The organism is Nitrosomonas sp. Is37, from assembly GCF_033063275.1.
GTDB lineage: Bacteria > Pseudomonadota > Gammaproteobacteria > Burkholderiales > Nitrosomonadaceae > Nitrosomonas.
The window spans coordinates 1-50934 of sequence record NZ_JAWJYP010000022.1 but is presented as its reverse complement, the minus strand read 5'-3'; the positions used below and the strand labels follow the sequence as shown (position 1 = coordinate 50934).

The following is a 50934-nucleotide window of genomic DNA, read 5'->3' as shown; positions in this document are numbered from 1 at the left end:
TGGTGTGAGAACCTCTCAATATTACGAGTTTGCTTCTATTTATGAAATACTTATCTCAAAACGTCAACAGACCCTAGTAACACAGTACCCAATAACTGCAATAGTGAGTACTTTAAGCTTTTAAGGTTTGGGGTGGATAGTCTTTATCTCTCCTATCCAGGTGAATTGTTGCCTGATGTAAATGATGAATTAAAGGAGCTGAAGAAGATCGCGCAATTGCCTGAACCTCATGAACAAATCAAATCCCAGTATCCCATTAATGGCCATATCTTTGAAGTCAAGGACAAAGGAGCAAAATTATTCCCCTATATCTTGGAGGATAATGCTTTTCGTATTCAGCTATCACGCAGCAAATCCGTTCCATTAGCCTATGTGAAGATATCCAGTGAGTACTTGACTCATGTGAGTCCAGTAGCAGCAGAAAAAGCGCTACGGGCTACCCTGGATCAATTGGGAGCCATTCATGAATCCGCTAATGTCAGCCGTATCGATTTATTTGTAGATTTCGTCAGTGCAGAGAATATGGAAAGCTGGGATCGTCATGCCTGGGTAACGCGTGCTTCTGCTATTAACCAATATTCTATCGAGCGAGAATTCTCCGGCTGGACAATTGGCGCGGGTGGTGTCATCAGTTGCCGTTTGTATAACAAAACGCTGGAAATCCTCAAGCAATCCAAAAAAACCTATTTATATGAGCTATGGTATCGCGCGGGATGGAATGGACTAGACCCGGTATGGCGGCTTGAATTTCAACTCAATCGGGAAGTCATTACCCAAAAGGGATTGCAGAAGCTCTCAGACGTGTTAAATCATCTGAATGGCTTATGGAGCTATGCCACCACAGAATGGCTAAGCTTGACGTTACCCAATCCCGATGACCAAACGCGCTCACGCTGGCCAATTCATCCTCTGTGGGGCTATTTATCCTCAGTGGATTGGCAAACTAATGATAACCCCCTTCTCCCTCGTTTTAATTCAGCGCGTGTTCCTGGTGTTGATAAGCTATGCAGCAGTTTATTAAGTTGCCTCACCTCTTACATGGCACGTGAAAGGATTTGGAATCTTGACCGGGGATTTGCTGCTTTCAAGCTTGCCTTTTGCCAGCATTTTGATGAAATCAGCGCTCATCTGGGATTAACTTTCGATGACTTTATCGAGGAAAAAGTAGCAATTAAGGCAAGGAAGTTCAATACCATTCTGAATCGAGATATCGAAGCCGAACAAACAGCCAAGTTAAACAAATCTGCAGCTCAGTATCGGAAACAGTCAGACGGCGAATAACGATGGATAAAGTTAGCCTGCCCCTGCCTGCCATTCGATGCTTATCCAAAGAGGAAGCGGCGCGTTACCTTGGAATTGGCGTAACGCTGCTCACTGAATTGAAGATTCCTTTTATCAAGCTGGGTCGTCGTTGCCTGTATGACAGGGTTGATTTAGATGCCTGGATAGAGGATTATAAGCAACGCGAGCACGGGCGGGCTAAGGAGGAAAATTTATGGCCCAAACCCAAGAAGGCGTCTACCGGAGGCCAGATTCACGTTTCTGGTGGATTGCAACCACGCTCCCAAACGGCAAGAGAATACGCCAAAGTGCTGGGACTGAAAGTCGACAAGATGCCGAAGCGCTGCTAGCCAAAATCCGGCTGGAAGCCTTCCGAGAGCATCATTTCGGCATCAAGCCTCAACGCTCATGGCAAGAAGCCGTAGTACGGTATCTCACGATTAAAGCGAATTTGCGCAGTTACCGTGATGTGCAGCGAATTTGTCGGATGCTTGATCCTTATATGAGCAACCTGACATTGAATCAAATCAACGGTGACGTGATTTGGTCAGTGGTACAAGGACAACTCAAGAAAGGCAATACGCCTGCAACGGTGAATCGTTATCTAGCCTTAATGCGCAATTTGCTGAAGATGGCACGCGATGAATGGCAATGGATCGATAGCATTCCCAAGATTCGCTTGCTGCCGGGTGAAGTAGAACGGGATCGCTGGCTAACGAGAGAGGAAGCTGACCGCTTGATTGCTTCTTCACCTGATCATCTAGCGGCCTTGATCCGGTTTGCTTTGGCTACTGGCTGCCGGGCACGTGAGATTACCGGTTTGGAGTGGAATCGTGTTGATTTAGGTCGACGCACAACATGGTTGAATAAAACCAAAAATGGCACACCGAGAGGTGTCCCGTTGAATAAGGATGCAGTCGCCGTATTACAAGAGCAAATAGGAAAGCATCACCAATTCTGTTTTACTTATCGTGGTCAGCCTATTGGTTGGGATTTAACCAATACGGCCTGGGTAAATGCACTCAAGAAAGCTGGGATTAAAGATTTCCGTTTTCATGATTTGCGCCATACCTGGGCTTCATGGCATCGTCAGGCTGGCACGAGCTGCGATGAACTGAAAGACCTAGGTGGCTGGAAATCGCGCAATATGGTGGATCGTTATGCTAAGTTTGCTACTGAAAATATGGCGTTTGCTGCATCCAGAATCGAATCGACACGGAATAGCAAAGTGGTTCCGTTGTCACGTTTCTGTCACGTTGAGAACGCGGCCAAAAAGGTGAGTCCAGTAAAGCCTTAAAATAGATGGCTCCCCGACCAGGGCTCGAACCTGGGACCTGCGGATTAACAGTCCGTCGCTCTACCGACTGAGCTATCGGGGAATATGCAGCATAAGAATCGCGTATATTAACGTTTTGAGCGCTATCGGTCAACCTTCATTTGTTGCTAGCACTTTCTATTGTTGTCAACACAGAGCTTAAACTAAATTTTCCTGGCACTTTTTTACTTTTAGTAAAGTCTACATTGTTAGATGAGAATATTGCTGGCGACGTAACGCTGCTTCTCCTTATCTACTTGATTTCTGGACTCTACACGTCGTGTCATTAAGTATATTCTCATTTTCAGATTTTTCTCGACTGACTAGATATGGCCTTTATCAGCTTTTCAAACAAACAGGAGAAATAATCATGAATCACAAAAAATCCATAATAACTACCCTTCTCTGCTTCGCGTTAACTATCTTTATTTGGGCTTCATTCGCAGATGACACTACTATCACTCAAATGCAGGGAAAAACTTTGTCGATAGCACAGACACAAGAGCAAAGTAATCAAAAAGGAAGCGGTAAAACTACTGAAAAGAAGCTAAGCAAAGAAAGTGATGGGGGACGTTGTCCAAGCAATGGAATGCATGGTCACATGATGATGAAGCAAGCACTTAGTTATCCCCATATGATTGCATTTCATGCCGATGCGCTGCAGCTTAGCGACGAACAGCTTGGTAAAATTGCCCGCTTACACATACAAGGTACTAAAGAGCATGAAAAAATAAAAGAAAAGATATACGAAAGTTATCAAGCTTTCCGAAAAGCAAAAATGCAGCCTAGTACTGAAGATGAAACGCTACGTAAATTAGGCAAAGAGTACGCAAACGCCTTCAGTGAGATGGTTGAGTATCATATAAAAGAACGCAAAGCCGTACATAATATTTTAACACCCGAGCAAATGAATAAGCTTAAAACAATGGAAATACGTCAAGATATGCATGGGAGTGATCATAGTAGTGGCGGCATTAAACAAATTTAAAGATATTCTGAAATATACCTTTAGCAACTAAGGGCGCTTGTTTTATTAAGCGCCCCATTCCCTTCTATTACATTCTCATCATAACATTTATTTCAATCTACAATTTGTTCTCAGCATTTTCTCTGGCATCTTGTACCTAGTTAGTACTACTAAAATAATCAAATTGCCGAAAAGCAAAATTTAAAAAGGCAAAAATCAAATAATAGGGGAGCATCTTTTCTTTGATTTCAATAAATTTTTGTTAGAATATGCCCCCCCCAAAAAAACAAAAAATATAATTTTTCTTAATTGCCAAGAATTAATAGCAATACTAATTAAATAAAAAATGCCAGGGAGAGGTAACAAAATAATGCTTTTATCCAGTTCTTTTAGAGGTATCAAATCAAAATTCTGCGCTGGAGCAAGAATCTTTTTACTACAACTATTTTTCGGTTTAGCAATCGCCACATTATCGTTTCAGGGTCACTCAGCAGAATCGAAAAATTCGACTAGTCAAAAATTTAACATGGCACAGGTCCCTCCTGTAACCCCACTGCCTCGCGTAGGAATTTATGTGATACCACCTGCTGGCGCTGGCTACTATTCATTGTGGGATTTAATCACTGGAAATAAACGTGAAGCACCGCCTGTCGCTCCTTATGCCCCTTTTGCTTTGATTCCAACATCTGCATTCGATATTGATTTCCGTTACCTCGAAAAGCCAGATCATGAAAAAGATTTTTTTGATCCACTCAAACGTATTCATCTGGGTGATGACTGGCTGCTCTCATTTGGGGGTCAGTTCTGGTACCGATTCATGGATGAAACAGATAGTCGTCTCAATGCAGCAGGTGTTGACAATATATACCATCTTTATCGTACACGTTTCCATGCAGATCTTTGGTATCAAGATAGATTCCGACTATTTGCTGAATTTATTGATGCCCGTACCTCTGGTCAAAGTTTGGCTCCCCTGCCCACTGATCAAAACCATACTGATATGCTGAATTTATTTGCAGATATCAGGTTAGGTCAGTTCCTCAACGGACCAGCGTATATGCGGGTTGGTCGGCAAGAATTACTTTATGGTTCCCAAAGGCTAATCTCCACCTTGGACTGGGCCAATACACGTCGAACCTTTCAGGGTATTAAAACATTCTGGCGAACCCCTACTTTCGATCTGGATGCCTTTTTTGTCAGACCTATGATCACAGAAAAGAATCAGTTTGATAACTGGGATCACGACCGGAATTTTTTCGGTTTATGGGGCACATATCGACCAATGAAGGGTCAACTGCTTGATCTGTATATTCTAAGCTTGATAGATAACCGAACGGTTACAACAGCGAATCTTTTGCAAGGGAATGTTTTGCAAGGCGATTCGGTCCTGCAAACTGTAGGTGGACGAATAATTGGGGATTACAATCGATTCTTATATGAACTTGAGGGAATGTACCAGTTTGGGCAACGCTCAAATCAAGATATATCAGCCTTTGCAGTAGCTACAGGTGCTGGATACCATCTCCCCTTTCCTATGAACCCTCAATTCTGGCTTCGCTATGATTTCGCCTCTGGTGACAGCAATCCAAATGATGGCAGATCCAATACGTTTAATCAGCTTTTTCCATTTGGACATTATTATCTAGGATACCTAGATCAGGTTGGTCGTCAGAATATCCATGATTTCAATGCTCAGTTCACATTACATCCTCAATCCTGGTTTACATTTATCGCGCAATACCACCGCTTTTATTTAGCGAACAAACGCGATTTTCTTTATAATGCAGCAGGTGTAGGGACGCTGCACGATATAACTGGGCAATCAGGCAGCCATGTTGGGGATGAAATTGATTTTCGTGTTAATATTCATGTGGATCGCCATCAGGATATACTTGTGGGATATTCCAAACTTTTTACAGGTAATTTTATTCAAAATCAGCGCCCCGGTATTCACCCTGATTTCTTTTATACTCAATATACATTCCGTTTCTAATTTCCAAGAGAAATAAAATAATGAAAAAACTGCTATTGATTATGACTGTCGCCTTCACTGGCTTTTTATTGGAACCTACACCTGTTTTGTCTAACCAAAATGTTCCCTCTGCTAATTCAGCTAAAACAGAGAAATTACCAGATGACGAGGGGATAATCGTATCAGTGCTAGATACGACAGGTTATACTTATATGGAGTTAGACAATGGTGGTAAGCGTTTCTGGATTGCAGCGCCTACCACCAAAGTCAAGGCTGGCGATCATATACGCTTTATTGAAAATATGAGGATGCACCACTTTACCAGTAAAACCCTAAATCGGACATTTGATCAACTTATCTTTGTGACATCAACCCAAGTAAAGATCGCTCAATAACGGGTAATAACGAATTTTTACATCAAATGAAATTGATATTTTTTAACTTGTGGTGACAAGCACATCATCATTTTGAATCAACAAATCCAATAAACAACTTATTTTTTAGATTTTTTATTTCATCACGACATTGAGCTGCCTTTTCAAATTCTAAGTTTTTGGCTGATTCCAACATTTGTTTTTCCAGCGACTTAATTTCTTTCGTTAGCTGAGATTCACTCATATGATTGTAGCGAGCCTGTGTTTGAGCTATTCCAATTTTTCCTTGTATATGCTCATTGTTATAAACACCATCAATGAGATCTTTAATACGTTTACTGACACTTCGTGGCGTAATATTGTTATTCTGATTAAATAAAATTTGTTTTTTACGTCGCCGTTCAGTTTCATCCATAGCCCGCCGCATTGAATTGGTAACACGGTCAGCATAAAGAATGGCAGTGCCATTGATATGACGTGCTGCTCTTCCCATTGTTTGAATCAGCGAGCGCTCTGACCGCAAAAAACCTTCTTTATCAGCATCTAGAATTCCCACTAACGATACTTCCGGGATGTCCAGCCCTTCTCGTAAGAGATTGATTCCAACAAGTACATCAAACTTGCCAAGACGCAAATCCCGAATAATTTCTACTCGCTCAACAGTATCAATATCAGAGTGAAGATAGCGCACCCTAATTCCATGGTCAGAGAAATAATCGGTCAAATCCTCTGCCATACGTTTAGTAAGCGTGGTGACTAACGTTCGCTCTGCTTTTGCCGTACGTATGGTAACTTCCGACATCAGATCATCTACCTGCGTTGCTACCGGACGTATTATAATATCTGGGTCAACTAAGCCAGTAGGTCGAACAACCTGTTCTACAATTTGACCGCTTTTCCTTTGCTCATAATCTGCTGGAGTCGCTGAGATAAAAATTGTCTGGGGCATCAATTTTTCAAACTCATCAAATTTTAGTGGTCGATTATCCAATGCTGAAGGCAACCGAAAGCCATAGGTAACTAGATTTTCCTTACGAGACCGATCACCCAGATACATTCCCCCCAACTGAGGAACAGTTACATGACTCTCATCAATAATCATTAAAGCTTCATTTGGCAGATAATCAATCAGCGTGGGTGGCGGCTCACCAGGTTTTCTGCCTGAAAAATGACGTGAATAATTCTCGATACCTTTACAGAAACCCAGCTCATTCAACATCTCTAAATCAAAGCGAGTGCGTTGCTCAATACGCTGAGCTTCCACCAGCTTGTTTTGCTGATGAAAGTACGAAATACGTTCAGCCAATTCAGTCTTAATTGTCTCAATTGCCCGCAGTGTAGTGCTTCTTGGTGTCACATAATGACTTGAAGGATAAACAGTATAACGTGAGATCTTTTGCAGAATTCGCCCTGTTAGCGGATCAAAGGAAGAGATATGCTCCACTACGTCATCAAACAACGATACTCGAATGGCTACTTCTGAGTTTTCCGCTGGGAAAATATCGAGTGTATCGCCCCTTACCCGGAAAGTGCCACGATTAAATTCGAATTCATTTCGTTGATACTGCATTCCAGTTAGACGTTTGATAATATCACGCTGTAAAATTTTTTCATGTTCGCGCAAATGCAGAATCATACTGTGATAGTCAACTGGGTCACCAATACCATAAATGCAGGATACTGTTGCAACAATAATGGTATCTTTGCGTTCGAGCAGTGATTTTGTCGCAGAAAGGCGCATTTGTTCAATGTGCTCATTGATACTGGAGTCTTTTTCTATGTAAAGATCACGGGAAGGAACATATGCTTCGGGTTGATAATAATCATAATAAGAGACGAAATACTCAATGGCATTTTCTGGGAAAAATTCTCGCATCTCTGCATATAACTGTGCAGCCAATGTTTTATTGGGCGCAATAATGATTGCAGGACGTCCTAATTGCGCAATTGTATTAGCTATCGTGAAAGTTTTACCTGAACCGGTTACCCCTAGTAATGTTTGAAAAAGCAGGCCATCTTCTACACCTTCAATCAATTTGATAATTGCACTTGGTTGATCACCAGCGGGTTGAAAAGATTGATAAAGTTTATAAGGACTGTTGGGAAAGGTAATAATCACAGGTATAATTTTAATGTAAGAAATTAGTTTAATTTTACCAAGTTAGGTATCGACCATTCAGGAGCACAGTTGTGGAACTCTCAAAGCGCGCACAGGCCATTAAACCATCCCCTACCCTAACCGTCTCTGCCAAAGCAGCAAGACTTAAATCTGAGGGTAAAGATATTATAGCACTCGGTGCAGGTGAGCCTGATTTTGATACACCGCAACATATCAAAGATGCAGCAATCGCTGCGATTAATGCTGGCTTCACGAAATATACCCCAGTGGGAGGTACACCAGCGCTCAAAAGTGCAATTATTACAAAATTCAAACGCGACAATAATTTAGATTTTACTTCCAAGGAAATTCTCGTTTCTTGTGGCGGAAAACAAAGCTTTTTCAATCTTATATTAGCCACGATCAATCCAGGTGATGAAGTGATTATTCCGGCTCCATATTGGGTCTCTTATCCCGATATTGTGCTTATTGCGGAAGGAAAGCCAGTTTTTATTGAAACGGGCATTGAAGATCGTTTTAAAATTACGGCCAAACAACTGGAAGAAGCTATAACGCCCAAGACCAGAATGTTTGTGATCAACAGTCCTAGCAATCCATCTGGCAGTGTCTATAGTTTGGATGAGCTTAAGGCATTAGGGGAGGTATTAAGAAAGTACCCAAATATTTTGATTGCAACCGATGATATGTACGAACACATTCTTTTATCGGATGATAAGTTTGTCAATATACTCAATGCCTGTCCTGATTTGCGCATGCGAACAATTGTCTTGAATGGTGTTTCCAAAGCTTATGCGATGACAGGCTGGCGAATTGGTTATTGTGGCGGACCAGAGCAGATCATCACTGGAATGGAGAATATTCAATCACAAAGCACTTCTAATCCTACCTCTATATCCCAGATCGCAGCTGAAGCAGCACTTAATGGTGATCAATCCTGCATGATTCCGATGCAAGCAGCGTTTAAGGAACGTAATCAGTTTATTACTGATGGATTAAATAAGATCCCCGGTATTCATTGTTTACTTTCTGGCGGCGCATTCTATGCGTTTGCTGATGCTCGGCAAGTAATACAAAAACTACAAAATAATGGGCATATCAACAATGATAGCGATATCACTCTTAGCGAATTATTATTAGAAAAAGTAGGGGTCGCTGTTGTACCTGGATCGGCCTTTGGTTGTAAAGGATATATACGCTTATCTTTTGCCACTTCAATGAAGAATCTGGAAGAAGCAATTAAACGTATGAGCAATCTGCTGAAATAAGAAAGAATCTTGCTGGATTCTTTATAGGGAATTTTCCATAAATACGCAATTTTGCTTGGTAGTTAATTGGTAAAAAATATTTATGCGTCTGTCTTTAACTGAAAGCAAGGGGTAGCAAGAAATCCCATAAATAACTTTTTATTCCATTTCTAAATCAAACTTGATTCTGTCGATTCTCTTTGCCGCATTATTTATACGACCTGCTGCATGCGTTTGTGTTATGTTTGATTTGGAAATGGATTACAATCAATCATCTTCCAATCGATTTAACCCAATTGATCTAAATGGTCAATTGTAATTATTAATGATCAAAGAAGCTCAAGCTGCATATTCCTGTTTCATTTTTGTTGCAGCGCTTGGAGTAACTTTCTTGGTCTTGCCCGCGCGAGATGGAACATTACAGAGCCCACAAACATGATTAGAATGTATCTCCAAGCTATGGACTATAAAATTACCATTACATTTGGTGCAAGGGATGATACACAATACGTTGCTTTCAAGGAAACGCACCAATGTCCAAGCACGTGTTAAACTCAGAATGCGTTGAAGGTGATTAATTTCAATATGCTCAAGATATAACTTATAGCTTTTTATAATAGCATCAATAGAACGTATATTTGTATGTTTACAAATAAAATTATAAATATTAATAAATAATGATGAATGTACGTTTGGTTGCCAGCTTGTAAACCAGTCTTCAGAGTAAGGCAACATTCCTTTGGGAGGAGATACACCTTTTATCTCTTTATATAGCCTTACAAGTCTCTCACGACTCAATTCTGTATTTGCTTCTAAGACTTGTAATCTGGCACCAAGTTTAATTAAATCCGTAGCAAGCTGAATTTGTCTTGCTTCTAATAAGATACTCTTTTCTCGCATAGAATTTTGTTTTACCTAATACGAATTAAGCAACAATTTAAGCTGGTGACCCAGCCATTAATATAGTAGCGTGAGATTGGACCAGAGCACGATCCCGGTTATGATTAGATAGAATTTCAGCTACGAGTCGATTATCAAATCGGAAACGACATAGCAATATATTAGAAGTAGCCATTTTTAACAATTGACTAGAGGTAAGATTCTCCAGAATGTTTGCAACATCTTCACTAACACCGAGTCGATACATTGCCGTAACCTTGTCTTCACGCAATAACTGCTGAGCAAGTAACATGTAGCTAAGGTTAATCTCTCTTATCTCATCAAGAATCTGACTTGTTTCCATTTTGATGCTCCTTATTTTCACCATTATTTTTAAGCTGATACATTCTTAAACTTGTAGCTAGGGAAGTAAATGGGGCATCAACCAAATGAAGAGTCAGTACTCTACTAGCTTCTCTGTAGGACTTTCTCCTACATGCTATAAATTTATTGATGGATCAGATAGATACAGTGTTTTCTCTCTCTTTTATTTAATTATATGCTGAGCAACCTTATTAAAAGTGATTTCTTAAAATATGAATCATTAAATCATCAACCGATAAGTAACCTGCTTGCAGCTATCAAGGAAGAAGTGTAGATTTTAAATAATTATTAGCAATATCTATCTCTATCTTTCAATGTTAAAAAAGAACTACAAGTAATCTCGAGAATCTCAATATATTTGAAAAAAATTGTAGCGAACAGTTTTCGAGAGATTAGTTAAGATAAAATGCAGTAATAAAAAAACGAATCTTGTGAGCTTCGATAAAACGAATCTGATGAATTTTAACAAAGCCCCATATCGAGTAGATAGACAAAGCACAGTTACTACCCGTTGCAACTATCAAAATAGGTAACAGGTTCGTTCATAAGCTCTCAGGGTTTTCCTAGTTTCTATTTAAGAATTCTTTATCACAATTCGCACAGGGTTTGATTTATGTTCATCAGCGTTCTTGATCTCTTTAAAATCGGAATTGGTCCTTCTAGCTCTCACACTATGGGGCCCATGATGGCTGCTAATGATTTCCGCAGTCGCATTTATCAGCTTGTGGCAACATCTTCGAACAACAAAGCCATGCATGTTCGTTGCGTGCTCAAGGGTTCTCTGGCTTTTACCGGCAAAGGTCATGCAACAGACCGGGCTGTTGTATTGGGACTTCACGGCTATACTCCCGTAGCGTTATCTGAACTGGATGTTAATGCATTAATTGCAAAACTATGGGCTACCCATTCCTTTATGGTAAACAAGGATACAGTTATCACATTCAACCCCGATAATGACATTGTTTTTGATAAGCACGAAACATTACCTCAACACCCAAATGGTATGATTTTTACGCTGCTTGATGAAAATAAGAAAGTTTTATTAAGCGAAACCTACTTTTCCATTGGCGGGGGATTTATTAATACGCTTGCTGAAATTAGTCAACTAAATGCCCCCCTAAAAATGGAATCAGGCAAATCTTTCCCTTTCCCGTTTGATTCAGCACGAAGCATGTTGCAAATGTCTCAACAAAGTAATTATTCAATAGCAGAGATGAAACGCGCCAATGAATTGACGAAACTAACTGCCAATGAACTTGATCAGGGGCTAGATAAAATTTGGCATGCAATGCAACGTTGCATTGCAAATGGTTTAACAACAGAAGGACAACTACCTGGTGGCCTTAAGGTATCACGCCGGGCTAAAAAGCTTTTTAATCAACTTCATGAAAACTCCGAAAAAGCAACCCTGAACGATTGGCTATGCGCATACGCGATGGCCGTAAATGAAGAAAATGCAGCAGGCCACATGGTAGTAACTGCTCCCACCAATGGAGCAGCCGGCGTTATTCCGGCCGTACTCTATTACATGGTAAAACACGAAAACGGTAGTATTGAAAACGTAAGAGATTTTTTATTAACCGCTGCAGCAATTGGTGGCATCATCAAACATCGCAGTTCTATATCTGGCGCAGAAGTTGGTTGTCAGGGAGAAGTTGGATCAGCTGCTGCAATGGCGGCAGCTGGTTTATGTGCAGCCCAGGGAGGAACAGCAAAGCAAATAGAAAATGCAGCAGAAATTGCTCTTGAGCATCATTTAGGAATGACCTGTGATCCTGTGGGTGGTTTAGTTCAAGTTCCGTGCATAGAACGTAATGGATTTGGTGCGATTAAGGCCCATACAGCAGCAGCGCTGGCTCGCCGGGGAACAGGCGATCATTTTATGCCGCTAGATAACTGTATTGAAGCGATGAAACAAACTGGCCTAGAAATGTCACATAAATACAAAGAAACATCACTGGGTGGTTTGGCTGTAAGCATTACTGAATGCTGATTAATCCTAAAACAGACTGACAACATTCAGGCACTCAGAAGATTGATCCTGTTTGAGGCGTAGCGGCGAATTTAGTCGTCTTAGAAATGATGCAATTAGTCTAAAAGGCTGGGGGCACAATCAAATAACACGGATCTTACTCGTATTTCTACTTTCGTCATTGGGATCTAACATTGGCACTTATGTAGCCAGCTTCAGAATATTTGAGCGAATCACCGGTGACTAATACCTTTACAAGAAGAAATTATCTAGGCATAAAGCAACAACTTTAATATATTCCCTCATTCTCATTTTGTAACAGAACGCTATATGCTTGGCTTCTTTGAGCGCTTAATCAATCCCTTCCCACCTGAGCATCCGACTGAGCCGCCTAAGGGTTTGTATCAGTTTTGCCGTCACTATACCCGAGGGGTCGAACCCTATCTGCTTTTGATGGCAATACTGACTATTTGCGTTGCCATCGGTGAAGCGATGCTTTATGGCATTTTAGGAAAGATTATCGATTGGTTAGCTGAAAAAGATCCCCAGAGTTTCTTGCAAGAAGAAATGCTCTCATTGATTGGTTTATCGCTATTTATACTGCTGCTGATGCCCATTCTGGTTCTGTTTCACTCGCTGATCATGTACCAAACGTTAATGGGTAACTTTCCAATGATAGTGCGCTGGCAAGCCCATCGCTATCTGCTCAATCAAAGCTATGCTTTTTTCCAGAATGAATTTAGCGGCCGCATTGCAACCAAAGTCATGCAAACAGCCTTGGCTGTACGTGAAGCTGTCATGAAAACACTTGATGTAATGCTTTTCATCGCTGTATATCTCATCACTACTTTGTTTCTCGTTGCAAATGCTGATCCTTATTTATGTATCCCGCTTTTTATCTGGTTGGCCATGTATTCAGCCATACTGTATTACTTCATTCCAAGATTAAAACAAATCTCTGAGGTACAGGCCGATGCACGTTCAAGCATGACCGGCCGTATTGTAGATAGCTATACAAATATTTTGACACTCAAACTGTTCTCCTACACTCAGCGTGAATCTGAATACGCAAAAACTGGCATGGAAAATTTCCTGTCAACCGTTCATCCCCAAATGCGACTGGTTACTGGGTTGCTCGGATGTGTATGGGGCAGTAATATGCTATTGGTATTCAGCATTGGTGCACTGGGAATTTATTTATGGATCAACGGGAATATCACCACAGGAGCCATGGCAATTGCCATGAGTCTTGCGATACGCCTAACCGGAATGTCACACTGGATCATGTGGGAGGTCAGCGCACTATTTGAAAATATTGGAATTGTCCATGATGGCATAAATACATTATCAGAGCCACTGACCGTAGTGGACGCTCCTAATGCTGCTCCTTTGAAAGTAAAATCTGGCACGATTGATTTCAATCATGTCGGATTTACCTATCATCGAACAAATCAAAAGCAAAGCGAGCTGGTTTTTGATGATCTTAATTTACACATCGTCGCTGGTGAGAAAGTAGGTATTGTCGGCCGCTCAGGCGCTGGCAAATCTACCTTGATTAGTTTGTTGTTACGTTTTTATGATGCTCAGCAAGGCATTATTCAGATCGATGGGCAGGATATCCGCCAAATTAGCCAAGAAAGTTTACGCGCCAATATCGCTATCGTTACCCAAGATACTTCCTTGCTTCACCGATCCATTCGTGACAACATTCTTTTCGGTAAACCTGATGCAACTGAAGCTCAGATGCTCGAAGCGGCAAAACTTGCTCATGCCCATGAATTCATTCAGACCCTGGTTGATAGTAAAGGCCGCAAAGGCTATGATGCATTCGTCGGCGAACGCGGTGTTAATCTTTCAGGGGGACAACGTCAACGTATTGCAATTGCCCGAGCATTATTAAAAAATGCTCCTATCCTGATCCTTGATGAAGCAACATCTGCTCTCGATTCAGGTGTGGAAGCCAGCATTCAGCAGAACCTGTATCAACTCATGCAAGGCAAAACAGTTATTGCGATTGCCCACCGTTTATCCACCATTGCTGCCATGGATCGGCTCATTGTATTAGATAAAGGCCGGATCGTTGAGCAAGGCAGTCACGCAGAACTGCTCTCTCACAATCAGCTGTATGCAATGCTTTGGAATCACCAATCAGGAGGATTCCTTGTGCACCCCCACAAAACAGCCAGTGATGCCTAATCAGGAAAAATGATGCCCCCGGTAAAAGCAGCAACAGTTCAGAGTGTTTCCACACACATCGATAAAAATAAGAATTTTTATAGCTAATGATCATTATGTAATGCTTGGGAACATCCCTGCTTAATGAATTGCATAAATGGGCGCAAGCACTAAAAGTAATGAGACAGTAATTTTATTACTGGTATGCTTTAAAATAAATTAAATAAGCTTATAACTGCAATGCGGCTAAAAAAGAGAAGAGCGATAACTTATCATATACTCTATACAAGCTTAAATAGCGTACCCCAATCCATTCTAACTTAATCATCAAGGTTGATATCTCATGAACTTTCCCGATTTTTACGAACTGGCACCAGTCATACAGACCCGTGATCCATTTGCAGCCATGCTGGGTGCTGCGCGTGATGGTTTACTAGAATACCATTATCTCGATGCGGTACGTCTCGCTGGTCATTCATGTCCTACTGTCGCAGGCGCATATCTCATGGGGCGAGCCGCCCTGCGTACGCTTTATCCGGATGAGCCTGCTGAACGAGGCTCAATTGCTGTTCATATGCCTGCACCAGAACACGAAGGTACCACCGGTGTGATGGCGCAAGTATTGACATTATTAACTGGTGCAGCCGCCGATAATGGCTTTCATGGAATTCAAGGGCGCTTCAGGCGGATGGGATTGCTTAGCTTTGCAGACCAACGGGAAGGAGAAGCTATCCTCTTCAAACGTCTTGATACCGGAGCAAGTGTAGCGGTGGAGCTCGATGTTTCCTTGGTGCCAGGTGATCCGGCACAAAGTGGACGTATGGCGGCTATCCTGCAAAATCGCGCTGATGATACGATACGAAGTGCTTTTGCTGATGCATGGCAGGCTCGTGTACGCCGATTGTTACTGGAATTCGCGGATGATCCGCGCGTAATACGCGTCACTACTCTGTAATCCCGGTTAATACAGTTAAAAGTTAACTCTTTGAAACCACTACATTAAGGGCTTCTTATCCACTTTTGTACGACTAAACTCCCAATCATATCTCCCTCAACATTGACCATCGTGCGAAAAGTATCTAATAAACGATCGATAGGGAGCAAAATAGCTACTGCCTCAGCTGGTAAACCTACTGATTGGAGCACCATTATCATTGTCACCATGCCGGCGCTTGGAATGCCAGGTGCGCCAATAGCAGCCAGCATGGCAGTAAAAAAGACGATAAGTTGTTGTGTGATATCAAGCTCGATTCCCACAAGATTGGCGATGAACAAAGCGGCTATAGCCTCATACAACGCTGTGCCATCCATGTTGATAGTCGTTCCCAACGGAACGACAAAGCCCGCCACATCGGATTTGACGTGTAAATGCTGTTCCACACACCGCATCGTTATGGGCATAGTAGCCGCACTGGAGCTGGTTGCAAAAGCAGTAATCAATGCTTCGCGCCCCCCCTTCCAGAATCTAAGAGGTGTCATGCCTGTCGTTAGATAAAGTATGAGGGGTAAGATGATTAAACCATGGAATAATGTTGTCCCGATAACAATTACCACAAATTTAAGCAGTGTGGTAAGCAGGGTAATATCCTGAGTAACGATCAATTGCAGTAGCAATGCCATAATACCGAGTGGAGCAAAACGCATGATCCAACTCACCAACATCAGGATGAGCTCCAGAAATTCTTTCATCAAAATGAGGATATTATGATAGCGCTCCCCGCCCACCACCATAGCAATTCCAAGCAGTAATGCAAATATTACGATAGCAAGGATATCACCCTGAGCAAGCGCTGCTATTGGATTCAAAAAAAGCGAGTGTAGAAAGTGAGCAAAAAATTCGCCCAGGGACATTTGCTTAACTTCGAAATCTTGCATGGCATCCTTAAACATCGCAATCTCAAGCCCTTCACCCGGTCGAAAGAGATTGGCTACTGTTAGACCCAGTATCACTGCCAATGCCATAGTGGATGCAAAAAAAACAAGAGTGATTTGCCACACCCGATTTATTTGGTGATGTGCACGTAAATTCGCAACACCGACAACAATGGAAGTAAACACCAATGGAACAAGTATCATTTTCAACAAATCAATGAATAAAGTACTTATCAAACTGGCAATATACAAACCATTCTGAGAGATGGGTGAATCCATACCGAGCATGACAAGCCCCAAACCCAGCAAAATGCCACCTAATGCACCTAACAGAATTTGCATATTGAGGGATATTTTCATCATGAAAACTCCAGATTTATCATCAGATGTGATACGAGGGAAGTAAAATTGAACTTCAATTTCAGTTTTCTACTTTTACAATACGTGTTCCGGCAAGTCGATCATGCAGAAACTTGCGGTCACGATCGAATAACGCCCATATAATTCCGAAGCCAAAAAAAGTGATGCCAATCACGGCAAAGAGGTAACGGGTAATAGCCTGTCGAGTACTGAGCCTATTGCCATTAACTGTTACAACACGCATTTTCCAGGTTTGCATAGCCAAAGTTTGGCCACCATGCGTCCAAAACCAGATAAAGTAGATCCCAGCAACAGACAGCAGATAAAATTGGAATAGCGGTTTGAAATATGCTGCAGTAGGATCACGAAACACAAAATGAAAAATAAAACCGGCAATAAACCAGACTGCAAGTAGTAACAGAAATTCGTAAAGCATACATAACGTACGCCGCCAAAATCGAGGAGTTGAGTTTGTCATGAAAAATTACTTAGGTCATATTATTTATAATTAATGACCAAACTAGCCAAGTTAATAAAAATGTCTTCTTTAGTAGCACATTGTAAGGCATTCCAAGAGGTTATTTCACACTTTCCCTTAGAAATCCAGATTGTCCAATCTCTTTAACCAATAAGAAATTCTCAGTTAACAGTTAATAATGATTGATAACTATTATCGTTTGCCTTAATATTATTGGAATAAATAGTATTTCAAAATTTTAGGTTGCTGCGGATACAATAAGTTATCTAAATAATTTAACCAGCTCTGTTTATCATCCTTAAACAAGAAATAACTTGATTAATCAATATATTTCTTTTCTTGGAGGGCGTTAATTGTATGATCCATACAAAGCGCAATTCGACCGTCTCATCCACTTCTTTTATTAGCCTACTATTTGTACTCTTGGTACATGCTGCCCTACTTTATGGTATGTGGCACCACCGCTTGCCATCCACGAATACCCAAACAGTTACACTGTTTGCTGAACTGATTGCACCACCACAACCTAAAATTGAAGCACCAGAGACTCCCAAAGCTAATTTAAAAGCAGAGCATATTCCGCCCCCTCCGGAAAAACCTAAAGTTGTTAAAAAAACACAACCACAACCGAAACACCGCCAATTGGCTTCCAGTGCACCCGTTCTGCCTAAAGAGGAATTTGTAGCTCCTCCTTCTCCTCGTACGCCAGAACCTGTTCACGACGAACCTGCACCGACACAAAAGCAGCAGGAAGTGAAGGCTGTAGCGGCTGCTCGTCCCGAGCAAATGCAGAGCGGCCCTGTAACCCTTTCATCTGAGTTATCGGTATCTTGCCCGGAATTAAGTGCACCGGATTATCCTGCTCTTTCACGTCGATTGGGTGAGGAAGGGAAACTCATGCTACAAGTTGAGCTTGATGAATCAGGCCGTATTAGCAATACCCGTATTGTCAATAGTAGCGGTTATTCCCGACTTGATAATGCTGCACTAGCTGCGGTTAAGACTTGGCGCTGTAAACCTGCGGTGCGTGATGGCCAGCCCGTACGAGCTATCGCATTGCAACCTTTTAATTTTGTAATCCAAGGAAATTAATGTAATGGAAGAAAATCTTGGTTTTTCTCATTTTCTAGCTCAGATAGACCATGTAGGGATGAGCGTACTCATTTTATTGCTTTCTCTTTCAGTGGCTAGTTGGTATTTGATTATCACGAAAAGTATCAGTAATTTTATTGTCTCTCGGCGAGCCAATGCTTTTCTAGATCATTTCTGGGAGGTTGATTCTCTACAAGAACTGAAAATAGAAATGAAAGGTTCTTCTACAGACAATGCGTTTGCCCATCTAGCTAAATTGGCGGTAGATGTTAGGGCTGATTCCCAAAAGCATGGCATGGAAAAACTTGCTGCAGCAGGAGGAGCGAGTGAATTGTTAACCCGCACACTGCGCAATGGTATCGATCAGGAGGCAACACGCATTGAAAATGGTCTCACCATTATCGCATCGGCTGGTTCTGCCGCTCCCTATATCGGATTGTTTGGTACTGTTTGGGGCATTTACCATGCACTGATCCAAATTGGTCTCACTGGACAAGGAACATTGGATAAAGTAGCTGGACCAGTTGGCGAGGCGTTAATTATGACAGCTTTAGGCTTGGCTGTTGCCATTCCAGCCGTATTAGCCTATAACGCTTTTGTTAGACGAAATAGGATATGGATGGCGCGGCTGGATGCATTTGCGCATGATTTATTTACCATTGTTACAGTTGGCAGCAAAGGTGGAGATAGCATCAAGGGAGCAACTGGACAAAATCACAATCCTCAGTTTACGCCAAGTGCAACAACTACTTCAGTGCTTGAGGGGAGACAATAATGGCTTTTGGCAGCTCAGAGCGCTATCAGGGACAGACAACGCTGTCTGAAATTAATGTAGTACCACTCGTGGATGTCATGCTCGTTTTGTTGATCATTTTCATCATTACAGCACCACTACTCACTCATTCCGTAAAAATTGATTTACCGAAAGCATCAAGCAATCCCCATGCGACCCAGCCAGAGCACATTGACTTTGCCATTCGCGCTGATGGCAGTTTTTTCTGGAATGGTGAGACAGTCACTCTTGAGCAACTAGCACCCCGTTTTACTCAATCAGCAGAAAATTCTCCCAATACTGAGCTACATATCCGTGCTGATAAAAATACACATTATGAACACGTGGCGCGTATCATGAGTATAGCTGCAAAAGCTGGATTAACGAAAATTGGCTTTGTTACGGATCCAACTCTCGAATGAGGAACGATTTCAGCTTAACTTGTTAAAGTACATTCATTATTGAAAACCATTTGCTAGCATACTACTCATTACTGCTAACAATAGCTGCAAGTTTTCTGGGCTACATTATTCCCAACTGCTGTCTGATTATATAAAACAGCCGTTGAACAGCATCTAACCATCAAGGTTATCTCAGAAATTTCTATTGATTTGGATACAGCTCAGTAGTCATAAAAAATGAGCTCATCCAAATCGAGTTCCTATGTGGAGAAGCTTATTTTGACGTGGAAACTGCCCAGAAAAAATTAGTAACAAATTGGAAGTTATTCTGAGTAATGTGCGTATCAAGAACATGTGCACACGTTATAATTCCATTTCTAAATCAAAGATGACACGAGGGCGAGCCGCAGACAGTATAAATAATACGGCAAAGTGAAGCCGACAAAATTAGGTTTGATTTAGAAATGGAATAACACCAGAAAGTAAAAGCGCAATTGCAGAAGATCAGGTAAAGCTGCAGATTGGCTCTCGAACTCAGGTGATCAGTACAGGTAGGCTGATAAACTTTGATACCACGGGTATTATCAACGACGCTATAATAGTCATTTCAAATATCGCTCCATAGCGATTACAGAAATAACATTGAATCTGCTCACACTTCTGATTTAGCGAATCAAAATGTTTTAAGCCTAAACGTAAACAAAATAGATCCTCATTTCATTAATTAAGTAAGAGAGCGTTACAATATTTCTGCTTCATTAGATCATTTATGCAATAGTTACACCATGTTTGCAAAAATTTGCGTATAAATTTTTCTCAATCGCTAAACATTTTTGCTTTCACTTCAGATCATTAATTCGGAACTATATGCTTCCAATCAGCTCAATTTTACAGAAACCCCAAACAGACCTGTGTAATTGCTCTAAAGCTTTCAATAAGAGCTTTTATTCAGGGTTTCCATTGCGTCCTTTTTGAGTTAACATTGCCCCCCATGACCAAGTATGTCTTTGTGACTGGCGGTGTAGTATCTTCCTTAGGTAAAGGTATTGCCGCAGCTTCATTAGCAGCCCTTCTGGAAAATCGTGGTATTAAAGTTACCATGCTAAAACTGGATCCTTATATCAACGTAGATCCTGGCACGATGAATCCATTTCAACACGGAGAAGTTTTTGTTACTGATGATGGTGCAGAAACTGACCTCGATCTAGGACATTATGAGCGTTTTATCAGCACGAAGATGACTAAACGCAATAATTTTACGACTGGTCAAATCTATGAAAGTGTAATTCGTAAAGAGCGACGAGGAGACTATCTTGGTGGCACAGTACAAGTTATTCCCCATATTACCGATGAAATCAAACTTTTTATCCGTAATGGCGTAAATGATGCCCAAGTGGCTATTGTAGAAATTGGTGGCACCGTTGGCGATATTGAATCTTTGCCCTTTTTGGAAGCAATCAGGCAAATGGGAGTGCAGCTTCCACCCCATGATACGTGCTTTATTCACTTGACCTTATTACCCTATATTGGGTCAGCTGGAGAATTAAAAACCAAACCAACACAACATTCAGTAAAAGAGCTAAGAGAGATTGGGATACAACCTGATGTATTGCTCTGTCGTGCCGATCGTATGCTTCCACAAGAAGAACGACGCAAAATTGCTATGTTCACCAATGTCAAGGAAGAAGCTGTCATCTCAGTGATTGATGTCGACAGCATTTACAAAATACCTGCATTGCTGCATGAACAAATGTTGGATGAAATCATCTGTCACAAACTGAATATACTTGCCAAATCAGCCGATCTCTCAGTCTGGAAAAAACTGGTTTATGCATTAGAGCACCCTAAATACGAAGTAACGATTGCTTTAGTAGGAAAATATGTCGATCTGACTGAATCTTATAAATCCCTATCAGAAGCGCTGATACATGCTGGCATTCATGCTTGCAGCAAGATAAACATATGCTATATCGATTCAGAAGATATCGAGAAAAATGGTACGGATTGTCTCGTTGGCAAGGATGCCATTCTGGTTCCTGGCGGATTTGGTAAACGTGGAGTTGAAGGAAAAATAAAAGCTATTTACTACGCCCGTATCCATCGAATTCCTTATCTGGGTATATGCCTTGGTATGCAGCTAGCCGTGATCGAATATGCACGCAACGTGCTTAAAATGGAAGATGCGCATAGTACGGAATTCAATCCTACCACCCCTTATCCTGTTCTAGGATTAATCACTGAGTGGCGTACGCGCGAGGGTCGCCTTGAGAAACGTACAGCAAAAACGGATCTAGGAGGAACCATGCGTCTAGGCGGACAGGAATGCATACTTAAAGAAGATTCGCTAGCAAGAAAGATTTATGGAGCAGACAAAATCATTGAACGTCATCGCCATCGCTACGAAGTCAATGCAGAATTTATTCCTCAATTGGAGCAAGCAGGACTACACATAAGCGGCTTATCTGCCGAAGAAAATTTATGTGAAATGGTCGAATTATCACAAAGTGAGCATCCCTGGTTTGTTGCCTGCCAATTTCATCCGGAATTTACTTCTACACCTAGAATGGGACATCCCCTATTCAAAGCTTATGTTAAAGCTGCTATTGACTTTGCCAACAAACGCACCAGTTCAGAAATAAAAAGTAGCGCTGAAATAAAAAATTCAATTTGAATCGTTACAATGTGTTTTATATATTCATTTATTCAATTTATCTACCTAACCTTTCACAAACAATCAAATTATAAAAAATGATTGGTTTGTCTAGATGTAAATAATTTAACAACAATATTTAAGTGAAATAACTACAAGGAAAGTCGCATGAGTGCAATAGTGGATGTAATCGCCCGTGAAATTTTAGATTCCCGTGGCAACCCGACCATTGAAGCAGATGTATTACTTGAATCTGGTGTGCTTGGACGCGCATCGGTTCCTTCAGGTGCATCTGTTGGCACTAAAGAGGCAGTAGAATTACGTGATGAAGACAAACAACGCTACTCAGGGAAAGGTGTATTAAAAGCTGTTGAAAATATTAACACCGAGATCTCAGAAACTATTATGGGGCTTGATGCAGTAGAGCAATCTTTCATCGACCAGACTCTGATAGATCTTGATGGTAGCGAAAACAAATCAAGGTTAGGTGCTAACGCAATTCTTGCTGTTTCATTGGCGGTAGCCAAGGCAGCGGCTGAGGAATCTGGTCTACCGCTATACCGTTATTTGGGAGGTGTTGGCGCAATGTCACTGCCGGTGCCTATGATGAATTTGATCAACGGTGGCGCCCATGCTAATAATAATCTGAATATGCAAGAATTCATGATTATCCCATTAGGCATGCAAAGTTTTCGCGAGGCGGTCCGGTGTGGCGCTGAGATATTTAGTACACTCAAGACACTCATAAATAAAAAAAATATGTCAACAACTGTCGGCGATGAGGGAGGGTTTGCCCCCAATCTCATGAATAATGAAGAAGCACTTAAACTTATTGTACAAGCTATTGATCAGGCAGGTTATTTACCTGGTTCCGATGTAGCAATTGGTGTCGACTGTGCCAGTTCAGAGTTTTATAAAGATGGGAAATATCATATAGAATCAGAAGGACTGAGTTTTACCTCAGCTCAATTTGTCGATTATCTTGCTAGCTGGGTAGACAAATATCCAATCATCAGTATTGAAGATGGTATGAGCGAGCATGATTGGGATGGCTGGGAGCTACTTACTAATAAGCTAGGCAAATTAGTGCAACTCGTTGGAGATGATGTATTCGTTACTAATACAAAAATTCTAAAAGAAGGAATCGCACGCGGTGTTGCTAATTCAATTTTGATTAAAGTCAATCAAATTGGCACGCTTACTGAAACTTTGTCTGCAATCGAAACGGCTAAGTGTGCTGGTTACACTGCCGTGATATCTCATCGCTCGGGAGAAACTGAAGATACCACCATTGCTGATATTGCGGTCGCAACAAACGCACTGCAAATTAAAACTGGCTCGCTTTCTCGTTCTGATCGTTTGGCAAAATATAATCAATTATTGCGCATTGAAGAAGATCTTGGTGAAACGGCTAAATATCCGGGGCGGAGAGCTTACTATCAACTAAAGTAATGAAGAAACTGGCTGTCACGCTTCTCGTACTGATCATTCTGGCGCAATATCCATTGTGGTTTGGCAAAGGAAGTTGGCTGAATGTATTTGAAATAGACCAGCAAATTGCTATTCAGCGCCAAACTAATCAGAAATTACTAAATCGAAATACTGTTCTGGAAGCTGAAGTTAATGATCTCAAGAAAGGGCTCGATGCCATTGAAGAGCTTGTCCGGAATGAATTGGGCATGATACGGGGAGATGAGTTTTTTTTTCAAATCTTAGAGAGCAATGAAGAGAGCAGCTCACAAACAGGAAGACAATAGAACGTGATTATTGGGATTATGATTGGTTATTCAGGAATGATCCCATCACGTGCCAGAAAACAAATAAGAGCATGTTTATCCTTTAATCAAAAGGACGCCACAGTAAGCATGATACGAACTAAATAATCTATTAGTTAACTTTGACCAACTTATTAAAGTTATTGTTAATAAGTTCTTGCTTTAGGCGGAAATGAGCTTACTGTCAAAGGTTTCAGCCGGACCGGCTTGTAGTCAATACGACGATTTTCCCTGAAAAATAAAGTATGCTTAAGCCATTTGTCATCGTTCCGCTCAGGAAAATCGTCCCTGGCATGCGCACCACGGCTTTCACGACGAGCTTCAGCTGATACTATGGTTGCCGTTGCAACTTCAATCAGATTATCGAGTTCTAATGCTTCAACTCGGGCAGTATTGAATATTTTACTTTTATCCTTGATTTCCGTTTGCGCAACATGTTTGGCGATTTCACTGATTTTTTCTACCCCTTCCTTCAGCATGTCAGCAAAACGAAATACACCACAATATGTCTGCATGGTTTTTCGTAATAGATCACCCACTTGGGCAACACTCTCTCCGTCTTTCTGGTTATCCAAACGTGCCAATCTTGCGAGTGTCTTATCGACAATGTCGGAAGGGAGTTGTTTGTATTGGGAATTTCGTTTCAAATCTTCAATAATTTGATTACCTGCTGCTCGCCCAAAGACGATAAGGTCCAGTAACGAATTAGTGCCCAAACGATTTGCTCCATGCACAGAGACGCAAGCACACTCGCCTATCGCGTAAAAGCCTGGCACAGCTTCTTCTGGCCCTGTTTTATAAGGCGCAACGACTTGACCGTAGAGATTAGTAGGAATCCCGCCCATCATATAATGAGCCGTCGGAACAACAGGGATAGGTTGTTCAATGGGATCTACATGCACAAACTTGATTGCTATCTCACGTATTCCGGGTAAGCGTGATTTGATCACCTCGGCACCAAGATGATCGAGCTTCAATAAAAGGTGATCAGCATTTGGGCCAAAACCTCGGCCCTCTTTTATTTCGGTTGTCATAGCACGCGATACTACGTCGCGACTCGCCAGATCCTTGGCATGCGGTGCATAACGTTCCATGAAACGCTCACCGTCCTTGTTGAGCAGATACCCCCCTTCCCCCCGCACGGCTTCACTAATCAGCACCCCTACTCCATACAAACCAGTTGGATGAAACTGCCAAAATTCCATATCTTGCAGCGGGACGCCGGCACGCGCAGCCATAGCCAGACCATCACCCGTATTAATAAAGGCATTCGTACTCGCCTGAAAAATGCGCCCCGCCCCGCCTGTGGCAAATAAAGTCGCCCTGGCTTGAAGAATCATGACCTCGCCAGTTTCCATTTCCAGCGCGGTTACACCAAGTACATCACCTTGCTCATCCCGCAAGAGATCTAACGCCATCCACTCTACAAAAAACTGGGTGTTTGCACTCACATTACGCTGATAAAGTGTATGCAGCATGGCATGACCTGTGCGATCAGCCACTGCACAAGATCGTGTTGCCTGCGTCTCCCCAAAATTCCGTGAGTGCCCGCCAAAAGGACGCTGGTAAATTTTGCCATTCTCCAATCGATCAAATGGCATACCGTAATGTTCGAGCTCGTAAACAACCTCGGGAGCCTGCCGACACATGAATTCAATCGCATCCTGATCACCGAGGTAATCAGATCCCTTTACGGTATCATACATATGCCAATGCCAATTATCCTCGGTGACATTACCCAGGGAGGCAGCAATACCGCCTTGTGCAGCAACTGTATGTGAACGAGTGGGGAAAACCTTAGATAGAACGGCTACTTTTAAACCAGCTTCTGATAATTGCAGCGCAGCCCGCATCCCTGCTCCGCCTGAACCAACAATCACCACATCAAATTTTCGTTTCGGGATGTTCACGTTAACCCCACAGAATTTCAGCAAACCAGATAAGATAGAAAAACAAAGAAATGATGACTGCGATATGCAACGTTAGACGAATAATTGTGGCATGAATATAATCCATAAATACATTACGCATACCTACCCAAGCATGCCAACAAAGGCTTATAAAAAATAAAAAAGAAGCTATTCTCACCCACTGACTGGTAAATAGCGATTTCAATGCTGCATAATCAGAAATTGGGTAGAAACTGAATAGGAAGGCTAATAGCAATACATAAACTACCATCAATACTGCTGTAACGCGCTGGATTAACCAATCCCGCAAACCATAATGAGCGCCGCTTATAATACGATTCATATCTTTTACCATAATAAAGCTCCCATCAGCACTGTTAGGATAAAACCCATTATGAATACAATCTTACTACTTAAACGCGCTTGTTCCAGGGAAATACCATAATGTAAATCCAGCGCCAGATAACGAATACCTGCGCAAAAATGATGCATAAAAAACCATACTGGCAATAATAAGGCGCCTTTTACAAATGGATTAACCAGTATCAGTTGTAACTCAGCAAAACCCTCAGGCGAACCTAATAGCATTTGCAAGCTGCAAAGTAACAATGGAATACCCGGAAAAAACAATAATACACCACTTATACGATGCAGGATGGAAACCTGCGCTGGCAACGGCTGCTTAATCTTAAAGAGATTAAGATATTTTGGCCGCTTTCTTTGAAATTTTGTTTCCATAGAATAAGTAATGGACGATGTTGTTTTTAGATAATTGACAACACTAACAAATCTTTACAGATTTTAGTTTAATCTGTTATTCCGTGTCATACAATGCCAAATCATCATTTAAGATTTGTTCTGATGACTATCTTAATAATGCTCGAATTCCGTACGACCCTCGCGTCTGATCAAATCATCAATCGTAAGGCCGATTGCTGGCCTGCCATTAAATACAGTTCCCGATCTTTTATTATTGAAGTGCTCTAACATGGTTCGGTAGGCTGACGGTGGTAATGGGAAGGATTTGGCTTTTTTCACCTGAAGAAGAGCATTCTTCATATAAAACTCAACAAACTCTCTCACTTCAGGTTTCTCTGCTGCCTTGATACTTACATAAATAAAAATAGGACGGGATAGAGGTTGGTAACTTCCGCTCTCAACTGTTTCAACAGATGGCAAAACACTACCATTACCGCTATCTATCGCAACGGCTTTAACTTTATCCTGATTCTCGATGTAATAGTGAAAACCGAAGAAACCCAATCCATTCTTGTTGTTTGCCACCCCCTCCACTAATACGTTGTCATCCTCGGATTCAACATAATCGCCACGGCTTAATTTTGACTTGCCAACGATAGCCTTGGTAAAGTAATCAAAAGTGCCAGATGCTGAATCAGCTCCAAAAAGTTTGAAATCTTCATTTGGCCATGCCGGGTTTATCTGATTCCATTTGGTAATTCTGCCCTGGGCAATTGGTTCCCATATTTTCTTCAATTGTGCGACAGTCATGGTTGTACTCCAATTGTTATCCGAATTAACAGCCACGGTTATTGCATCAAAAGCAACGGGTATCTCTACGAATTTCACGCGGGAGTTTTTGCACTCTGCCATTTCATTTTCCAGGATAGGGCGGGAAGCATTCACGATATCTATTTCACCGCGGCAGAATTTGTTGAAGCCACTGCCGCTACTTGAGATATTGACCATCACTTTGACAATATCTTTTTTAGCTACCTGGAAATTCTTTGCTAGTGCTTTGGTAATGGGATAAACGGTGCTGGAGCCATCTATTTTGATAATTGACTGAGCACTCACAATATCGGCAGCACCGATTAAGGCACTCATTAAGATAAACATACTCAGCACTTTAAGAGTGTGTACTTGTAACATTTTATCCTCCTTTGTTTGAGATACCGCTTAGAGTAGCTTACCTTAGAGCAGTTTCGGTACTATGTGTATAAGAATGTTAATACATATTTCTAGACTTTGATCATATCCGCTTGTTTCTGATCGATCAGAACATAAATTACTATACTCTTCATCAATCAGAAACTGGTTTTTTTAAATAAATGCGAATAAGTGCGATATAGCTTTGGAAACATTAGAGTTTATATATATCATCACTATTACCAGCTCACTGCACAATAAATTGCCGGTTTAGATTCAGAACACTCCTATTCCTCATTACACTGCCGAGAATTCAGGAAATAGCCCTCTATTCTCGGCGTGTGGAAAACCTTAACATCTTGTTTTCTTTACACTCGGTTAAAAATCGACTGTAATCTGTGATAGGAATGCTGCAAAACTACCATTATCCCATCCGTGGGTTCGTGCGCCTGCACCGCCGGAGTAGCCTCGAGTATCTGTAGTTGGAGTTCCAGATGTGTCGATATCTAGCAAATAGACCATATTGTTCTGAAGTTTGACATTCGAATGAGGATACCAATTTAAGGCAAATCTGAACATTGAAGCTCGACCACCTCTAATTACACCCGAGTTCATGTCAATAAAATCATAGCCAGCAGCGACCTCCCATGCACCCAAGCCTGAAAGATTCCAGTGAAATGGTTTCTTGGGCTTAATCCGGTTTGCTGCACCGTTTCTGACATGGTAAGCTTTGGATTCACCGGTCAGGAAGTAGCTTACAAAACCGTAGTAGCCAGTCAAATGCTCATTGTCATAACCGACACCATTGATATTGGTACGTAAAAATTCAGCTTGTGCTGCAAATGGACCATAAACTAACCAGGATTCTGCCCCATAGCGATCGAAACTGGTGATCTGGCGGCGATTTGGATCGGTTAGTGCACCATTACTCAGGTTTCCGGTATTCAGAACATTGGTACGATCTACGTTTGTTCCAAGGAATCCAACAAATGACATACCGCCGCCGCCGCTAGTTGATCCCTCTCCAACCATAGTGCCGTCAGCTCGGAACTGCGTATTGACCGTAGTGTGTCCTGCAGAGATACCTACGTGCAAGAATTTGGTGTCATCTTCCATCCACGGCCTGCCTGTTATACGACCGATAGCTGTCCAGCCGGTGTCACCAGAGCCATTATTGCGGTTCTGATTACCGTTGGCGTTAACCGAGGTATTAGCCGAATTCCCCGCACCAATAGGTTCTGTTTGAAAAGCGATCCCAGTCTGCCAGCGCGGAACCGCATAATTGACACCAATACCAGTTTTATATACATTAGGATTATCAATGAAAGAGTTAACTGCCATATGGCGTTCAATAAAAGTTAAAAAACGGTTACTGGCAGCTTCTTCCAAGCTGAACGGTTCTTTGAATGAACCAATTTTGTATGACAATGCATCGGTGTGATTAAATCGTACAAAAGCATCAGTAATCCCGGCTGCTACCGTGCCATTGCCACGGCTAAAATCGTACTCCAATTTATAATCCCATACTTTAAAGAAAGTACCTTCAACACCAAGACGTGCACGGCGGATAGTTGCGCCACTATTCAACTCATTGGGTGTATTGCTACCAATAGGAGGATTGGGTTCATTGATAAAATTGTATTCTGCAGCAGGCTGGATACGTCCATTTACTGCAAATGAGAAATTACCGTCCTTGGTTTTAAAATGCAAACCTCGATCATCAAAATCCATGTGGACTTTCTCGACTTCCTTAACGCGTTCTTCAAGTACCGAAACCTGGTTGGCAAGACTCTCATTCGCAGCTTTATCTGCCACTTCCGTCGTTTGGTTCTTGCGGATTGGAGCTAATTCAGCCGACTCAGTTTTTCTCGATGATTCTGCTGAAGTCTGCGATGGTGCTGGTAGTACTTTCGGTGTTTCTGTTTTTGGAGGTATATCCTCAGCTTTTACGAAAGTACCTAAAAGTACCCGGCCAGGTCCTGGCTCAGCAAAAATTTGCTTGGTCTCGGTATCAACATAAAGCTCCAACGCAATTGCATCTGAAATAACTCCGGCACTCAAAGCAAAAGAGAATGCTAGAGCATGTTTGAATATTTTCATGTTCTGTCCTTAATGAGGTATCCTTAAGGGCAGCATGGTAATAAAATAGTATTACAGTTTTATGACATTATTACAATTTCATGACATATATGACATTTCTTTAATGAGGCTTAGCAAGTCAGTAAATTTGCTAGAATCTAAAGAATTGAAAATCGTTCTCAATGAAGAGAATTCAACTGGAAAGATAAAATAGGCTAGAGGAGATCTGAATAAAGGTGTGGCCTGGATATAGTACAAATCACACGGAGGATAGTGCCTGAGAAAACAAGCTTTTAAGCCCTGCTATCGACAATTGAGAAACAAATCAAAATAACCTCCGGCAAAACCGGAGGTTATTTTTTCTATAATCGTCTTTCTAGTTTTACCACTTCATCAATTCTGAGATCTAATTTGCTCTCGCCACCAAAAACGGTACCCACTTTTCTTTGCTTAAGGTGATCCAAGTTCAACTGATAAACCTCTGCCGGCAGAGGAAAGTATTTGACTTCTTTTACAAGAGCAGGTGCATTTTTCATGTAAAAATCTACCAATTCATTCACTTCGGACTTATCTGCTGCCTTGGCGTTTACATAGATAAAGATTGGGCGGGATAAAGGTTGATAGCTTCCATTTTCTACTGTTTCTGCTGAAGGAATAACACCACCCTTACCATTATCTATCGCAGCAGCATTTACTTTCTTCTTGTTCTCAATATAATAAGCAAAACCAAAGAAACCAAGACTGTACTTATCAGTTGCTATACCTTGTACGAGCACGTTATCATCCTCAGAAGCCGTAAAATCACCACGACTCGATTTTGCCTTGCCAACAATTGCTTCTGTAAAATAATCGAATGTACCAGAATCCGCACCTGCGCCAAATAACTTGATTTTTTCATTAGGCCATGCTGGATTAACTTGATTCCACTTGGTTATTTTCCCCTGTGCCGATGGCTCCCATATCTTTTTCAACTCGGCAACTGTTATCGTTTTGCTCCATGTATTATGGGGATTAATTGCTACTGTTAAGGCATCAAACGCAATGGGCATTTCTATATACTGAACACCCGCTGCTTTGCAAGCTTCCATTTCAGAATGCTGGATCGGTCTCGAAGCATTGACGATATCAATTTCTCCTCGACAAAATTTCTTAAAACCACCTCCTGTCCCCGATATTCCTACTGTTACCCTAACCCCGCCTTTTTTAGCTTTCTGAAAATCTTCTGCAACCGCTTCTGTAATAGGATAAACAGTACTAGAACCATCAATCGTTACAGTTGGACTGGCATTGACTTGACTATTCATAGTGATCGCCGTAGTTAAGACTATAACGAAAGGGATAATTTTGAGTATATGTGATTTCAAAGTGGATTCCTCCGTGTGTAATTAGCTCTGCAAATTAATGATATCGCCTGGGCAAAATTAAATGAGTAACGAATACTAGTTGATGAATATTGCAGAATTGTGACAAGCTACTCTAAAGCTTAATTTATTTATTAGATTGTTTCTTAGATTGTCCAATCAAAGGGAGTTATTCTATTTTCAAATCAAAAATGGCGCGGAAGCAAGCCGCAGGCAGTATAAATAATACGGCTAGGAGAAGCCGACAAAGTCAGATTTGATTTAGCGATGGAATGACTTCAGTTCTCACCTTCACAGATCCCTATCCGGCAGAGTGCACCGACAAAATAGTATGTTGCTCACATTTCTTGATCGGCACAAAACATGTGAACCACTTAAGCAAACCTAGCTTAGAAAAACAGGCATTCCAACTCTACTCCAGGATCGTCCGCGCGCATGAATGTTTCCCCTACTAAAAACGTATTCACCTGATGCGCCTGCATTAAAGCGACGTCATCACGTGTTTTGATACCACTCTCAGTAACGACGATTTTCTCCGCTGGAATTTGTTCTAGCAACTGCAAGGTCGTATCCAGGCGCGTCTCAAAAGTACGTAAATTGCGATTGTTAATACCAATCAGCGGTGTAGTCAGTTGCAGGGCAAGTTCTAGTTCATCAGCATCGTGCACTTCAACCAATACTGCCATCCCAAGTGAATGCGCAAGAAACTCGAGTTGATGCATACGTGCAAGTGGATCGGCTGCATGCTTTTCATTTGGATAAGGAAACAGCAGAAAAGCGGAAACAATCAACAAAATACAATCCGCACCCATGGCACGGGATTCGAATACCTGATAATCATCCAAAATGAAATCTTTGCGCAACACCGGTAGCTCACAGGCCATACGCGCCTGTTTTAGATAATCTGCGCTCCCCATGAAGAATTGTCTATCTGTCAAAATGGACAGGCAAGCAGCGCCATACCTAGCATAACTTGCCGCAATCTCTGCCGGATCAAACCCCTCGATCTCAGTACCAAGTGTATTTCCCATAGTCAAATTAGAAGGTGTTGTCGCTGACTTTACCCGCCCGCGCAACAATCCTTTGCTTGGACTCGCCTGTTTTATTTCAGCGATCACAGCAGGTAATCCCTGATCAATTTTGGTGCGAATAGCGCCAACAAAATCACGCGGTGCAGTCGCTGCTTGAGACTCTGCCTCTATCGCCGCTAACGGCTTTGATGCTCTGGCAGCGGCTATTTCCTGAACTTTAACGGTAAGAATTTTATTCAGAATATCAGACATGCTTGAATCCTAACTACTTTGATGATGGGAAAATGCGATTAAATCCTGCATTTTTTTCATGGCTGCACCACTTGCGAGAACGCTACGGGCTTTTTCGATTCCCTCGGCAAGCGATGCTGTGATTCCTGCTACATAAATGGCTGCGCCTGCGTTCAATAAAACAATGTCTCTCGCTGGTCCGAACTGATTATCCAGCACAGCTAACAGCATTTCTTTGGCATGGGCTAGATCGGTTACTTTAATGGTTTCAATCGGTGCACTGGCAATACCAAAATCCTCTGGCTGGATCGTATATTCATAAATTTCACCTTGCTTAAGCTCACCCACTCTTGTTTCCCCGGTAATCGTGATCTCATCCAGACCATCATAACCGTGTACGACCATAACGTGATGACTACCCAGGCGTTGTAGCACACGCGCAATGATACTGACTAGCCTCGCGTCAAATACGCCTAATAACTGATTTTTGGCACCGGCAGGATTAGTAAGTGGCCCCAGAATATTGAATAATGTGCGTACCCCCAATTCACGCCGAACGGGGGCAGCATGCTTCATCGCATGATGAAAATTAGGCGCAAACATGAAACCGACACCGATTTGATCAATAGACTGAGCAATTTGCTGAGGTGTTTGATTCAGATTGACCCCGACGGCTTCGAGCACATCCGCGCTGCCCGATTTACTGGATACTGAACGCCCACCATGTTTGGCCACCTGTGCGCCCGCTGCAGCAGCAACAAAAGTTGATGCAGTTGATACATTGAAGGTATGGGAAGCATCTCCACCTGTTCCACAAGTATCGACCAAATGAGTCAAATTCGACACGTCAACTCGGGTAGCAAATTCACGCATCACTTGGGCTGCGGCAGCAATTTCTTCGATAGTTTCTTTTTTTACCCGCAACCCTGCAATGATGGCAGCAATCAATAGCGGCGACATTTCACCAAGCATGATCTGCCGCATCAGTGTCAGCATGTCATCATATGGAATTTCCCGCTGCTCGATCAGGCGAGCCAATATCGCTTGTGGATTCACAGATTAAATGGCTTTATGAAAGAATTAGATATCTGATTGTTACCCGCCAACCAGAAAATTTCTGAGTAATTGGTGCCCATGCTCGCTCAAAATCGACTCCGGATGAAACTGCACCCCCTCGATAGGCAGTGTCTTATGGCGTACCCCCATGATTTCACCATCTTCAGTCCAGGCAGTAATCTCCAGGCAATCCGGCAAACTTTCACGCTCAATCACAAGAGAATGATAGCGCGTCGCTATAAACGGATTGGGCAAACCACGAAATACGCCGACATCATGATGAAAAATCTGCGAGGTTTTACCATGCATGAGCTGTTTAGCGTGAACAATCCGACCACCGAATGCCTGACCGATGCTCTGGTGACCCAGGCATACACCAAGCGTCGGAATCTGCCCACCGTAATCTCTAAGCAATGACAAGGAAATCCCAGCTTCATTAGGAGTACAGGGACCTGGGGAAATGACAATCTTGTCAGGATGAAGCTTTTTAATACTTTCCAGTGTTATTTCATCATTACGAAAAACCTCGACTTCCTCACCCAGCTCACCAAAATATTGCACCAGGTTATAGGTGAAAGAATCGTAATTGTCGATCATCAGCAGCATTTTTTATATCAATGGTACCAAGTAATAGTATTGGAAACTTGCGAGCATCAGATGAGCTTACAAAATATTGATTTTAGCACAGAATCAATCATCAACTGGCTAAATACCCCATGCTAGCAGACCGTTCCAGCGTAACATTTACAAAGACGCCGTTCAGCCTGAGTTGTGAGTAGTGAGCTTGCCGAACTGCCGAACTGCCGAAGACCAATGTTAGTTGCTTAACGATTCGACAAGCACATCGCGAACGGGAAAGGTTGCATTTGAATGATTTACTTGGAACAGTTTGTATTTAATCTGACGTATTCAAAAATAGAATTGAGTAGGAACTGACAATTGCCATCATTGAAATGGCCGTTTCCGGTCAAAACAGTCAATCAATTTTATTCAATGAATCTCTGAATACCCTGTCCAGATAATATGAGATAGCTTGCAATGTCATGATCTCCAAAACTGTATACCGTTTTATTTAGGATGATATACAGTTAGCAAATTGGACTAATATCACAACTTTGTTGTTTCTTATTCTTAAATATGGTAGATACACGGAAACCATATAATTACTAGTTAGGCCATTACACGACATAAAGTATTATGAGAATCATCAAAACACGAAGTGCGCCTGAATCTGCAAAAAGCGGCGAATACCATATTTTGACATTTGCCGAGACGGGCTTCGCTATGCTTAATCTATATGGTGAAAGTTTTGGAATTGACAGAGATGCTATAGAAAATTTTTCAAGGCAGTCAAACCGAGCTGATGAATCAGGCAGCTTGTATCCCAAAGCTCCGATTAGTATCGTCCCCCGCCGCTATGTAAGAGATTTAAATGATGCGAACCAATTAGCAAATCAGATCATTGAATTTTTGAAAGCAAACCAAAAAACAATCCATGCCAAGAAAATCTTATTTGATTTTCGAGCTGGAGTTGATAAATTTGTGATAGAAGCATGCGAACATGCACTCAAAAGTCCGTATGCAAATGGTATAGATGAAGCGGTAATTATTGATGAAAACTAACCGTCATGACTGATGAATTTTGCGAAATGTGGGCCTAACATAGCGCTCCACTCGACCCGCTCCCGGAGGCTATTTTGTGTTTTCAGGTTTCGTGGATAGGCGCGGTCGGGTGAGCTTTGTCGTTATCCAAAACAAATCATATGAAACCAAAACAATATTCTGGCAAGCTCTATTACGACGACCTAATCGCACACGTGGAAATCATTGCATTCATTATTCGTGAGAGCGAAATAGGTTTTTCTCTCGCTTCAGTGACGTCGGAGCACGGACGATGGGTGGCAGAGTCAGGAGAACCGGCTTTGCTTCAGCCGGACGGGTCGTATTTGGCGCAAAACGTATATGCAAGTAGCAATGGAACGCGAGCGAGCGATCCATGGGACATTGTGTTTCGTATTAAACACAAGGAAATAGGCCAATACATTGAGATTTCAGGAGAACTGCACGAAGGTGGTGAAATCTATGAGTTTGGAGGTGAACTCGAGGCAGTTCAAGGCTGACAAATGCTTGCAGCAGACCGTCAAAATGCTATGCATTTTGCCTCCAGCTGAAGCATCAGCTTCCATTAGAAAATTTTCCTAATGGAAAATCTGGGATAAATGCACTTCATGCACTACTCAATGACTGACACCTTTTCTTGCGGCGGGCGTTCGCTCGCCTATGGTCCGCCGGTTACTTCACGTTATGCATCAGGATTCACATGGCGAAGAATAAGAAACTCACAATCCCCAAAAAGTCGTGGGGCGATCGAGCCATGGTTGTAGCACGGGCCGGCTTGGGTACCATTCCATTCGCCGGTTCCGCTGCGGTGGAGATTCTCAACGAGATAGTTGGAAATCCCCTTGAGAAAAGGCAACGGGAATGGATGGCTGAAGTGGCAGATGCACTTGTATGGCTGGAAGAAAACCGAGGGCTGGCACTGGATGACCTCAAAGACAATAGTTCGTTTCACGACCTTGTAACGGAAATCCTGCAAAGGGTGTCTACAGATACAGACTCAGCCAAACTGACAGCGTTGCGCCATCTTCTTTTGAATGCGGCATTAGCTTCCAGCACGCGCTAACGATGTCCATGACTTCTTTCTCAAGTACGTTGATACCTTGAGCACCCTGCACGTGCGATACCTCTCCTTCTGCGAAGATCCTAAGACATGGTGCGCCGAAAATGGAATCGAAGTGCAAGACATCGTGGATGAAGATTACGACCAATATGAAGGCGTGGCGGTCCCCCTGTTCCTCGAACTTGGAGCAAAGCGGTCAGGAATCGAAGAACGAGCATTTCCGGAGTTCCGAGATCACCGCGAGGTGATGAGTCAGGTCTACTCCGAGTTGGTAAGGAAGGGGTTGCTAAATCACAAACAGATCAATGATCCTCTCGATTCCGTGATCTCGCCGCTTGGGAAACAATTCCTGAACTTTATTCGTTTTCCAGATGAACCGAAGAAGGTAGATGCATAATAATCCGTTGCACCGAGGCTGTGGGCCACGCGGTTTGGTGAAATTGAAGTCGTTCGCCGTGGCCTGGTAAACGGAGGCATTATATTATGAAGGTACGGTGAGACTTTTGAGCAAGAATAAATATGATATCCCAGAAAAGGCAGATTTTATTCGTCTTACAATCTTGCTGCACGACCTAGTCTGCTATGACAAGGCTCTTCAAGAGCCAATTTCGGACAAAGAAAGTCTGGTCCAAAAATTCAGGAATACGCGCAATGTTTTTGTCTCACTTCACAACTTGAGAGATACTTTAAACGTTGTGCAAGTTGACTGGGATCGAGAATTTATCTCCAAAACTAGAGCATTACGTCGGGAATTAGAGTTTATTGGACATGTGCGAAACAAAGGCGTTGGGCACCTTGATAAAGAGCTTCTTGAAAGAGCGGCTCAATGGATGCCGCAAATATTTTATGAAAGTTCAAAAGACAACGAAGAATACATAACCTTTGAATGCTATAGGGCGGTGTTGGAGGCAAGCATCAATTCATATTTGAATGAACTCGGAGAGCAAAAAATCTTTTCTTCAGATATTGACTTGCTGTACCCACCCAATGCTAAAAGATTTTTCGAATTCTTATCTCGTACAGTTAATGATTCAATCAGCTGGCTCTCAGAAGCACGCGAAAAGGTAAAGTCTAAGATAGACTTTCATTCACGAGACCAGATTAAGGAGCTCGGAGCAATAGCCGGGCAAACCAGCTTTGACTTAAAGGGCGAATCAAATCTGGATTTTAGCGAAGAAGAAACTAAAGAACGGTTGGTTCTTGCGCTTGATAAACTTAGGGGAATTGGAGCTGAGGAGAAGGTTATAGATTTCATAAAAAAGGAGTTTATGGAGGAATATAACAAGTGAATCAAGCCGACCAAATTTTCCGCTGCCGCTCCAAATTTGGCGGCTTATTCTGGTGTTAGCTTCCACGGAGACTTTAATGGCAATCGATGGGCCGCACATAGATCCTTACCTGTTTCAACAACAGCTTGAAGCATTTAGAAGTTTCGTTGAAGAACACTCCGGTCTCGCCTTCGTCTCCTTTGCATCGAATCCATACACCGAGGAGCAAGAGGGCTACAAGTACGAGATTCACCATGCAGGGCGAGATGCCCTAGCGTTTCAAGCTTGGAAACAATCCGACATTGGAACCGGCGACATAGTTGAAGCCGTCATTGGGGCCATTGAAATACCCAAGAGCAACCTTGTGCCGTGGAAGGGGCGCTTTGGCAAAGAAGCTCGGCCACACCAGCCACTTTATGAGGCCAAGAACCAGCAAGCTAAATTGGCAAAAATCGAAGAATGCTTGTTCAAGCTCTACCGCGAGGAGCAAGACGAAGAATCATTTGCTGAGTTGGTCAGCTTTTTTGGGAAAACCTATCCGCTTCTAGCCTATTTGTTCTTCCTGAAAGACCGTTCAAAGTACCTTCCAATCGCGCCTACTTTCTTCGACCGAGCATTTGAACACTTGGGGGCCGACTTCAAGACCAGCCACCGATGCTCCTGGGAAAACTACTCGATCTATGTTGCTCTAATCGGAGAACTCAAGGCTATGCTTGCCGAGAGTCTTGCAAGTGAAGTGACTTTGCTTGACGCTCACTCGTTCGCGTGGATGCTGGCTGCCCAGATGGAGCATGAGAACAAACTTGCCAATGTTCAGGATTATCTGAGCCTTCCGTCTACAGAACGTGAGGCCATTGTCAAAGCGCGAATTGGCCAAGGCAGATTCCGGGAGAGTCTAATCAGCTACTGGTCAGCTTGCGCGGTTACGGGTTGTGGAGAAGCGGCACTGCTTCGCGCGTCCCACATCAAACCTTGGGCTAAGGCTACGTTGGAGGAGCGCCTAAATCTCTACAACGGCCTGTTGCTGTCTCCAGCACTTGATGCATGCTTCGACTCTGGGTACGTTAGTTTTAATGATGACGGAAAGATTCTTATATCAAAACGACTCACGGTAGAGGATGCTTGCGCTTTGGGCGTTACTTCCTATATGCGCTTGAAGCGAGTTGAGCCTGAGCACAGAAAGTATTTGGCTTTTCATCGCGCGCATATTTTCAGATGAAAGCTAACACTGCGCTCCAGCGGATTGCTAGGTGCTCATGAAGAATCTCCGGCAGCAACTAGTAGACGCGGCTCTTGAATGGGAACAGTCCTTTGGAGTTTGCCCGTCTATCACGTCTGCAATATCGGAATATGATGCGGCGCTGCTCCTTGGCATGAGCATTGAAGATTTGTCGGCAGGTGCGCAAGGTAAAACTGCAGTCCAAAAAGGTCACGACTTCATCCACAATGGCTTTAGATATCAAATCAAGGCAAATCGCCCCAGTGGCAAGCCGGGCAGTTTTGTGACTCTTGTTCCGAAGGCCAAAAACTATGAATGGGACTATTTGATTTGGGTCCTGTATGATCGGTACTATCAAATTCAAGAAGCATGGCTGTGGGATGTATCTGCATATAAGCAGGCATTCGCTGAAAAGAATCGGCTTTCTCCTAAAGACTATCGTTTCGGTACTAGGTTGGCTTAATACGCACCTAACTATACGTTCAACAGGATGCGCTCTTCCTACTTAGCCCTGTCGAAAAAACACAGTGTTACCAGCAAGGTAACCATGTAGAACATGTTGGATGGCAGCGTGAGCATGCCATAAATCAGATTCTGCTCAATCAATGTGCGGTGGATGTCTACTTCCGAATAGCGCGCATCGGAGGCCGAATTGGCCATGGCCACTGCCACTGGACCGTCGGGCTTGAGTGAAGTGGCGAACAGATTGATCCACAGGTAGTTGGCATTCGGCACCGTTTCCTTGCCCTGATCCTTCGCCTTGTTTTTAGTGCGCGGAATGCGGTAGGTGTTGAAACGTGTGTCTCCTTCCACGCGCGACAAGCTCACGTCATCGATGTCGAATGGAGGATTAGCCAGCACATAATCGAATTTCCCGAAGCTGTCGTAAGGATCCTCGTAGTAAATGTTAGCCTGTTTGGTCTCGCGCGTGATCCGGCAAGTAGAAACCGCATTGCTCAATGGCAATCTCGGAGAGGGATTTTTCCCGGCGCGTGCCTTTGAGCGCAGTGTATTCAGCCAGAATTTTCTCCTCATGCTGCCGGTATTTGTTGTCAGCGAACTTGAGAAAAATCAGCCCAAGTACCGGTGTGGAATATTCACTGGACTTAAGATCGGAATTGGCGCGCAGATTGTCGGCTGCCGACCAGAGATCGTTTTCGAGTTGTTTGAGTGCTGCTGGAGTCATGAATCAGCTATCTGATGGTTCTTTGAAAGATTGAAATCCGCCAAGTATTTCATAAGGGATAGCGTTATTCAAACCCCTATGGATTATTCTTAAACTATTTCCATCCATCATTCCCTATCGGAGATCATTCCCGTAAAACTTTTACCACTCGCGGTGAGATTGTCGAACCACCAAATAACGGCCTTCGACGAGCTCAGGCCGAACGGTGTTTATATAAATGGTATGCTGAAATGTGCGTTCTATCTGTGAAATAGCCAGCTTATTCCATTTCCAAATCAAAAATGACGCGAAGGCGAGCCGCAGACAGTATAAGTAATACGGCAAGGAGAAGCCGACAAAGTCAGTTTTGATTTAGAAATGGAATTAGTTATCTAGCAATGTAGTTTCACAATATTCTTATGACCTATCAGTAAAGTAAAATTAAAAAATAGGATAAGCATCACATTTCAAGTCAATCGTAACTATTATCTATAGGGAAGAATTATGAATCATCTTATTAAGCATACTGGCTGGTTGGTATTAGCCATTGCAGGTGCCTTTTCTTTTGGCGTCATTGCCCTGCAGCAAGGCGAATCCATTAACGCTATCTGGATTGTGATTGCAGCTGTTTGTGTTCACCTGATTGGCTATCGCTATTACAGCTTGTTTATTTCACGGCGTGTATTGGGACTTGATTCTGAGCGCATGACGCCTGCGCATAAATTTAATGATGGACTGGATTATGTGCCGACCAATAAGTACGTGTTGTTTGGCCATCATTTTGCTGCAATTGCCGGTGCTGGACCTTTGGTTGGGCCAATTCTGGCTGCCCAGATGGGTTATTTACCCGGTTTACTGTGGTTGCTGATAGGCGTGGTTGTGGCTGGTGCCGTGCAGGATTTCATCGTGTTATTTATGTCGATGCGGCGCGATGGCCGCTCGCTCGGTGACATGATTAAATCTGAGCTTGGGCCCATCCCCGGTATGATCGCGTTGGTCGGCACCTTTTTTATCATGCTGATTCTGCTGGCGGTATTGGCATTGATTGTGGTCAAGGCGCTGGCGGAGTCACCTTGGGGAACCTTTACTGTGGCCGCGACCATTCCCATTGCATTTTTTATGGGTATTTATGCACGTTATATCCGCCCAGGACAAATTGGTGAGGTTTCATTGCTCGGCTTCATTCTGCTCATGCTCGCGATTGTCGGTGGGCAATCCATTCAGGAAAATCCTGAGCTGGCAGCTTTATTTACCTTTAATGGCGTCCAACTCACCTGGATGTTGATTGCGTATGGCGCAATCGCTTCGGTGCTGCCGATCTGGCTATTGCTGGCACCGCGCGATTATCTCTCGACTTTTCTCAAGATCGGAACGATAGTCGGGCTAGCTATGGGTGTGCTGGCTATTTCGCCAGAGCTTAAAATGCCGGCTTTCACACAATTTGTTGATGGAACGGGCCCAGTCTGGTCTGGCAGCTTGTTTCCCTTCCTCTTTATCACTATCGCATGCGGTGCTGTCTCGGGTTTTCATTCATTAATCTCATCGGGTACGACACCCAAAATGATTAAAAATGAGAAAGATGCCCGTTTCATTGGCTATGGCGCCATGCTGATGGAGTCATTTGTCGCGATTATGGCTCTGGTTGCTGCTTCAATCATCGAACCAGGGATCTATTTTGCAATGAATAGTCCGGCAGCACTGATTGGTAGCACAGCTGAGTCTGCTGCTCAAACCATTTCGCAATGGGGCTTTTATCTTACACCGGAAATGCTGACCCAAACTGCCAAAGATGTGGGTGAAAATACCATCATCTCACGTACTGGTGGGGCCCCCACTTTGGCTGTCGGCATGGCCCAAATTCTGTCTAACTTTATCGGCGGACAGGCAATGATGGCATTTTGGTATCACTTCGCGATTCTGTTTGAAGCACTCTTTATCCTGACAGCAGTCGATGCAGGTACCCGTGCTGGACGATTCATGTTGCAAGATCTGCTCGGTACTTTTGTACCTGCCATGAAACGCACCGATTCTATTGTCGCAAATCTCATTGCCACAACTTTATGTGTCAGTGGTTGGGGGTATTTCCTATACCAAGGGGTCATCGATCCATTAGGCGGCATCAATACTTTATGGCCGCTATTCGGTATCACTAACCAGATGCTCGCTTGCATTGCGCTCATTTTGTGTACCTGCATTCTGTTCAAAATGCAACGCGACCGGTACGCATGGATCACCATTGTCCCTACCGTTTGGATTGCCTGCACGACCTTAACTGCTGCATGGCATAAGATATTTAATGACAATCCCCGAATTGGTTTCCTAGCCCATGCAACCTCATATGAGGAGGCGCTCAGTTTAGGGAATCTGCTTGCTCCTGCTAAATCAACTTCCCAGATGCAACAGGTGATTTTTAACGATTACCTGGACGCTGGGCTCGCAGCTATGTTCATGTGCATACTGATCAGTATGTTGTTTTTTGGCTTTAGAACTATCCTGCTTGCACGCAGAGTAGCGCGTGTCGAATTATCTCCTGTCAATCCTTATTAATTTTAAACTTACTAAATAGAGGTTTTTCATCATGTTAAACAAAATTATCCGGGCTGGGAGTTATTTAGGGCAAAGCATGCGATTAATGATCGGTGTGCCTGAATACGACGTATATGTTGCGCATATGAAAGAGGCGCATCCTGATAAGGCAATCATGTCTTATGAAGCATTCTTCCGTGAGCGGCAGGAAGCGCGTTATGGTGGCAAAATCAGCCGCTGCTGTTAACCCCGTCTATTGAAAACTGGGCGTCTTACCAAACTCAGTCATAATGCAGGTGAGACGCTCCCAAAACTCGTATTTCTGGAACCTCAATAACAGTATTTACCGGTTTTATACCAAAGATGCTTTTGGGGATTCCTATTTATGGCTTTCCAGCTTTTTCAGCACATGATGGGTAATATTATTTGCAAGCTCCTGTTCATCCAGAAATATTGTCCCTGCGTTTTCTTTTTGTAGTCGTGCAGCATCTTCTACATCATGCGTGCTGATTAGGATCTCAGCCTGCGGATTCAGGATGTGGGTGGTTTCGACCATTTGTTGTATCCGCAACGCATCAGCAGCGGTGATAATCAATACGCTGGCGCGAGCGATGTGCGCCTGGATCAAAACAGCCGGATCAGTGGCATCACCCGCTACAGCATGGATACCCTGCTTACGTAAGCGCTCAACGACTTCGCGATTATGATCCACCACGACAAAATGGATTCCTTTCTTGGCCAAAATTTCACCTATACGCTTCCCCACAGCTCCATAACCAACAATTACCACATGATTTGTCACGTAATTGGATGCAACTGCCAGCGGTAATTCTGCCAACGGATCAACTGAACGCTCCAATCTGCGGGCGAGTCGGGAACGAGCACGGATCCAGTTCTGAATGGGCTCAGCTGATTGAAATATCAATGGATTAAGCGTAATAGAAATAAAAGCCCCTACTAATATCAGGTTATATCCCTCAAGCGGAAGAAGCCCTAGAGACAAGCCAAGCGAAGCAAGAATAAATGAGAGCTCCCCGATTTGCGCGAGACTGACCGACACCGTGAGAGCTGTATTAAGTGGATAGCGAAAAATGAGCACGAGTATAAAGGCGGCCAGCGATTTTCCCAGCATAATGATCGCAACTACAACAAGCACGTGTAGCGGCTCCTCGATCAAAATATGCGGATCAAACAACATGCCTACGGACACAAAAAACAGCACGGAAAAAGCGTCTCTGAGCGGTAAAGATTCCTGAGCGGCACGATGGCTCAAACTAGACTCCCGCATCACCATGCCGGAGAAAAACGCACCGAGCGCAAAGGAAACATCAAACAGTATTGCTGCTCCATACGCAATTCCCACTGCAACGGCGATAACGCATAGCGTGAACAACTCGTTCGATTTGGTGCTAGCAACATGCCAAAGCAGCCATGGAAAAAGCCTTTTCCCCACGATAAGCATGAATGCTATGAATGCTGACACCTTAGCTAAGGTGATGATGAGTGTCATAAATAATTGCGTACTTGCAACTGAGCTAGTGTCACCTCCTAAACCAACGGAGAGTGGCGGCAGTAATACAAGAGCCAGCACAACGACTAAATCTTCAACGATTAGCCAGCCAACTGCTATTCTGCCATTGATCGATTTAAGCAATCCGTGCTGCTCCAATGCACGCAAGAGCACAACTGTGCTAGCAACTGACAGCGCCAAACCAAATACAATACCTGCAGCTATATCCCAGCCCCAACTCATCGCAATTGTGGCTCCCAAGGCAGTTGCCACTACAATCTGTACAATTGCGCCTGGCAGCGCAATGTGTCGAACTGCCAGCAAGTCATCTAGCGAAAAATGCAATCCAACACCAAACATCAGCAGAATGACGCCGATTTCTGCCAGTTGATTTGATAACTCGATATCTGCCACAAACCCAGGTGAATGAGGGCCAATGATCATGCCGGCCAGTAGGTAGCCTATTAAAACAGGGAGTTTTAATCGTTGAGCAACAATCCCCATAATCAGCGCCAGGCCGAGACTGACTGCAATAGTCATAATTAGAATTGTGCTGTGTGGCATTCTTGAAAAAATTGATGGTTTTATTAAATTATTTCAATTTATGGAAGCAAATGGGGTCAAGTATTTCAATTCATTCCTGGAATGAAGCAACACGCATAAATAACAGGCAATAAGATGCCCTTCATCAGGAAACGCCTTAGGGCTGGGCATTTAATTTTGATTAATGCTTCAGCTCATCACGCTTTTACTGATATCTTCTTTGAGATAATTTTGTCTGCTTCAGATAATTCTGAAGCTCTAGAAAATCATTCTAGCGATTTGCAGCGATATTTTAGACATGCTGCACCGGCCCCAGCTATGGCTATCGCGCACAAGAAAAGGATGATTTTCATCTTTCGCTGTCAGCTTTACCCAGATTTAAGGGTAATCAAAATACTCAACCTTTATAAATATAATTAATATAAGTTGTTATCATCATGACAACGAAAAGCACCAGAGACAGAGCAATACGTATTGTTAATGATTTGACCATACGCGTGCCCTGCCCATTATCTTTAAGCATGTAGTAAAGTGCGGATCCAAGACTGTAAAGTATTATCAGCAATAGTAAAATAGCAAAGATCTTCAATTTTTATTCCTGTTATTGTTGGAATTAAATTAAGTGATCATCAAGCTTAAGCACTCAATGACTTTATGTGTTTCATCCCGTTTAGTTGCGACTCTGCTTATATATTGTAACTGATTACCATAACATATGATTGATCTAGTAATTTTTAGATAGTTTCTCGATATTTTGCTAACTCCTTCAATTTTTTCAGAACAACATGTTGAGTAAGCACAACATAACAGAATTTCCGCCTGCTATTCTTCTAATGGGGCCGACAGCTAGCGGAAAATCGAATGTAGCCATGGAAATTGCCCAATATTTTCCAGTTGAAATCATCAGCGTGGATTCAGCTCAGGTTTATCGGAAAATGAATATCGGCAGCGCTAAGCCTGATCAGTATGCCCTGGCTGCAGTACCTCATCATCTGATTGATTTAATTAACCCAGACGAGCATTATTCTGCCGCACAATTCCGCCAAGATGCGCTCACAAAAATGGATGAAATCACAGCAAGAGGGAAAATACCTCTATTAGTAGGTGGCACCATGCTTTATTTCAAAGCCTTGAAAGAGGGTCTCTCTGAACTCCCTTCCGCAGATGAAAATATTCGGAGGAAGATTGAAATAGCTGCTGCAAAGAAAGGCTGGCCAGAAATGCATCGCATGTTGAAGCAGTTTGATCCAATCACCGCAGAACGCGTCAAGCCTCATGATAGCCAACGCATCCAACGGGCACTAGAAGTATACTATCTCACTGACAGACCTATGTCAGAAATACTATCGCAACAGAAAAGTACACCGCTTCCTTATAGCCTGATCAGCATCGCGCTCCTGCCAGCTGACCGGAAAATTTTGCATGAGCGTATTCTTTTCCGTTTCGACAAAATGATAGAAATGGGATTGATTGATGAGGTACGCACTATCCGTGATCAATTTTGTGTAAATGCAGAAACTCCTTCCATGCGCTGTGTCGGTTATCGGCAGGTATACATGTATCTGGACAATTTCATTAGCCTCACTACAATGAGGGATATGGGGGTTGCGGCTACGCGGCAATTAGCAAAACGTCAATTGACCTGGTTACGAGCAATGACAGAATTACAGGAATTCGACTGTCTTGCAGAAAATTTATCCCAGCAAGTGATCGCATACTTGCAAACTAGAGATCTTGTAACTAATTGACACTCAAGGTTTTCTTCCCCCTTATTTAAATTTAAGCTAACTTTAATTTTAAGGAGATAATATAGAAATGCGCAATAAATTATGGATTCTAATTGGAATACTTTTTAGCATTTTGGCCATACCGGGCTGTGGTAATTCAGAAAAAGTGCATGAATCCTGGGTAGTACCCGCTGAGGGGCCTCAATACGATGATAATGCTATTTCCAACAATATTAAATCAAAGCTATCAGCTAATGCAGATGTGAAAAATCTAGCTCTCAATATTGAGGTAAGAAACGGCGAAGTATCGATAAGTGGTCTAGTTGACAATCAGGCCCAAGTCGATCAGATCATTATGCAAGCGTGGTTGGTTGAAGGGGTCAAAAAGGTTAGTAATCAAATCCGCGCGAAGAACAGTCAATCAGCAGCAAGCCAATAAACTCTAAATATAAGAAATAATAAAAAAATAATACTTACCACCCCGGAGAAGCTCCGGGGTTTGTTTGATACGGCCTAGACTCCGATTACAGTTAAATTCCCCGCAACAACTCATTAATTCCTGTTTTGGAACGAGTTTTAGCATCAACCTGTTTTACAATCACCGCACAATAAAGGCTATATTGCTTGTTCTCTGAAGGCAGGCTTCCTGATACCACCACTGAACCTGGCGGTATTCGGCCGTAAGTGATTTCCCCTGTTTCCCGGTGGTATATCTTAGTGCTCTGGCCAATATAAACCCCCATTGAAATGACAGAGTTTTCCCCAACTATCACCCCTTCGACAATTTCGGAGCGCGCGCCAATAAAACAATTATCCTCAATGATTGTCGGATTGGCCTGCACAGGTTCCAGTACGCCACCAATGCCTACCCCCCCTGATAAATGCACATTCTTACCAATCTGAGCACAAGAACCCACAGTCGCCCAGGTATCAACCATAGTGCCCTCATCAACATAGGCGCCGATATTAACATAAGAAGGCATCAACACTACATTGTTAGCGATAAATGAACCTCTACGAACTGCAGCAGGCGGTACCACCCGAAAACCCCCATCACGAAAATCTCTAGAACTATAATCCGCAAATTTGGATGGAATTTTGTCAAAGTAATTAGAGAAACCACCTTTTATGAAAGCGTTATCTTCTATCCGGAAAGATAATAACACTGCTTTTTTGATCCACTGGTGCGTCACCCATTCACCGCCAATTTTTTCAGCAACACGTAACTTACCGTTATCAAGCAGATTAATGACGTGCGCAATTGACTCTTTGAGGTTTGCTTCGACATTACGCGGTGTAATCTCAGCACGCCGCTCGAAAGCTTCTTCAATTATGGCTTGCAATTGTTCCATGATATTCCTTAAAACGTTTAATCAATTCAGATACAACAATCTTTTATTCTTTCCATTGCTTCCACACATTCAGCTAATGGTGCGACCAATGCTATGCGTACGAAATTTTCACCTGGATTAACACCGTGGGCTTCACGTGCAAGGTAACTGCCCGGCAAAACATTGACATTATAATCGCGATATAACTTTTGGGTGAATTCAACATCACTGATGGGTGTTTTTACCCAGAAATAGAAAGCGGCATCGGGCATAGTAATCGGCAGATGTTCTGCCAGGATAATCATGGCCTTATTGAATTTTTCCCGATACATGCGGCGATTTTCGATCACATGCTGCTCATCAGCCCAGGCAACCTTACTGGCGGCCTGCACCACTGGATTCATAGCGCTGCCATGATAAGTGCGATACAGCAAAAATTTTTTCAGAATAGCAGCATCCCCTGCCACAAAACCGGAACGCATCCCAGGCACGTTGGAACGCTTGGATAAACTACTGAACACGACTAACCGAGGAAACCCATTTCGACCAAGCTGGTGAGCTGCTTCTAAAGCGCCTAACGGGGGATGATCCTCATCAAAATAAATTTCTGAATAACATTCATCTGAGGCGATGACAAATCCATAACGATCAGATAGTGCAAATAACTGTTGCCATTCATCCATAGTCATTACCCTACCGGTAGGATTATTTGGCGAACAGACGTAGACAAGTTGCGTACGTGACCAGATATCAGCCGTTAGCTGCGTATAATCCAATGCAAAATTATTTTTAGCTAGGGTATTGAGAAAGTAAGGAGTTGCTCCCGCCAATAAGGCAGCGCCTTCGTAAATCTGATAAAAAGGATTTGAGCACACTACAACCGGAGGTTGTGCTGTATGGGCATCAATAACAGCCTGAGCAAATGAAAACAAAGCTTCACGACTGCCATTGACCGGAATCACTTCTGTATCTGGATCAATGGCTGTCAATCGATAACGTTGCATTAGCCAGGTAGCAATGCTCGTCCGTAACCACTTTGCACCCATGGTTGTGGGATAATGTGCCAAGCCGTCAAGATTATTAATTAGCTCCTGACAAATGAAATTAGGTGTTGGATGTTTAGGCTCACCAATGTGCAAATGAATGGGAGTTAGCGATGGATTAGGCGTGATTCCATCCAATAATTTTGAAAGTTTCTGGAAAGGGTAAGGCTGCAGGTTGTTCAGCGTTGGATTCATTTTGCTATATTAATGGTAAGGCCAAAAGTAGGTATAAGCGAGCGCATGTTTCTCAAATGCTCTCTACACTTAAACTACAGCAATTTTTTTAGCAGACTACTTTTTACATGCTTTATTTGATAAAAATTATCCATTATAAAGGGCAATCCTCATGTTGACCAAACAAAAAAATATCGTACCGATCACCGCTTTGCTCATTGGTGCGACTTTTTGGGGAGTAGCTTGGTACCCCTTTCGTTTACTGGAGCAGGCTGGAATCAGGGGGGAAGCTTCTACTACCCTCACTTACTTTATTGCCTTATTAATTGGACTTGTGTTATTCCGAAAACAAGTTCGAACATTCAATTTCTTGGATAAAGCAGTCTATCTACTCGTCTGGATTGGCGTGTGCTCAGGTTTGGCGAACACTGCCTATGTTCTGGGAATCATTCATGGTGAAGTTATGCGAGTTTTACTTCTATTTTATCTGGCACCATTATGGACAATTCTATTTGCACGGGTTCTGCTTAGTGAAAAATTGAGCTTACTTGGGTACTGGGTCATTCTACTATCTCTAATCGGCGCAATGACAATGTTATGGCAGCCAGGAAATGACTTTCCTTTGCCTACCTCGTATGGTGACTGGATGGGGTTATTAGGTGGCATTATGTTTGCGCTTGCCAACGTACTGATTCGTAAAAATCAAGTGCACAATATTCAATTAAAATCAATGGCAATATGGTTAGGTGTCACGTTAATTGGATTTTTTGCAACCTGGAGAATGGAATCCCTCCCATTAATCTCTGACATCTCCACAGACATCTGGGTACTTTTGCTAGTGCTGGGATTAATAATCTTCTTCCTGAGTATAGTCTTACAATATGGTTTAACCCATATTCCGGCAAATCAGGCTATTGTTATTATGTTATTCGAGTTGATCGTTGCTGCCATTGCTTCATACTATCTTGCAAATGAAACAATGACGCCTAAAGAGTGGATAGGTAGTTTAATGATTATCTCGGCAAGTCTTTTTTCTGCACATATTAATTATGTAGGGCCTGTATCTCAGCAGCCATGATGTCAGTAATCATATTAATTCCATTTCCAAATCAAAAATGATGCGAAGGCGAGCCGCAGACAGTATAAATAATACGGCAAGGCAAAGCTGACAAAGTCAGGTTTGATTTAGAAATGGAATAACAAGGAGAAAGGCGTTCACTCGCCTCCGAAGCACAGATTAGCCTGAATATTTGCTATTATAAATTTAATCTACGCGCCCACGCGTTGATTTTAATTTCTAAATAATAAGAATATTGCAATCATGTACCATAAATGGTATTGACTTGTAATATCATGCGTATTATTCGATCATTTCTTTGATACTACAATTCACGGTATGGGTAATGATCATTCTGTCTATCAAGCGATAATTGCAATATTTGATGCTGAAATACAGGATGCCTTTGCTCAAGGATCTAATCAAACATAGCTAAATGAAAAAAATTCTTCTTCCTATACTTTGCGTCTTATTTTTCACAGCATGTATAACTAAAGAAAAATTTATAGATAAATTTGATCGTGGCAAAGACTGGGCGGAGCTGCAAACACAATTACCCCCCTATCCCCAAGCCGGCAACCTGCTGGAATTCAATGTTGGTCCTACCAGTACTCACCGCTACTTCGTAGATGCTGCATCTATCTCTGTGGAAAAAGATGGGGTCATTCGATATAGCCTGGTAGTGAAATCAGCGCAAGGCGCAGAAAATGCAACTTTTGAAGGGATACGCTGTGAGACAAGGGAAAAGAAACGCTATGCTTTGGGTCGCAATGACAGAACCTGGGTACAACCGCGAGTTTCCGAATGGCAAATGCTCCAAAATGTTACGCAAGATTACGCTCAACGTGAACTTGCTAAATATTATTTCTGCCCACGAGGCCTTATTGTCGGATCGCCAGAGGAAGCTATTCAGGCGTTAAAAGCAGGAGCTCATCCGAAAGCTCTTCGATAAAAAGCTAGAGCATTCTGCATTTAAATACGTCCATACCCTGAATTCAGGAAGTAATTTCCGCATTCATATGCTGAGAAGAGCGGCAGTATGCTGCCGATGGTT

51 protein-coding genes and 1 tRNA gene are annotated in these 50934 nt (G+C 42.7%); 30 read left to right on the top strand and 22 right to left on the bottom strand.

From position 1 onward, the window contains the following. The first annotated feature begins 132 nt into the window (after positions 1 to 132). The 3 genes from R2Q26_RS10995 to R2Q26_RS10985 are packed head-to-tail and all read left to right on the top strand — an operon-like array spanning position 133 to position 2578. Positions 133 to 1281, top strand: a complete 1149-nt coding sequence (locus R2Q26_RS10995) for a replication initiation factor (protein ID WP_317536316.1) — start codon at positions 133 to 135, stop codon at positions 1279 to 1281. 2 nt (positions 1282 to 1283) lie between these two features. Then, positions 1284 to 1631: a helix-turn-helix domain-containing protein gene (locus R2Q26_RS10990; protein WP_317536315.1), complete on the top strand. Its 348-nt coding sequence runs from the start codon at positions 1284 to 1286 to the stop codon at positions 1629 to 1631. After that, positions 1550 to 2578, top strand: a complete 1029-nt coding sequence (locus R2Q26_RS10985; RefSeq protein ID WP_317536317.1) for a site-specific integrase — start codon at positions 1550 to 1552, stop codon at positions 2576 to 2578. The genes R2Q26_RS10990 and R2Q26_RS10985 overlap by 82 nt, the downstream gene beginning before the upstream one ends. Before the next feature lie 6 nt (positions 2579 to 2584). Here the strand turns inward: R2Q26_RS10985 and R2Q26_RS10980 are convergent. Further along, positions 2585 to 2660: transfer RNA gene (locus R2Q26_RS10980), tRNA-Asn, on the bottom strand. 306 nt (positions 2661 to 2966) lie between these two features. On the opposite strand from R2Q26_RS10980, the gene R2Q26_RS10975 reads away from it, so the two are divergent. Beyond that, a complete protein-coding gene (locus R2Q26_RS10975; RefSeq protein WP_317536314.1) occupies positions 2967 to 3584 on the top strand; it encodes a Spy/CpxP family protein refolding chaperone in 618 nt (205 codons plus the stop codon). Between the two features lie 195 nt (positions 3585 to 3779). Here the strand turns inward: R2Q26_RS10975 and R2Q26_RS10970 are convergent, their stop codons facing one another. Beyond that, positions 3780 to 4031: a hypothetical protein gene (locus tag R2Q26_RS10970; RefSeq protein ID WP_317536313.1), complete on the bottom strand. Its 252-nt coding sequence runs from the start codon at positions 4029 to 4031 to the stop codon at positions 3780 to 3782. 58 nt (positions 4032 to 4089) lie between these two features. Here R2Q26_RS10970 and R2Q26_RS10965 point away from each other — a divergent pair, with 58 nt between their 5' ends. Beyond that, positions 4090 to 5556, top strand: coding sequence for an alginate export family protein (locus R2Q26_RS10965; protein ID WP_317536312.1), 1467 nt, complete (start codon positions 4090 to 4092; stop codon positions 5554 to 5556). 20 nt (positions 5557 to 5576) lie between these two features. After that, on the top strand, positions 5577 to 5930 hold the full coding sequence (locus R2Q26_RS10960) for an NrfJ (RefSeq protein ID WP_317536311.1): 354 nt from the start codon (positions 5577 to 5579) through the stop codon (positions 5928 to 5930). Positions 5931 to 5997: 67 nt separating this feature from the next. On the opposite strand, the gene uvrB is transcribed toward R2Q26_RS10960, so the two are convergent. Next, positions 5998 to 8028 (bottom strand): excinuclease ABC subunit UvrB, encoded by a 2031-nt coding sequence (gene uvrB / locus R2Q26_RS10955; protein ID WP_317536310.1) that lies wholly within the window; start codon positions 8026 to 8028, stop codon positions 5998 to 6000. 71 nt (positions 8029 to 8099) lie between these two features. Here uvrB and R2Q26_RS10950 point away from each other — a divergent pair, with 71 nt between their 5' ends. Further along, on the top strand, positions 8100 to 9293 hold the full coding sequence (locus tag R2Q26_RS10950) for a pyridoxal phosphate-dependent aminotransferase (RefSeq protein WP_317536309.1): 1194 nt from the start codon (positions 8100 to 8102) through the stop codon (positions 9291 to 9293). A gap of 318 nt (positions 9294 to 9611) precedes the next feature. Here the strand turns inward: R2Q26_RS10950 and flhC are convergent, their stop codons facing one another. Beyond that, the gene (gene flhC, locus R2Q26_RS10945; protein ID WP_317536308.1) at positions 9612 to 10172 is read right to left on the bottom strand and encodes a flagellar transcriptional regulator FlhC; all 561 of its coding nucleotides are present in this window, start codon (positions 10170 to 10172) and stop codon (positions 9612 to 9614) included. A gap of 37 nt (positions 10173 to 10209) precedes the next feature. Beyond that, positions 10210 to 10515 (bottom strand): flagellar transcriptional regulator FlhD, encoded by a 306-nt coding sequence (gene flhD / locus R2Q26_RS10940; protein ID WP_317536307.1) that lies wholly within the window; start codon positions 10513 to 10515, stop codon positions 10210 to 10212. A gap of 633 nt (positions 10516 to 11148) precedes the next feature. On the opposite strand from flhD, the gene R2Q26_RS10935 reads away from it, so the two are divergent. The 3 genes from R2Q26_RS10935 to R2Q26_RS10925 all read left to right on the top strand — a co-directional run bounded on the left by R2Q26_RS10935 (position 11149) and on the right by R2Q26_RS10925 (position 15637). Then, positions 11149 to 12528: an L-serine ammonia-lyase gene (locus tag R2Q26_RS10935; protein ID WP_317536306.1), complete on the top strand. Its 1380-nt coding sequence runs from the start codon at positions 11149 to 11151 to the stop codon at positions 12526 to 12528. A 309-nt stretch (positions 12529 to 12837) separates the two neighbouring features. After that, positions 12838 to 14703 carry an ABC transporter ATP-binding protein gene (locus R2Q26_RS10930; protein ID WP_317536305.1) on the top strand — a complete coding sequence of 622 codons (1866 nt, stop codon included), beginning with the start codon at positions 12838 to 12840 and terminating at the stop codon, positions 14701 to 14703. A 322-nt stretch (positions 14704 to 15025) separates the two neighbouring features. Beyond that, positions 15026 to 15637, top strand: a complete 612-nt coding sequence (locus tag R2Q26_RS10925) for an FmdE family protein (protein WP_317536304.1) — start codon at positions 15026 to 15028, stop codon at positions 15635 to 15637. Positions 15638 to 15681: 44 nt separating this feature from the next. On the opposite strand, the gene R2Q26_RS10920 is transcribed toward R2Q26_RS10925, so the two are convergent. Next, on the bottom strand, positions 15682 to 16917 hold the full coding sequence (locus R2Q26_RS10920; protein WP_317536303.1) for a dicarboxylate/amino acid:cation symporter: 1236 nt from the start codon (positions 16915 to 16917) through the stop codon (positions 15682 to 15684). Positions 16918 to 16975: 58 nt separating this feature from the next. Continuing rightward, positions 16976 to 17392 (bottom strand): RDD family protein, encoded by a 417-nt coding sequence (locus R2Q26_RS10915; RefSeq protein WP_317536302.1) that lies wholly within the window; start codon positions 17390 to 17392, stop codon positions 16976 to 16978. Between the two features lie 357 nt (positions 17393 to 17749). Here R2Q26_RS10915 and R2Q26_RS10910 point away from each other — a divergent pair, with 357 nt between their 5' ends. From R2Q26_RS10910 to ftsB, 6 genes are all read left to right on the top strand, one after another. Then, positions 17750 to 18484, top strand: a complete 735-nt coding sequence (locus tag R2Q26_RS10910) for an energy transducer TonB (RefSeq protein ID WP_317536301.1) — start codon at positions 17750 to 17752, stop codon at positions 18482 to 18484. Between the two features lie 4 nt (positions 18485 to 18488). Beyond that, positions 18489 to 19259 carry a MotA/TolQ/ExbB proton channel family protein gene (locus tag R2Q26_RS10905; RefSeq protein WP_317536300.1) on the top strand — a complete coding sequence of 257 codons (771 nt, stop codon included), beginning with the start codon at positions 18489 to 18491 and terminating at the stop codon, positions 19257 to 19259. After that, the gene (locus R2Q26_RS10900; RefSeq protein WP_317536299.1) at positions 19259 to 19678 is read left to right on the top strand and encodes a biopolymer transporter ExbD; all 420 of its coding nucleotides are present in this window, start codon (positions 19259 to 19261) and stop codon (positions 19676 to 19678) included. The genes R2Q26_RS10905 and R2Q26_RS10900 overlap by 1 nt, the downstream gene beginning before the upstream one ends. Before the next feature lie 970 nt (positions 19679 to 20648). Next, positions 20649 to 22328, top strand: coding sequence for a CTP synthase (locus R2Q26_RS10895; RefSeq protein ID WP_090568377.1), 1680 nt, complete (start codon positions 20649 to 20651; stop codon positions 22326 to 22328). A 147-nt stretch (positions 22329 to 22475) separates the two neighbouring features. Continuing rightward, positions 22476 to 23759 carry a phosphopyruvate hydratase gene (eno, locus tag R2Q26_RS10890; RefSeq protein WP_090568380.1) on the top strand — a complete coding sequence of 428 codons (1284 nt, stop codon included), beginning with the start codon at positions 22476 to 22478 and terminating at the stop codon, positions 23757 to 23759. Further along, positions 23759 to 24064, top strand: coding sequence for a cell division protein FtsB (ftsB, locus tag R2Q26_RS10885; protein WP_317536298.1), 306 nt, complete (start codon positions 23759 to 23761; stop codon positions 24062 to 24064). Before eno ends, ftsB begins: the two co-directional genes overlap by 1 nt. 164 nt (positions 24065 to 24228) lie before the next feature. Here ftsB and sdhA read toward each other — a convergent pair whose 3' ends face one another. The 9 genes from sdhA to R2Q26_RS10840 form a co-directional block, all read right to left on the bottom strand. After that, positions 24229 to 25992, bottom strand: a complete 1764-nt coding sequence (gene sdhA / locus R2Q26_RS10880; RefSeq protein ID WP_317536297.1) for a succinate dehydrogenase flavoprotein subunit — start codon at positions 25990 to 25992, stop codon at positions 24229 to 24231. Position 25993: 1 nt separating this feature from the next. Next, positions 25994 to 26335: a succinate dehydrogenase, hydrophobic membrane anchor protein gene (gene sdhD / locus R2Q26_RS10875; protein WP_317536296.1), complete on the bottom strand. Its 342-nt coding sequence runs from the start codon at positions 26333 to 26335 to the stop codon at positions 25994 to 25996. 5 nt (positions 26336 to 26340) lie between these two features. Beyond that, positions 26341 to 26730 (bottom strand): succinate dehydrogenase, cytochrome b556 subunit, encoded by a 390-nt coding sequence (gene sdhC / locus R2Q26_RS10870; protein WP_317536295.1) that lies wholly within the window; start codon positions 26728 to 26730, stop codon positions 26341 to 26343. A 132-nt stretch (positions 26731 to 26862) separates the two neighbouring features. After that, positions 26863 to 27882 (bottom strand): PstS family phosphate ABC transporter substrate-binding protein, encoded by a 1020-nt coding sequence (locus R2Q26_RS10865; RefSeq protein ID WP_317536294.1) that lies wholly within the window; start codon positions 27880 to 27882, stop codon positions 26863 to 26865. A gap of 375 nt (positions 27883 to 28257) precedes the next feature. Beyond that, positions 28258 to 29979 carry an OprO/OprP family phosphate-selective porin gene (locus R2Q26_RS10860; RefSeq protein WP_317536293.1) on the bottom strand — a complete coding sequence of 574 codons (1722 nt, stop codon included), beginning with the start codon at positions 29977 to 29979 and terminating at the stop codon, positions 28258 to 28260. Between the two features lie 341 nt (positions 29980 to 30320). Beyond that, the gene (locus tag R2Q26_RS10855) at positions 30321 to 31262 is read right to left on the bottom strand and encodes a PstS family phosphate ABC transporter substrate-binding protein (protein WP_317536292.1); all 942 of its coding nucleotides are present in this window, start codon (positions 31260 to 31262) and stop codon (positions 30321 to 30323) included. 446 nt (positions 31263 to 31708) lie between these two features. After that, entirely contained in the window at positions 31709 to 32602 is an 894-nt protein-coding gene (locus R2Q26_RS10850) for an indole-3-glycerol phosphate synthase TrpC (protein WP_317536291.1), read from the bottom strand. Positions 32603 to 32611: 9 nt separating this feature from the next. Further along, a complete protein-coding gene (gene trpD, locus R2Q26_RS10845) occupies positions 32612 to 33637 on the bottom strand; it encodes an anthranilate phosphoribosyltransferase (protein WP_317536290.1) in 1026 nt (341 codons plus the stop codon). A gap of 39 nt (positions 33638 to 33676) precedes the next feature. Next, positions 33677 to 34243 carry an aminodeoxychorismate/anthranilate synthase component II gene (locus R2Q26_RS10840; protein WP_317536289.1) on the bottom strand — a complete coding sequence of 189 codons (567 nt, stop codon included), beginning with the start codon at positions 34241 to 34243 and terminating at the stop codon, positions 33677 to 33679. 591 nt (positions 34244 to 34834) lie between these two features. Between R2Q26_RS10840 and R2Q26_RS10835 the strand changes: the two genes are divergently transcribed. The 8 genes from R2Q26_RS10835 to R2Q26_RS10800 all read left to right on the top strand — a co-directional run bounded on the left by R2Q26_RS10835 (position 34835) and on the right by R2Q26_RS10800 (position 39267). Next, complete coding sequence (locus tag R2Q26_RS10835) at positions 34835 to 35260, top strand: hypothetical protein (RefSeq protein WP_317536288.1); 426 nt, start codon at positions 34835 to 34837, stop codon at positions 35258 to 35260. A 140-nt stretch (positions 35261 to 35400) separates the two neighbouring features. After that, on the top strand, positions 35401 to 35757 hold the full coding sequence (locus R2Q26_RS10830) for a hypothetical protein (protein WP_317536287.1): 357 nt from the start codon (positions 35401 to 35403) through the stop codon (positions 35755 to 35757). Between the two features lie 120 nt (positions 35758 to 35877). Beyond that, the gene (locus R2Q26_RS10825; RefSeq protein ID WP_317536286.1) at positions 35878 to 36021 is read left to right on the top strand and encodes a hypothetical protein; all 144 of its coding nucleotides are present in this window, start codon (positions 35878 to 35880) and stop codon (positions 36019 to 36021) included. Next, positions 36012 to 36320: a hypothetical protein gene (locus tag R2Q26_RS10820; protein WP_317536285.1), complete on the top strand. Its 309-nt coding sequence runs from the start codon at positions 36012 to 36014 to the stop codon at positions 36318 to 36320. The genes R2Q26_RS10825 and R2Q26_RS10820 overlap by 10 nt, the downstream gene beginning before the upstream one ends. A gap of 112 nt (positions 36321 to 36432) precedes the next feature. Continuing rightward, positions 36433 to 36714, top strand: a complete 282-nt coding sequence (locus R2Q26_RS10815; protein ID WP_317536284.1) for a hypothetical protein — start codon at positions 36433 to 36435, stop codon at positions 36712 to 36714. Positions 36715 to 36820: 106 nt separating this feature from the next. Then, positions 36821 to 37606: a hypothetical protein gene (locus R2Q26_RS10810; RefSeq protein WP_317536283.1), complete on the top strand. Its 786-nt coding sequence runs from the start codon at positions 36821 to 36823 to the stop codon at positions 37604 to 37606. 52 nt (positions 37607 to 37658) lie between these two features. Further along, entirely contained in the window at positions 37659 to 38804 is a 1146-nt protein-coding gene (locus R2Q26_RS10805; RefSeq protein WP_317536282.1) for an HNH endonuclease, read from the top strand. Between the two features lie 37 nt (positions 38805 to 38841). After that, the gene (locus R2Q26_RS10800; protein WP_317536281.1) at positions 38842 to 39267 is read left to right on the top strand and encodes a hypothetical protein; all 426 of its coding nucleotides are present in this window, start codon (positions 38842 to 38844) and stop codon (positions 39265 to 39267) included. A gap of 38 nt (positions 39268 to 39305) precedes the next feature. Here the strand turns inward: R2Q26_RS10800 and R2Q26_RS10795 are convergent, their stop codons facing one another. Together R2Q26_RS10795 and R2Q26_RS10790 are read right to left on the bottom strand one after the other, a co-directional pair. After that, a complete protein-coding gene (locus R2Q26_RS10795; RefSeq protein ID WP_317536280.1) occupies positions 39306 to 39764 on the bottom strand; it encodes an N-6 DNA methylase in 459 nt (152 codons plus the stop codon). Beyond that, positions 39712 to 39990, bottom strand: coding sequence for a type I restriction-modification system subunit M N-terminal domain-containing protein (locus tag R2Q26_RS10790; RefSeq protein WP_317536279.1), 279 nt, complete (start codon positions 39988 to 39990; stop codon positions 39712 to 39714). Before R2Q26_RS10790 ends, R2Q26_RS10795 begins: the two co-directional genes overlap by 53 nt. A 483-nt stretch (positions 39991 to 40473) precedes the next feature. On the opposite strand from R2Q26_RS10790, the gene R2Q26_RS10785 reads away from it, so the two are divergent. Both R2Q26_RS10785 and R2Q26_RS10780 read left to right on the top strand, forming a co-directional pair. Next, on the top strand, positions 40474 to 42516 hold the full coding sequence (locus R2Q26_RS10785) for a carbon starvation CstA family protein (RefSeq protein ID WP_317536278.1): 2043 nt from the start codon (positions 40474 to 40476) through the stop codon (positions 42514 to 42516). Between the two features lie 31 nt (positions 42517 to 42547). Continuing rightward, positions 42548 to 42742 carry a YbdD/YjiX family protein gene (locus R2Q26_RS10780; protein WP_317536277.1) on the top strand — a complete coding sequence of 65 codons (195 nt, stop codon included), beginning with the start codon at positions 42548 to 42550 and terminating at the stop codon, positions 42740 to 42742. Positions 42743 to 42874: 132 nt separating this feature from the next. On the opposite strand, the gene ybaL is transcribed toward R2Q26_RS10780, so the two are convergent. Together ybaL and R2Q26_RS10770 are read right to left on the bottom strand one after the other, a co-directional pair. Further along, on the bottom strand, positions 42875 to 44569 hold the full coding sequence (ybaL, locus tag R2Q26_RS10775; protein ID WP_317536276.1) for a YbaL family putative K(+) efflux transporter: 1695 nt from the start codon (positions 44567 to 44569) through the stop codon (positions 42875 to 42877). Between the two features lie 376 nt (positions 44570 to 44945). Continuing rightward, positions 44946 to 45137, bottom strand: coding sequence for a twin transmembrane helix small protein (locus R2Q26_RS10770; RefSeq protein ID WP_090568439.1), 192 nt, complete (start codon positions 45135 to 45137; stop codon positions 44946 to 44948). 196 nt (positions 45138 to 45333) lie between these two features. On the opposite strand from R2Q26_RS10770, the gene miaA reads away from it, so the two are divergent. Together miaA and R2Q26_RS10760 are read left to right on the top strand one after the other, a co-directional pair. After that, on the top strand, positions 45334 to 46296 hold the full coding sequence (gene miaA, locus R2Q26_RS10765; RefSeq protein WP_317536275.1) for a tRNA (adenosine(37)-N6)-dimethylallyltransferase MiaA: 963 nt from the start codon (positions 45334 to 45336) through the stop codon (positions 46294 to 46296). 67 nt (positions 46297 to 46363) lie between these two features. Next, a complete protein-coding gene (locus R2Q26_RS10760; RefSeq protein WP_317536274.1) occupies positions 46364 to 46714 on the top strand; it encodes a BON domain-containing protein in 351 nt (116 codons plus the stop codon). Between the two features lie 91 nt (positions 46715 to 46805). Here R2Q26_RS10760 and dapD read toward each other — a convergent pair whose 3' ends face one another. Further along, a complete protein-coding gene (gene dapD, locus R2Q26_RS10755; RefSeq protein ID WP_317536273.1) occupies positions 46806 to 47627 on the bottom strand; it encodes a 2,3,4,5-tetrahydropyridine-2,6-dicarboxylate N-succinyltransferase in 822 nt (273 codons plus the stop codon). Between the two features lie 26 nt (positions 47628 to 47653). Next, entirely contained in the window at positions 47654 to 48844 is a 1191-nt protein-coding gene (gene dapC / locus R2Q26_RS10750; protein WP_317536272.1) for a succinyldiaminopimelate transaminase, read from the bottom strand. Positions 48845 to 48995: 151 nt separating this feature from the next. Between dapC and R2Q26_RS10745 the strand changes: the two genes are divergently transcribed. Together R2Q26_RS10745 and R2Q26_RS10740 are read left to right on the top strand one after the other, a co-directional pair. Further along, on the top strand, positions 48996 to 49901 hold the full coding sequence (locus R2Q26_RS10745) for a DMT family transporter (RefSeq protein ID WP_317536271.1): 906 nt from the start codon (positions 48996 to 48998) through the stop codon (positions 49899 to 49901). 415 nt (positions 49902 to 50316) lie between these two features. Then, positions 50317 to 50832: a CNP1-like family protein gene (locus R2Q26_RS10740; protein WP_317536270.1), complete on the top strand. Its 516-nt coding sequence runs from the start codon at positions 50317 to 50319 to the stop codon at positions 50830 to 50832. Positions 50833 to 50934: the final 102 nt, after the last annotated feature.

Bases quoted from the DNA above. Each gene is read 5' to 3' on its own strand.
- R2Q26_RS10990 (WP_317536315.1), top strand. From the start codon at position 1,284: ATGGATAAAGTTAGCCTGCCCCTGCCTGCCATTCGATGCTTATCCAAA.
- R2Q26_RS10975 (WP_317536314.1), top strand. From the start codon at position 2,967: ATGAATCACAAAAAATCCATAATAACTACCCTTCTCTGCTTCGCGTTA.
- R2Q26_RS10965 (WP_317536312.1), top strand. From the start codon at position 4,090: ATGGCACAGGTCCCTCCTGTAACCCCACTGCCTCGCGTAGGAATTTAT.
- R2Q26_RS10960 (WP_317536311.1), top strand. From the start codon at position 5,577: ATGAAAAAACTGCTATTGATTATGACTGTCGCCTTCACTGGCTTTTTA.
- flhC (WP_317536308.1), bottom strand. From the start codon at position 10,172: ATGCGAGAAAAGAGTATCTTATTAGAAGCAAGACAAATTCAGCTTGCT.
- flhD (WP_317536307.1), bottom strand. From the start codon at position 10,515: ATGGAAACAAGTCAGATTCTTGATGAGATAAGAGAGATTAACCTTAGC.
- R2Q26_RS10935 (WP_317536306.1), top strand. From the start codon at position 11,149: ATGTTCATCAGCGTTCTTGATCTCTTTAAAATCGGAATTGGTCCTTCT.
- R2Q26_RS10930 (WP_317536305.1), top strand. From the start codon at position 12,838: ATGCTTGGCTTCTTTGAGCGCTTAATCAATCCCTTCCCACCTGAGCAT.
- R2Q26_RS10925 (WP_317536304.1), top strand. From the start codon at position 15,026: ATGAACTTTCCCGATTTTTACGAACTGGCACCAGTCATACAGACCCGT.
- R2Q26_RS10920 (WP_317536303.1), bottom strand. From the start codon at position 16,917: ATGATGAAAATATCCCTCAATATGCAAATTCTGTTAGGTGCATTAGGT.
- R2Q26_RS10915 (WP_317536302.1), bottom strand. From the start codon at position 17,392: ATGACAAACTCAACTCCTCGATTTTGGCGGCGTACGTTATGTATGCTT.
- R2Q26_RS10910 (WP_317536301.1), top strand. From the start codon at position 17,750: ATGATCCATACAAAGCGCAATTCGACCGTCTCATCCACTTCTTTTATT.
- R2Q26_RS10905 (WP_317536300.1), top strand. From the start codon at position 18,489: ATGGAAGAAAATCTTGGTTTTTCTCATTTTCTAGCTCAGATAGACCAT.
- R2Q26_RS10900 (WP_317536299.1), top strand. From the start codon at position 19,259: ATGGCTTTTGGCAGCTCAGAGCGCTATCAGGGACAGACAACGCTGTCT.
- R2Q26_RS10895 (WP_090568377.1), top strand. From the start codon at position 20,649: ATGACCAAGTATGTCTTTGTGACTGGCGGTGTAGTATCTTCCTTAGGT.
- eno (WP_090568380.1), top strand. From the start codon at position 22,476: ATGAGTGCAATAGTGGATGTAATCGCCCGTGAAATTTTAGATTCCCGT.
- ftsB (WP_317536298.1), top strand. From the start codon at position 23,759: ATGAAGAAACTGGCTGTCACGCTTCTCGTACTGATCATTCTGGCGCAA.
- sdhD (WP_317536296.1), bottom strand. From the start codon at position 26,335: ATGAATCGTATTATAAGCGGCGCTCATTATGGTTTGCGGGATTGGTTA.
- sdhC (WP_317536295.1), bottom strand. From the start codon at position 26,730: ATGGAAACAAAATTTCAAAGAAAGCGGCCAAAATATCTTAATCTCTTT.
- R2Q26_RS10865 (WP_317536294.1), bottom strand. From the start codon at position 27,882: ATGTTACAAGTACACACTCTTAAAGTGCTGAGTATGTTTATCTTAATG.
- R2Q26_RS10860 (WP_317536293.1), bottom strand. From the start codon at position 29,979: ATGAAAATATTCAAACATGCTCTAGCATTCTCTTTTGCTTTGAGTGCC.
- R2Q26_RS10855 (WP_317536292.1), bottom strand. From the start codon at position 31,262: ATGAATAGTCAAGTCAATGCCAGTCCAACTGTAACGATTGATGGTTCT.
- R2Q26_RS10850 (WP_317536291.1), bottom strand. From the start codon at position 32,602: ATGTCTGATATTCTGAATAAAATTCTTACCGTTAAAGTTCAGGAAATA.
- R2Q26_RS10840 (WP_317536289.1), bottom strand. From the start codon at position 34,243: ATGCTGCTGATGATCGACAATTACGATTCTTTCACCTATAACCTGGTG.
- R2Q26_RS10835 (WP_317536288.1), top strand. From the start codon at position 34,835: ATGAGAATCATCAAAACACGAAGTGCGCCTGAATCTGCAAAAAGCGGC.
- R2Q26_RS10830 (WP_317536287.1), top strand. From the start codon at position 35,401: ATGAAACCAAAACAATATTCTGGCAAGCTCTATTACGACGACCTAATC.
- R2Q26_RS10825 (WP_317536286.1), top strand. From the start codon at position 35,878: ATGACTGACACCTTTTCTTGCGGCGGGCGTTCGCTCGCCTATGGTCCG.
- R2Q26_RS10820 (WP_317536285.1), top strand. From the start codon at position 36,012: ATGGTTGTAGCACGGGCCGGCTTGGGTACCATTCCATTCGCCGGTTCC.
- R2Q26_RS10800 (WP_317536281.1), top strand. From the start codon at position 38,842: ATGAAGAATCTCCGGCAGCAACTAGTAGACGCGGCTCTTGAATGGGAA.
- R2Q26_RS10790 (WP_317536279.1), bottom strand. From the start codon at position 39,990: ATGACTCCAGCAGCACTCAAACAACTCGAAAACGATCTCTGGTCGGCA.
- R2Q26_RS10785 (WP_317536278.1), top strand. From the start codon at position 40,474: ATGAATCATCTTATTAAGCATACTGGCTGGTTGGTATTAGCCATTGCA.
- R2Q26_RS10780 (WP_317536277.1), top strand. From the start codon at position 42,548: ATGTTAAACAAAATTATCCGGGCTGGGAGTTATTTAGGGCAAAGCATG.
- ybaL (WP_317536276.1), bottom strand. From the start codon at position 44,569: ATGCCACACAGCACAATTCTAATTATGACTATTGCAGTCAGTCTCGGC.
- miaA (WP_317536275.1), top strand. From the start codon at position 45,334: ATGTTGAGTAAGCACAACATAACAGAATTTCCGCCTGCTATTCTTCTA.
- R2Q26_RS10760 (WP_317536274.1), top strand. From the start codon at position 46,364: ATGCGCAATAAATTATGGATTCTAATTGGAATACTTTTTAGCATTTTG.
- dapD (WP_317536273.1), bottom strand. From the start codon at position 47,627: ATGGAACAATTGCAAGCCATAATTGAAGAAGCTTTCGAGCGGCGTGCT.
- dapC (WP_317536272.1), bottom strand. From the start codon at position 48,844: ATGAATCCAACGCTGAACAACCTGCAGCCTTACCCTTTCCAGAAACTT.
- R2Q26_RS10745 (WP_317536271.1), top strand. From the start codon at position 48,996: ATGTTGACCAAACAAAAAAATATCGTACCGATCACCGCTTTGCTCATT.
- R2Q26_RS10740 (WP_317536270.1), top strand. From the start codon at position 50,317: ATGAAAAAAATTCTTCTTCCTATACTTTGCGTCTTATTTTTCACAGCA.